The organism is Geobacillus jurassicus NBRC 107829, assembly GCF_001544315.1.
Classification (GTDB): Bacteria; Bacillota; Bacilli; order Bacillales; family Anoxybacillaceae; genus Geobacillus; species Geobacillus jurassicus.
On record NZ_BCQG01000016.1, the window covers coordinates 1 to 57,297 of the forward strand.

54 protein-coding genes and 5 pseudogenes (1 of these 59 only partly in view) are annotated in these 57,297 nt (G+C 49.8%); 35 read left to right on the forward strand and 24 right to left on the reverse strand.

Translation table 11 applies throughout. The annotated features are described in order from the left end of the window. From GJ1_RS19400 to GJ1_RS05965, 4 genes and pseudogenes are all read left to right on the forward strand, one after another. Positions 1-501: pseudogene (locus GJ1_RS19400) on the forward strand (GNAT family N-acetyltransferase); the annotation flags it as partial. A 579-nt stretch (positions 502-1,080) separates the two neighbouring features. Then, positions 1,081-1,716 carry an O-methyltransferase gene (locus tag GJ1_RS05955; protein WP_066229803.1) on the forward strand — a complete coding sequence of 212 codons (636 nt, stop codon included), beginning with the start codon at positions 1,081-1,083 and terminating at the stop codon, positions 1,714-1,716. Between the two features lie 171 nt (positions 1,717-1,887). Then, positions 1,888-2,664 (forward strand): alpha/beta hydrolase family protein, encoded by a 777-nt coding sequence (locus tag GJ1_RS05960; protein WP_245629342.1) that lies wholly within the window; start codon positions 1,888-1,890, stop codon positions 2,662-2,664. Positions 2,665-2,754: 90 nt separating this feature from the next. Next, entirely contained in the window at positions 2,755-3,189 is a 435-nt protein-coding gene (locus GJ1_RS05965) for a GNAT family N-acetyltransferase (protein ID WP_066229807.1), read from the forward strand. A 174-nt stretch (positions 3,190-3,363) separates the two neighbouring features. Here the strand turns inward: GJ1_RS05965 and GJ1_RS19000 are convergent, their stop codons facing one another. Then, a complete protein-coding gene (locus GJ1_RS19000) occupies positions 3,364-3,882 on the reverse strand; it encodes an IS630 family transposase (protein WP_245629343.1) in 519 nt (172 codons plus the stop codon). Continuing rightward, complete coding sequence (locus tag GJ1_RS18790) at positions 3,869-4,444, reverse strand: helix-turn-helix domain-containing protein (protein WP_066229813.1); 576 nt, start codon at positions 4,442-4,444, stop codon at positions 3,869-3,871. Before GJ1_RS18790 ends, GJ1_RS19000 begins: the two co-directional genes overlap by 14 nt. Positions 4,445-4,592: 148 nt before the next feature. Here GJ1_RS18790 and GJ1_RS05980 point away from each other — a divergent pair, with 148 nt between their 5' ends. After that, a complete protein-coding gene (locus GJ1_RS05980) occupies positions 4,593-5,120 on the forward strand; it encodes a GNAT family N-acetyltransferase (RefSeq protein WP_066229816.1) in 528 nt (175 codons plus the stop codon). A 451-nt stretch (positions 5,121-5,571) separates the two neighbouring features. Here GJ1_RS05980 and GJ1_RS05985 read toward each other — a convergent pair whose 3' ends face one another. From GJ1_RS05985 to GJ1_RS05995, 3 genes are all read right to left on the reverse strand, one after another. Next, positions 5,572-6,300 (reverse strand): GumC domain-containing protein, encoded by a 729-nt coding sequence (locus GJ1_RS05985; RefSeq protein WP_066229821.1) that lies wholly within the window; start codon positions 6,298-6,300, stop codon positions 5,572-5,574. 916 nt (positions 6,301-7,216) lie between these two features. Then, entirely contained in the window at positions 7,217-7,843 is a 627-nt protein-coding gene (locus GJ1_RS05990) for a LysE family translocator (RefSeq protein ID WP_066229823.1), read from the reverse strand. 129 nt (positions 7,844-7,972) lie between these two features. Continuing rightward, on the reverse strand, positions 7,973-8,923 hold the full coding sequence (locus GJ1_RS05995) for a cation diffusion facilitator family transporter (RefSeq protein ID WP_066229827.1): 951 nt from the start codon (positions 8,921-8,923) through the stop codon (positions 7,973-7,975). A 201-nt stretch (positions 8,924-9,124) separates the two neighbouring features. Between GJ1_RS05995 and glgB the strand changes: the two genes are divergently transcribed. From glgB to GJ1_RS06020, 5 genes are read left to right on the forward strand one after another with little or no spacing between them, the layout of a single operon-like run. Beyond that, positions 9,125-11,137 carry a 1,4-alpha-glucan branching enzyme gene (gene glgB, locus GJ1_RS06000; protein WP_245629344.1) on the forward strand — a complete coding sequence of 671 codons (2,013 nt, stop codon included), beginning with the start codon at positions 9,125-9,127 and terminating at the stop codon, positions 11,135-11,137. Further along, positions 11,019-12,188, forward strand: a complete 1,170-nt coding sequence (locus GJ1_RS06005) for a glucose-1-phosphate adenylyltransferase (RefSeq protein ID WP_083509959.1) — start codon at positions 11,019-11,021, stop codon at positions 12,186-12,188. The genes glgB and GJ1_RS06005 overlap by 119 nt, the downstream gene beginning before the upstream one ends. Then, the gene (locus GJ1_RS06010; RefSeq protein ID WP_066229834.1) at positions 12,185-13,219 is read left to right on the forward strand and encodes a GlgC family sugar phosphate nucleotidyltransferase; all 1,035 of its coding nucleotides are present in this window, start codon (positions 12,185-12,187) and stop codon (positions 13,217-13,219) included. The genes GJ1_RS06005 and GJ1_RS06010 overlap by 4 nt, the downstream gene beginning before the upstream one ends. Then, entirely contained in the window at positions 13,216-14,673 is a 1,458-nt protein-coding gene (glgA, locus tag GJ1_RS06015) for a glycogen synthase GlgA (protein WP_066229837.1), read from the forward strand. The genes GJ1_RS06010 and glgA overlap by 4 nt, the downstream gene beginning before the upstream one ends. Next, positions 14,660-17,068 (forward strand): glycogen/starch/alpha-glucan phosphorylase, encoded by a 2,409-nt coding sequence (locus tag GJ1_RS06020; protein ID WP_066229840.1) that lies wholly within the window; start codon positions 14,660-14,662, stop codon positions 17,066-17,068. The genes glgA and GJ1_RS06020 overlap by 14 nt, the downstream gene beginning before the upstream one ends. Before the next feature lie 300 nt (positions 17,069-17,368). Here the strand turns inward: GJ1_RS06020 and GJ1_RS06025 are convergent, their stop codons facing one another. The 3 genes from GJ1_RS06025 to GJ1_RS06035 form a co-directional block, all read right to left on the reverse strand. Next, positions 17,369-18,163: a TIGR00266 family protein gene (locus GJ1_RS06025; RefSeq protein WP_066229843.1), complete on the reverse strand. Its 795-nt coding sequence runs from the start codon at positions 18,161-18,163 to the stop codon at positions 17,369-17,371. 94 nt (positions 18,164-18,257) lie between these two features. Next, positions 18,258-19,067: a yteA family sporulation protein gene (locus GJ1_RS06030; RefSeq protein ID WP_066229846.1), complete on the reverse strand. Its 810-nt coding sequence runs from the start codon at positions 19,065-19,067 to the stop codon at positions 18,258-18,260. A gap of 82 nt (positions 19,068-19,149) precedes the next feature. Beyond that, positions 19,150-20,079, reverse strand: a complete 930-nt coding sequence (locus tag GJ1_RS06035) for a 1,4-dihydroxy-2-naphthoate polyprenyltransferase (protein ID WP_066229849.1) — start codon at positions 20,077-20,079, stop codon at positions 19,150-19,152. A gap of 168 nt (positions 20,080-20,247) precedes the next feature. Between GJ1_RS06035 and GJ1_RS06040 the strand changes: the two genes are divergently transcribed. From GJ1_RS06040 to GJ1_RS06060, 5 genes are all read left to right on the forward strand, one after another. Next, entirely contained in the window at positions 20,248-21,624 is a 1,377-nt protein-coding gene (locus tag GJ1_RS06040; protein ID WP_066229850.1) for an isochorismate synthase, read from the forward strand. Continuing rightward, positions 21,617-23,365, forward strand: coding sequence for a 2-succinyl-5-enolpyruvyl-6-hydroxy-3-cyclohexene-1-carboxylic-acid synthase (gene menD, locus GJ1_RS06045; protein ID WP_066229853.1), 1,749 nt, complete (start codon positions 21,617-21,619; stop codon positions 23,363-23,365). Before GJ1_RS06040 ends, menD begins: the two co-directional genes overlap by 8 nt. Beyond that, positions 23,362-24,174: a 2-succinyl-6-hydroxy-2,4-cyclohexadiene-1-carboxylate synthase gene (gene menH / locus GJ1_RS06050; RefSeq protein WP_066229856.1), complete on the forward strand. Its 813-nt coding sequence runs from the start codon at positions 23,362-23,364 to the stop codon at positions 24,172-24,174. Before menD ends, menH begins: the two co-directional genes overlap by 4 nt. Beyond that, complete coding sequence (menB, locus tag GJ1_RS06055; protein ID WP_025950192.1) at positions 24,175-24,993, forward strand: 1,4-dihydroxy-2-naphthoyl-CoA synthase; 819 nt, start codon at positions 24,175-24,177, stop codon at positions 24,991-24,993. Between the two features lie 265 nt (positions 24,994-25,258). Beyond that, positions 25,259-26,731 (forward strand): o-succinylbenzoate--CoA ligase, encoded by a 1,473-nt coding sequence (locus GJ1_RS06060; RefSeq protein ID WP_066229942.1) that lies wholly within the window; start codon positions 25,259-25,261, stop codon positions 26,729-26,731. Between the two features lie 198 nt (positions 26,732-26,929). On the opposite strand, the gene GJ1_RS06065 is transcribed toward GJ1_RS06060, so the two are convergent. Together GJ1_RS06065 and GJ1_RS17715 are read right to left on the reverse strand one after the other, a co-directional pair. After that, entirely contained in the window at positions 26,930-27,127 is a 198-nt protein-coding gene (locus GJ1_RS06065) for a hypothetical protein (RefSeq protein ID WP_015731616.1), read from the reverse strand. Between the two features lie 65 nt (positions 27,128-27,192). Continuing rightward, positions 27,193-27,354 carry a DUF1540 domain-containing protein gene (locus GJ1_RS17715; protein WP_083509960.1) on the reverse strand — a complete coding sequence of 54 codons (162 nt, stop codon included), beginning with the start codon at positions 27,352-27,354 and terminating at the stop codon, positions 27,193-27,195. A 175-nt stretch (positions 27,355-27,529) separates the two neighbouring features. Here GJ1_RS17715 and GJ1_RS06070 point away from each other — a divergent pair, with 175 nt between their 5' ends. From GJ1_RS06070 to GJ1_RS06085, 4 genes are all read left to right on the forward strand, one after another. After that, on the forward strand, positions 27,530-27,820 hold the full coding sequence (locus GJ1_RS06070) for a DUF2325 domain-containing protein (protein WP_066229858.1): 291 nt from the start codon (positions 27,530-27,532) through the stop codon (positions 27,818-27,820). A gap of 16 nt (positions 27,821-27,836) precedes the next feature. Further along, positions 27,837-28,325: a hypothetical protein gene (locus tag GJ1_RS06075; RefSeq protein WP_066229861.1), complete on the forward strand. Its 489-nt coding sequence runs from the start codon at positions 27,837-27,839 to the stop codon at positions 28,323-28,325. A gap of 74 nt (positions 28,326-28,399) precedes the next feature. Then, the gene (locus tag GJ1_RS06080; RefSeq protein ID WP_066229945.1) at positions 28,400-30,478 is read left to right on the forward strand and encodes a hypothetical protein; all 2,079 of its coding nucleotides are present in this window, start codon (positions 28,400-28,402) and stop codon (positions 30,476-30,478) included. A 95-nt stretch (positions 30,479-30,573) separates the two neighbouring features. Then, positions 30,574-32,532, forward strand: coding sequence for a beta-propeller fold lactonase family protein (locus tag GJ1_RS06085; protein ID WP_066229948.1), 1,959 nt, complete (start codon positions 30,574-30,576; stop codon positions 32,530-32,532). 157 nt (positions 32,533-32,689) lie between these two features. Here the strand turns inward: GJ1_RS06085 and GJ1_RS06090 are convergent, their stop codons facing one another. The 3 genes from GJ1_RS06090 to yidD form a co-directional block, all read right to left on the reverse strand. Beyond that, the gene (locus GJ1_RS06090) at positions 32,690-33,676 is read right to left on the reverse strand and encodes a metal ABC transporter substrate-binding protein (protein ID WP_066229864.1); all 987 of its coding nucleotides are present in this window, start codon (positions 33,674-33,676) and stop codon (positions 32,690-32,692) included. A 78-nt stretch (positions 33,677-33,754) separates the two neighbouring features. Continuing rightward, positions 33,755-34,939 carry a GTP-binding protein gene (locus GJ1_RS06095; RefSeq protein ID WP_066229867.1) on the reverse strand — a complete coding sequence of 395 codons (1,185 nt, stop codon included), beginning with the start codon at positions 34,937-34,939 and terminating at the stop codon, positions 33,755-33,757. An 87-nt stretch (positions 34,940-35,026) separates the two neighbouring features. Then, complete coding sequence (gene yidD / locus GJ1_RS06100) at positions 35,027-35,269, reverse strand: membrane protein insertion efficiency factor YidD (RefSeq protein ID WP_066229870.1); 243 nt, start codon at positions 35,267-35,269, stop codon at positions 35,027-35,029. Between the two features lie 182 nt (positions 35,270-35,451). Between yidD and GJ1_RS06105 the strand changes: the two genes are divergently transcribed. Then, positions 35,452-35,928, forward strand: coding sequence for an S-ribosylhomocysteine lyase (locus GJ1_RS06105; protein WP_066229951.1), 477 nt, complete (start codon positions 35,452-35,454; stop codon positions 35,926-35,928). A gap of 24 nt (positions 35,929-35,952) precedes the next feature. On the opposite strand, the gene ytzI is transcribed toward GJ1_RS06105, so the two are convergent. Beyond that, positions 35,953-36,111 (reverse strand): YtzI protein, encoded by a 159-nt coding sequence (ytzI, locus tag GJ1_RS19005; RefSeq protein ID WP_245629346.1) that lies wholly within the window; start codon positions 36,109-36,111, stop codon positions 35,953-35,955. Positions 36,112-36,265: 154 nt separating this feature from the next. Between ytzI and GJ1_RS06115 the strand changes: the two genes are divergently transcribed. From GJ1_RS06115 to ytkD, 4 genes are all read left to right on the forward strand, one after another. After that, positions 36,266-36,706 carry a Dps family protein gene (locus GJ1_RS06115; RefSeq protein ID WP_066229873.1) on the forward strand — a complete coding sequence of 147 codons (441 nt, stop codon included), beginning with the start codon at positions 36,266-36,268 and terminating at the stop codon, positions 36,704-36,706. A gap of 196 nt (positions 36,707-36,902) precedes the next feature. Then, entirely contained in the window at positions 36,903-37,298 is a 396-nt protein-coding gene (locus tag GJ1_RS06120; protein ID WP_066229875.1) for a phage holin family protein, read from the forward strand. Between the two features lie 58 nt (positions 37,299-37,356). Beyond that, complete coding sequence (locus GJ1_RS06125) at positions 37,357-37,689, forward strand: hydrolase (RefSeq protein WP_066229877.1); 333 nt, start codon at positions 37,357-37,359, stop codon at positions 37,687-37,689. Positions 37,690-37,747: 58 nt separating this feature from the next. Next, complete coding sequence (gene ytkD / locus GJ1_RS06130; protein WP_066229880.1) at positions 37,748-38,215, forward strand: RNA deprotection pyrophosphohydrolase; 468 nt, start codon at positions 37,748-37,750, stop codon at positions 38,213-38,215. 180 nt (positions 38,216-38,395) lie between these two features. Here ytkD and GJ1_RS06135 read toward each other — a convergent pair whose 3' ends face one another. From GJ1_RS06135 to GJ1_RS06145, 3 genes are read right to left on the reverse strand one after another with little or no spacing between them, the layout of a single operon-like run. Then, positions 38,396-39,205: an ABC transporter permease gene (locus GJ1_RS06135; protein ID WP_066229883.1), complete on the reverse strand. Its 810-nt coding sequence runs from the start codon at positions 39,203-39,205 to the stop codon at positions 38,396-38,398. Then, a complete protein-coding gene (locus GJ1_RS06140; protein ID WP_066229885.1) occupies positions 39,165-39,980 on the reverse strand; it encodes an ABC transporter ATP-binding protein in 816 nt (271 codons plus the stop codon). The genes GJ1_RS06135 and GJ1_RS06140 overlap by 41 nt, the downstream gene beginning before the upstream one ends. Before the next feature lie 18 nt (positions 39,981-39,998). Beyond that, a complete protein-coding gene (locus GJ1_RS06145; RefSeq protein WP_066229887.1) occupies positions 39,999-41,000 on the reverse strand; it encodes an ABC transporter substrate-binding protein in 1,002 nt (333 codons plus the stop codon). A 316-nt stretch (positions 41,001-41,316) separates the two neighbouring features. On the opposite strand from GJ1_RS06145, the gene GJ1_RS06150 reads away from it, so the two are divergent. The 3 genes from GJ1_RS06150 (at position 41,317) to GJ1_RS06160 (ending at position 43,672) form a co-directional block, all read left to right on the forward strand. Further along, entirely contained in the window at positions 41,317-42,105 is a 789-nt protein-coding gene (locus GJ1_RS06150; RefSeq protein ID WP_066229890.1) for an alpha/beta hydrolase family protein, read from the forward strand. 67 nt (positions 42,106-42,172) lie between these two features. Next, positions 42,173-42,415 carry a DUF2584 domain-containing protein gene (locus tag GJ1_RS06155; protein WP_066229893.1) on the forward strand — a complete coding sequence of 81 codons (243 nt, stop codon included), beginning with the start codon at positions 42,173-42,175 and terminating at the stop codon, positions 42,413-42,415. A 300-nt stretch (positions 42,416-42,715) separates the two neighbouring features. Beyond that, the gene (locus GJ1_RS06160; protein WP_066229896.1) at positions 42,716-43,672 is read left to right on the forward strand and encodes an Rpn family recombination-promoting nuclease/putative transposase; all 957 of its coding nucleotides are present in this window, start codon (positions 42,716-42,718) and stop codon (positions 43,670-43,672) included. A 302-nt stretch (positions 43,673-43,974) separates the two neighbouring features. On the opposite strand, the gene GJ1_RS19010 is transcribed toward GJ1_RS06160, so the two are convergent. The 4 genes and pseudogenes from GJ1_RS19010 to GJ1_RS19405 form a co-directional block, all read right to left on the reverse strand. After that, positions 43,975-44,511 (reverse strand): MFS transporter, encoded by a 537-nt coding sequence (locus GJ1_RS19010; RefSeq protein WP_245629347.1) that lies wholly within the window; start codon positions 44,509-44,511, stop codon positions 43,975-43,977. After that, on the reverse strand, positions 44,484-45,218 hold the full coding sequence (locus tag GJ1_RS19015; RefSeq protein WP_245629348.1) for an MFS transporter: 735 nt from the start codon (positions 45,216-45,218) through the stop codon (positions 44,484-44,486). Before GJ1_RS19015 ends, GJ1_RS19010 begins: the two co-directional genes overlap by 28 nt. 458 nt (positions 45,219-45,676) lie before the next feature. Continuing rightward, a pseudogene (locus GJ1_RS06170) lies at positions 45,677-47,333 on the reverse strand (IS1634 family transposase); the annotation flags it as partial. A 99-nt stretch (positions 47,334-47,432) separates the two neighbouring features. Next, positions 47,433-47,609: pseudogene (locus GJ1_RS19405) on the reverse strand (IS3 family transposase); the annotation flags it as partial. A 304-nt stretch (positions 47,610-47,913) separates the two neighbouring features. On the opposite strand from GJ1_RS19405, the gene GJ1_RS06175 reads away from it, so the two are divergent. After that, the gene (locus GJ1_RS06175; RefSeq protein WP_066229898.1) at positions 47,914-48,453 is read left to right on the forward strand and encodes a hypothetical protein; all 540 of its coding nucleotides are present in this window, start codon (positions 47,914-47,916) and stop codon (positions 48,451-48,453) included. 414 nt (positions 48,454-48,867) lie between these two features. Here GJ1_RS06175 and GJ1_RS18315 read toward each other — a convergent pair whose 3' ends face one another. Next, positions 48,868-49,416: a hypothetical protein gene (locus tag GJ1_RS18315; RefSeq protein ID WP_157068363.1), complete on the reverse strand. Its 549-nt coding sequence runs from the start codon at positions 49,414-49,416 to the stop codon at positions 48,868-48,870. A 123-nt stretch (positions 49,417-49,539) separates the two neighbouring features. Between GJ1_RS18315 and GJ1_RS06180 the strand changes: the two genes are divergently transcribed. The 7 genes and pseudogenes from GJ1_RS06180 to GJ1_RS06210 all read left to right on the forward strand — a co-directional run bounded on the left by GJ1_RS06180 (position 49,540) and on the right by GJ1_RS06210 (position 56,088). Next, complete coding sequence (locus GJ1_RS06180) at positions 49,540-51,309, forward strand: ABC transporter ATP-binding protein (RefSeq protein ID WP_066229899.1); 1,770 nt, start codon at positions 49,540-49,542, stop codon at positions 51,307-51,309. Then, a complete protein-coding gene (locus GJ1_RS19410) occupies positions 51,306-51,851 on the forward strand; it encodes a MauE/DoxX family redox-associated membrane protein (protein ID WP_066229902.1) in 546 nt (181 codons plus the stop codon). Before GJ1_RS06180 ends, GJ1_RS19410 begins: the two co-directional genes overlap by 4 nt. Positions 51,852-51,872: 21 nt before the next feature. Then, a complete protein-coding gene (locus GJ1_RS06190; protein WP_066229904.1) occupies positions 51,873-52,421 on the forward strand; it encodes a TlpA family protein disulfide reductase in 549 nt (182 codons plus the stop codon). Positions 52,422-52,699: 278 nt separating this feature from the next. Continuing rightward, a pseudogene (istB, locus tag GJ1_RS19415) lies at positions 52,700-53,466 on the forward strand (IS21-like element helper ATPase IstB). A gap of 127 nt (positions 53,467-53,593) precedes the next feature. Then, positions 53,594-54,112 (forward strand): hypothetical protein, encoded by a 519-nt coding sequence (locus tag GJ1_RS06200; protein ID WP_066229907.1) that lies wholly within the window; start codon positions 53,594-53,596, stop codon positions 54,110-54,112. 81 nt (positions 54,113-54,193) lie between these two features. Further along, entirely contained in the window at positions 54,194-55,075 is an 882-nt protein-coding gene (locus tag GJ1_RS06205; RefSeq protein WP_066229908.1) for an ABC transporter permease subunit, read from the forward strand. Further along, positions 55,075-56,088, forward strand: a complete 1,014-nt coding sequence (locus GJ1_RS06210) for an ABC transporter permease (RefSeq protein ID WP_066229909.1) — start codon at positions 55,075-55,077, stop codon at positions 56,086-56,088. The genes GJ1_RS06205 and GJ1_RS06210 overlap by 1 nt, the downstream gene beginning before the upstream one ends. A gap of 357 nt (positions 56,089-56,445) precedes the next feature. Here the strand turns inward: GJ1_RS06210 and GJ1_RS17725 are convergent. Beyond that, positions 56,446-56,571, reverse strand: a pseudogene (locus GJ1_RS17725) (helix-turn-helix domain-containing protein); the annotation flags it as partial. A 179-nt stretch (positions 56,572-56,750) separates the two neighbouring features. Beyond that, positions 56,751-57,297, reverse strand: the final stretch of a protein-coding gene (pckA, locus tag GJ1_RS06220; RefSeq protein ID WP_044730518.1) for a phosphoenolpyruvate carboxykinase (ATP). 1,040 nt of this gene lie beyond the right edge of the window; 547 of the gene's 1,587 nt are visible here — the last part of the coding sequence; its start codon lies off the right edge, out of view — the gene reads right to left on this strand; its stop codon occupies positions 56,751-56,753.

Here is a 57,297-nt window from a genome sequence, read left to right on the forward strand (position 1 = left end):
AATAAGGATGACAAAGATTTTTCTAAAACCATTGGTTGCATCAGCTTTAGTAATATTGTTAGAAGCATTTTACAATCATGTATTTTGGGGTATAAGTTGGATAAAGATGAGATAAATAAGGGATACATGGATCTTCACCACAAAGTGTACTTGACAAAGAAAGACGATCATGATAAAGAAAACCAAAACAGCGTTTTTTCCTTTTTATACCACACATCTCTTTGAGCAACATTGCTATCATGTTTGTCTTTAAAAGTCAAGTACATCTTTTGGTGATGAACCGGATACATAACAGAAGCCCTACAAAAAGGTATCGAGATTATATTCAACGAATATCAACTTCATCGAATTGAAGCCCCAATTATGCCCAGAAATGAAGCTTCTATTCGAGTCGTAAAAAAATTAGGATTCGAAAATGAAGGAATAGCAAAAAAACTTCTAAAAGTTAATGGAAAGTGGGAAGACCACATGAGATGGGTATTGTTGAATGACAAAATATAACTAATTAACCTTTTATTAATGTATTCTGTGTTTTCAGGTGCAAAATGAAAAATGACATGTAAAATGACGTGCGAATGGATATTCATTTTGGCACGTCATTTTTTACTTTTATAACAGGATTTATCTGAATTTTTATTAAAAGTGACACTGCTTTTTAGAAGGACGATGTTTATCTATAAAGAATATATATTTACGAAGAGAGAGTGAACTTTGTCATTGATATGTCTATTCGTTGCCATTTTGAATGTCGTTTTGCTGATGAGAAACTAATAGCTACACAAAGACTTGAAATTGGTGACTGAAAATTTTCTATAAATGACATCATTACACTAAAGAAAAAGTATTGTTTGTAATAAGGATTTATCACAAAAACTTGAAACCATCCCTTTGATGTTTCAGTGTATCGTTGATTTTACAAAAGACCTAAACCAATTTACAACTAACGAAATTGATAATTCAGGTTAATTAAGATTATCAATAAAGTTGACGGATTTTTGGTTGGCGAGGAGAGGGTTAAATGATATTCATCGTAAATTTCGTTCCTTTCGTTTCATTCTTTTATTTCAGAAAGGAGTTTTTATGATGGATGTTTCCCAATATATTAATGATTTGTATGTTAAGGGCCACGACAATTTTTATCAAATGGTTTCCCACAGTTTAACAATCAACCATATGCCTAACATTTCAGTATCTCCAGAAACGGGAAAACTATTGTATTTGTTAGTTAAAATAGCGAATGCAACGAATGTTTTAGAGATTGGTGCTCTCGGTGGTTACAGTGGTATCTGGCTTTGCAAAGCGTTGCCAGATGACGGAAAACTGACATCATTGGAGTTAAACAAAGATTACGCCAATGTAGCAAAAAATAATATTGAAAAAGCTGGTTATGGAAAAAAAGTAACTTACCATATTGGTCCTGCTCTTGAAACGTTGAAACAATTTATTAAACAAAAAAGAAAGTTCGATTTCTTTTTTATTGATGCCGACAAAGAAAATTACAAACTTTATTTAGAGTATTCCATCCAATTAGCTAAAAAGGGAGCTTTAATTACTGCGGATAACGTATTATGGAAAGGGAAAGTGACGGACAAGAACAATCAAGAAAACAATACTATTTTCCTGAGAGAGTTTAATGAGTTTGTAGCCAAGCACTCAAAATTAGAATCGGTCATTGTCCCAATTGGTGATGGTTTAACGATTGCAAGGGTATTATAAATAAATTGAGAATTGGAAGATAATAACATATTTACTCTCATTCGTCTCCCATGAAGGAACGAATTACATTCCATCATCTATGGTGAAGCTTGCTTTGTAGGTGACTAACGGTATGATAGTGGAATTATATAATTGAAGTAGGTATAGGGAAGGTAAAACAAATAGAAAAGGATGATTATTTTGGCTTTTAGGGAGCAATTTGTAAATATTGACGGACAATGGGCTTACATTGGGCAACCTAAAAAGTCGAATGGTTATGGGGTTATTTTTTTAGGTGGGTCTATGGCCTTTGTGTCAAACAATAGTAGTGATTGGCATGAAGATTTAAATAAAAAAGCATTATTTAACTCTTTATTGGAAGAGGGGTACACAATCGGTTATTCCAATGCTCATGGGGCAAATTTTGGAAATGATAAAGCTCTACAAGACATCAAAAATTTACATAAGTATATGGTTGAAGAAACAGTAATTAATTTCTCCGTTCATTTGTTTGCGATTAGCATGGGAGGTCTGCTCGCTTTAAGGTTAATGAGAAGCGTTGATTTTATTCAATCAGTTGCATTTTCACAGCCACTTTTAAACGTAAAAGAACAAAGAAAATACGAAAATGATTATATTAAAAGGAATAATTTGGACATGGATGACCCAATGGGACATGCAATTGCTTTATCGCACGAAATTGATTATAGTACCGTAGACGCATATATTGATAAAACGTTTGCTCTTGAAAAGCTTGTATTAGCTCCTATTCCGTGTAAAATTTGGCACGGCACGGGAGATGAAAATGTTCCTGTTGAAATCAATGCATTGCCGTTCGTGGAGTTAAGAATTAAACACAAATTACAAATTGCTTTAGAAGTTACTCCTGGAGTAGGACACGATAAAAACGGTGCTTGTTATTCAGACCATAAAGGTATTATTCAATTTTTCCATCAAAACGAAAAATAGAAACAATTTTCCTTCGACTAACGAGTGCCATGCTTAAAACTCATAAAGAGTATTTATATATAAAAGACAATTGGAGGAGGGGAGATATATATGCCATTAGCCATTCGTCAAGCTTTAAGAGAAGATATTCCACGTTTGTGTCATCTGATGAAGGAATTAAGTGGTTACGAAATCTCTCAAGAGGAAATGAATAACAGATTAGAGTTTATAGAGGATAGTCCTTTTGATTCCCTGTATGTTTGCGAAGAAAATGGCACTATTTTAGGGTTACTTGGGTTTCGTATTCGTGAGAATTTAGAAGAAGTAAGCAAATATGGTGAAATCTCTGTCATTGTTGTTGATTCGGGCGCACGTCGTAAAGGTGTTGGACGGTTCTTGATGAACTATGCCGAAAAATTAGCTTTTGAAAAAGGGTGTATTGGAACTTGGTTGGTTAGTGGCTTTGGTAGAGAGGAACAAGCTCATCAATTTTATAAAGAATTAGGTTATGAAATAACGGGATACCGTTTCGTGAAACGCTTTTAAAAATATCGATTTGGTGAACACCATGTAGTAGGGTTTTTGTTGTTATGCTAACGAATGCGATAGAGGAATAAGACATACAAAAAAGATCGGTATAAATCGGTCTTTTCTATCGACATACGTTAGTTGAACGAGATAGCTAAGTTCCAATAAGCTATATAAATGCACATTGAAAAGTTAACTTCTCGATGACGCTGCACACCCCAAGCGTTGCAGCACTTCCTCCGGGCGTTCATGAATGTAGCGGACAAATCGATGAACGGCTTGAAGGATATCGTTGCGGTCCTTGTGAAAGGCATTGGCGATAACGGCATCTTTCAGCCATTTCCCCAAACGCTCGATCGGGTTGAGCTGCGGCGAGTACGGCGGGAGATAAAGGAAGTGAAAACACTGCCCTTCTTCCTGCAAAAACTCCTTGACCATCCGGGCATGATGAATCCGGGCATTGTCCAAAACCAGAGCGATGATCCGGTTTGGATAACGCTCTTTGAGCAGGCGCAGAAAATCCAAGAAAGTCGTGGCATTGGCGGCTGTCGTTTGATGGCGCATCGTTTCGCCATTGTGGACATTCACAGCCCCAAACAGAGAGACATGGGCATGATGACCGAATGTCGGCACTTGTTTTTGACGACCGACCTCGGACCAGGTGGATCGCAGGACATGATAGGAGCGGATATGCGTTTCATCGATGTACAAGAGGACGGCATCTTCCGTCTCTTTTGTGATCAAGTTTTTTTTTTATCAGATCCATTTGCTTTTCAAATCGTTTTTGCCGGTCCGGGTCTCCTTTGGCCAGCGTGTACGTGGGGCGGGTCCACGACAACCCTTTGCGATGCAGGAGTTTTCGAAGTGCTTCACGGGACAGGGAGACCCCATAGTGTGTTTGAACATAGGACTGCAGAACGTTCGTGTTCCAGGCAGAGGCGATATCCCAGCCCAACTCGGCGGGGGGCGTTGTCAACACCAGTTGTTTGATGTCTTCCTGCTGTTCTTCGGTGAGAAATGGCTCGCGCCCAGGCGCAAAATCCCGATGAAGCAAGAGCTCCAAACCGCCTTCGTTGAACAGCGACACATAGTGAGAAACGGTTTGCTGGCAGACGTTGACCATGGAAGCCGCTTCTTTGCCCAAGTACCCCTCCATGACCAGTCGAACCGCCATGACCCGTTGACGGAGAAGAGCGTTTTTGATTTTTCGCTCCTGCTTGCGAAGTTTCCGTGGTGTCCATCCGTGATCGTTAGTGATTTTGAGGCGTTTCATAGACGATCCCGCTCCTTTTCCGCTGTTTTCCTTAGGAGCAGTATAACCGGAGTGGGCACCGCTTATACGAAGGTTAACTTTTCAATGAGCATGTATATAGAGAGTTTTGCAGAAAGGATAAGAACGGCAAATGAAAGGGGCTGCCAAAATGGGGCTAGAACAAGTGCAGGCATCGGATGGAAAAGAAGATGTTGTCATTCGTCTGGCGGGGGCGGACGAAGCTTGTTGCATCTATCAGATTACGATGGCGGCGTTTGCCGAATATCGGGATCATCAGGTACCGTCAGGCGCGCTCAGTGAAACGGTGGATTTAATTGAGGAGCGGTTGAAGGACGGAAGTGAACAGGCGCTTCTTTGTTTTCGGAGCGGCCGGCCGATTGGGGCGGTGCGGTTTCAAATGGATGAGCATTCGCTTTATTTTTTCCGTCTTGCCGTATGTCCAGAAGAACAGGGGAAGGGGATGGCTAAAGCCATGTTGGCCTGGCTTGAGAGATATGCAAAGGAAAACGGGAAGAAGGAAATATGGTGCAACGTCCGGCGGTCGGCAGCGCGCAACATCCAGCTGTATCAATCGATAGGATATGTACCGGTTCGAGAACAAACGGTCATAAGCACCACTGGAATACCGGTGAGGGTCGTTGCGATGAAAAAAGAGATCGCGGGCTTGGAAGCATGAGAGGAGGGACGGTTTGTTTTTTACAACGGCTGCCTTGGATTTGCGTGGAATGAGCAACGGTTGTCAATCAGCCCATCGATGAGAATCGCATGACATGGAGAAGAGGGGCGCATTTAAAAGATGATTCGTTCCGATTCAGTTGTTCCAGGGGGGAAATACAACAAGGTGAATGTTGATGGACGATGGATGAGATGTCGACTGAAGCCACGCATGTTCCAATTCAGACAAATCCGGGAAGACGCTTGGCCTTCCCGGATGTTATTAATGCACCCCATGGATATCATAAACATGGTTCAAACGCTGTCAGGTTGTTGCTTTGATGCGGGGGAATTTCCCTTGGATGATCCCCACGATCCGTGTCCGAAAGGGATGTTTTTTCTTTGTTGCGCTGCACAGCTCGCCCCTTGTCCATTGTTTGTTCCCTAACACCGATTGTCTTCACTCTGTAGAATTATTGCGCGTGCCGAAGGCTGGCGATGGATGCCTCATGTTCAATCGAGCGTTTGGAGAGGATGGCCAAAATGTGCTCGTGGCGCTCTTGGTTGACTTCGATCTTTTTGACAATTTCATTGGTTTCCAGGACCGCCTGCCAAATAGGGGCAAGGTCGTCTTTGGTCGCCATCTTCGCTTGAATTTCGTTTACGTTGGATTGGAGTTCATTCACTTTGGACCGGAGTTCAGCCAGTTCCTCTTTGGTCGCCATCTTCGCTTGAATTTCGTTTACGTTGGACTGGAGCTCGTTCACGGTGAAGCGAAGTTCAGCGAGCTCGTCTTTGGTGGCCATTTTCGCTTCGATGTCGTTCACTTTGGACCGGAGTTCAGCGAGCTCGTCTTTGGTGGCCATTTTCGCTTCGATGTCGTTCACTTTGGACCGGAGTTCAGCGAGCTCGTCTTTGGTGGCCATTTTCGCTTCGATGTCGTTCACTTTGGACCGGAGTTCAGCGAGTTCGTCTTTGGTGGCCATTTTCGCTTCGATGTCGTTCACTTTGGACCGGAGTTCGGCGAGCTCGTCTTTGGTGGCCATTTTCGCTTCGATGTCGTTCACTTTGGACTGGAGTTCGGCCAATTCCTCTTTGGTCGCCATTTTGGTTTTGATATCGTTGACCTCGGATGTCAAGGCGCCGACATTCGAGTGCAATTGATCGAGGCGATCCAAAATTCGGTTCAAGAGTGCTTCCATATGGATCATCCTTTCCATGTTTTGGTTGGTGGTGATGTAAGCCCATTCTCTATTGTTAGTGTAGTCTGGATCTTGTCGATGTAGGGCTTTGTCAAAGGGTTCGATCATCAGTGGGGATATGTGCAGTAGATCTGGGGACATCCAACTCCCATTTTAGCACAAATTATGTGGGAGAAGACAGGGGATTTTTGGGACAATATGATGAAAAAGGGCGGCATGGTCTATTATAAATGCAACGAAAACGTTTCACATAGCCTTGGCGGAAAAGTCAATTCTCCATTTTTTGCTGTCGAAGGCAGGTCAAGAACGTGAGGGAAGAGAGAGCAACAGCTCTCTTCACAGACCGATACATGGGTCTGAAGGCGGCGTCGCTCGGTCGCTCGACAGTCGATCTAATGCTCGGTAAAATACTAAAATGAGAAATTTTCAATTCTATAATAGGAGTGATGGTTGGGTCGCTGTGGTTTGATGGGGGCGCGTTGTCGATGAAGGTGAAATTAGGTGTCGGGAGACGGGCATCCCTCGTCTGAAACGCAGCGTGAACATCTTTCACATCAAGGAAGGAGATGGAAAGAATGGTTCTCGGCCGCCTAAGTGGGTGATTCCGTGCAGACGCTGGCGTGGTTGGGAGGGACGGTCATGGACGACAAGGGGATAGCAGTGATTCTGCTGATAGCGGGAATCGGGTTGTTTCCGTTTGGCGTCAGGCTCATCAAGAATACAAGGAAATGGCGGCACACGAGAGGAAAGCCGCCTTGTTTTTTGAAATGTTCGATCTCTTGTCGTTGGATCCCGTCTTATCAACGTGGCTGTTGTTCCTCGCACTGCTTTTCATTTTGGGAGGCGCGGCGCTTTTGTTATGAGCGGAAAAGAGGGAGTCGCGCAGAAAGGCGCGGCGTCCTCTTGCCGCGCGCCGCTACGAACGCTCACTGAAGGCGATTTGAATGCCGATTAGGGCGAACAGGGCGCCTTTTAGCCAGTTGATCCGCTCGGCGATTCGTTTGTTCGACAGCAATAGATGGCGCAGTTTTTCCGCGCCGATGCTCACCAAGGTGAAGATGATGAGCGCCTGAACGAGAAAGATGGCCCCTAATAGCAGCATTTGCCGCGGTACATGGCCGGCATGTTGGTTGACGAACTGCGGCAACAGGGCCAAAAAGAAGAGCGACACTTTCGGGTTGAGCACGTTCATCAAAATCCCTTTTTTGTATAAAGAGAAATAGGCCATCGGCTCCTGCCGGCCGAACGCCAGGTCGGCGTTTTTTTCGTTGAACGCCTGCCACGCCAAGTACAGCAAATAAGCGGCGCCAGCGTATTTGACGGCGGCAAAGGCCAAGGCTGACTGGTAAATGACGGCCGAGACGCCGAGCGTCGCGGCGCTGATATGGACGACAAGCCCCGTGCAAAGCCCAAGCGCGGTGGAGATGCCGGCCCATTTGCCTTGAGACAGGCTTTGGGCGATGACGAATAAAATATCGGGTCCTGGTGCGAGCGTCAGCAAGACGGCGACGCCGAAGAATGAGAAGATCGTTTCAATGTCCATTGTAAACCCTTCTTTCCCCTGACTGGTTTTCCTTTTTTCCATTCGCTGTCGACATCAGCGATTCCTCTTTTTCGCGCCAAACGGAAATGCAAAAACGCCGCCTGCGGGTTGAGCCGCCAGCGGCGTTTTTTATGAATGGGAAGCCCTTTTTTTCAAAAACGCTTGGCCGTAGCTGCCGTGGTCATGTAGCATGGCGTGTTCGACTTGGATGGTCGCATGCTCAATGCCGTATTTTTCTTTCAGCATTTCATTCACTGCCAAGATCACGCAAAGCGGCTGAATGTGTTCGTTGACAAACACATGAGCCGACAGGGAGTAATGGTCGGTGGAGATGGCCCATAAGTGCATGTCGTGCACGTCTTCCACCCCTTCGATCTCGAGGATGTCGGCGCGAATTTGTTCGAGGTCGAACTGTTCCGGAACGGCTTCCATCAAGATGAGATACGATTCGCGCATAATTTTCGCCCCGCCTGTGAAAATGATGGCGGCGATCACCAAGCTGATGATCGGGTCGAAAATCGTCCAGCCGGTGAAATAAATGAGCAGCGCCGAAACGATGACGCCGATCGAGCTGATCAAGTCGCCGATGAAATGCCAGAGGGCGCTCTGGACGTTCAAGTTGTCTTCCTCTTTCGTGCTCCGGCTTAAGACGATCGTCAATGTCAAATTGACGATCAAGCCGATCGCCGCGATCCCAAGCATGAGCGAAAAACGGATCGGTTCAGGATGGATAAACCGCTGAATGCCTTCCCATAAAATCCATAAAGCAATGACCGCTAACGTCAGGCCGTTCAAAAACGACGTGATGATTTCAAATCGCAAAAAACCGAACGTAAACCGGTGGTTCGGCGGGCGCGTCGCCATATAGAGGGCGACCATGCTTAAGCCAAGCGCCAATACATCGGATGCCATATGGGCCGAATCGGACAAGAGGGCGAGCGAGTTGGAAATCAGTCCGCCAATGATTTCGACGGCGGTGAAAAACACGGTCAACAAAAGCGTCACCCAAAGCGCTTTTTTCGATTCACTTTGCCTTTTGACGTGTGGGAGATGGTGGAAATCGTACAGTGTTGGAGACATAATGCACCTCTTTTCTTTGTAATAATTATCAATTTATATATATTATAATATAAAAAACCGGTTGTGTGCAAATGAAATTTCGACAATCGGAAACAGCTATTGTTGGAATTTGTCTAAAAATATAGATAAATGTTTCAAGGAATGAGGTTTTATGTTGGCGAATAAGGATCAGTGTATGGCCATCATCTTGCCTCAGAAAGGATGCGATACGGTTTGATTGCGGCGAATCCGACCGATTGGGAAGTGTATTTGTTTCATGAAGGCAGTTTGTATAAAAGCTATGAGCTGTTTGGCGCACACGTCATCCGCGAAGGCGGATCGGTCGGCACCCGGTTTTGCGTATGGGCGCCGCATGCGCTTGATGTGCGTCTTGTCGGCAGTTTCAACGATTGGAATGGGGCGAATTTCCGTCTGACGAAAGTGAACGACGAAGGGGTATGGACGATCGTTGTCCCGGAAAACTTGCAAGGGCATTTATATAAATACGAGATCGTCACACCGGATGGCCGCGTGCTGTTGAAAGCAGATCCGTACGCCTTTTACTCCGAATTGCGTCCTCATACCGCCTCGATTGTCTACGATTTGAAAGGATACGAGTGGAACGATCAGCCTTGGCAGCGAAAGAAGCGGCGGAAACGGATTTACGACCAGCCGATGGTCATTTATGAACTTCATTTCGGTTCATGGAAGAAGAAACCGGATGGCTGCTTTTATACGTACCGTGAGATGGCTGATGAACTCATTCCGTATGTGCTTGAGCGCGGGTTTACACATATTGAGCTCCTTCCGCTTGTCGAGCATCCGCTCGATCGTTCGTGGGGATATCAAGGGACCGGCTATTATTCGGTGACAAGCCGCTATGGCACGCCGCACGATTTCATGTATTTCGTCGACCGCTGCCATCAAGCGGGGCTTGGCGTCATCATCGACTGGGCGCCGGGGCATTTTTGCAAGGACGCCCACGGGCTGTACATGTTTGACGGCGCGCCGACGTATGAATACGCGAATGAAAAAGACCGGGAAAATTACGTCTGGGGGACGGCGAATTTTGACTTGGGCAAGCCGGAAGTGCGCAGTTTCCTGATCTCCAATGCGTTGTTTTGGCTGGAGTATTACCATGTGGACGGATTTCGCGTCGATGCGGTCGCCAATATGCTTTATTGGCCGAACAATGATCGGCTGTACGAAAATCCGTACGCGGTCGAGTTTTTGCGCAAGTTGAATGAAGCGGTGTTTGCCTATGACCCGAACGTCTTGATGATCGCCGAAGATTCGACCGACTGGCCGCGCGTGACGGCGCCGACGTACGACGGCGGGCTTGGGTTCAACTACAAATGGAACATGGGCTGGATGAACGACATGCTTACGTATATGGAAACGCCGCCGCATGAGCGGAAATACGTCCATAACCAAGTCAGTTTTTCCCTCCTTTATGCGTATTCGGAAAATTTCATTTTGCCATTTTCCCATGATGAAGTTGTGCATGGAAAAAAATCCCTTCTCAATAAAATGCCGGGGGCGTATGAAGAAAAGTTCGCCCAGCTGCGCCTGCTGTATGGCTATATGATGGCCCACCCTGGGAAAAAGCTGCTGTTTATGGGCAGTGAGTTTGCCCAGTTTGATGAGTGGAAGTTTGCCGAGGAGCTTGACTGGGTGCTGTTCGATTTTGAATTGCACCGGAAAATGGACGAATATGTGAAGCAGCTGATTGCTTGCTATAAACGGTATAAGCCGTTTTACGAGCTCGACCATGATCCGCGGGGGTTTGAATGGATTGACGTTCATAATGCCGAACAAAGCATTTTCTCATTCATCCGCCGCGGGAAAAAAGAGGGTGATGTGCTGGTTATTGTTTGCAACTTCACAAATCAGGCGTATGACGATTACAAAGTCGGCGTGCCGCTTTTGGCGCCGTACGGCGAAGTGCTTAACAGCGATGCGGCGGAGTTTGGCGGGTCGGGGCATGTCAATAGAAAGCGTCTTTCCGCTTTCAACGAGCCGTTTCATGGAAAGCCATACCATGTGCGCATGACGATTCCGCCGTTTGGGATTTCCATTTTGCGGCCAGTGCAAAAACGAGGGGAGAGAAAGAAGAATGAAGAAGAAGTGCATCGCCATGTTATTGGCCGGCGGTCAAGGAAGCCGTCTTCGCTCGCTGACGAAAAACATCGCGAAACCGGCCGTGCCGTTCGGCGGGAAGTACCGCATCATTGACTTTACGCTGAGCAATTGCACAAACTCGGGCATTGACACGGTCGGGGTGTTGACCCAATACCAGCCGCTTCTTTTGCACTCGTACATCGGCATCGGAAGCGCGTGGGATTTAGATCGAAGAAACGGCGGCGTCACCGTCCTTCCGCCTTACTCCGTCTCTTCCGGCGTCAAATGGTACGAAGGCACAGCGAACGCCATTTATCAAAATATCAATTATATCGAGCAGTACGACCCGGACTACGTTCTTGTCTTGTCCGGCGATCATATTTACAAGATGAATTACCAGCACATGCTTGACTACCATATCGAGAAACAGGCCGATGCAACGATTTCCGTCATCGAAGTGCCGTGGGAAGAAGCGAGCCGATTCGGCATTATGAACACGAATGAAGACATGGAAATTGTCGAATTTGTTGAAAAGCCGGCGGAGCCGAAAAGCAATTTGGCGTCGATGGGCATTTATATTTTCAATTGGCCGTTATTGAAGGAGTATTTGCAAATCGACAACGCGGACCCGCATTCGTCGCACGACTTCGGCAAAGATGTGATTCCGCGGCTGCTTCGGGAGAACAAGCGGCTGTTTGCCTATCCGTTCAAAGGCTACTGGAAAGATGTCGGCACGGTGAAAAGTTTATGGGAAGCGAACATGGATTTGCTCGATGAACACAATGAACTCGATTTGTTTGACCGCTCTTGGCGCATTTATTCGGTGAATCCGAACCAGCCGCCGCAATACATCGCTCTGGAGGCGGAAGTGAGCGACTCGCTCGTCAATGAAGGCTGTGTCGTGGAAGGAACGGTGGAGCGCTCGGTGCTGTTTCAAGGCGTCCGCATCGGCAAGGGAGCGGTTGTGAAACAATCGGTCGTTATGCCGGGGGCGACGGTCGGTGAAGGAGCGTATGTCGAGCGGGCGATCGTCACTCCAGAGATTGTCATCCCGCCGCATGCAACCGTCATTCCGGACGATGCCGACAACGATGTTGTGCTCGTAACGGCCGAATGGATCAAACAACAGGATGAGGACAACGCAAGGAAGGGTGGAGCGGAATGAACAACAACATGATGTTAGGCGTCATTGACGCGACCACGTATATGAAGGCGTTATCTCCGCTTGTCGAGCAACGATCGATCGCCGCGGTGCCGTTTGCCGGGCGGTACCGGCTCATTGACTTCGTGCTCTCGAGCATGGTCAACTCCGGCATTGAGAGCGTGGCGATTTTTCCTAAATACCAATACCGCTCGCTCATGGATCATTTAGGGTCAGGGAAGAACTGGGATTTAAACCGAAAGCGGGACGGGCTGTTTTTCTTCCCGTCACCGGACTTGTTGTTTTCCGGTGAGCGCCGGGTCGGGGCGTTTGCCCATTTTGAGCAGCATATCGACTATTTTTTGCGAAGCCGGCAAAAGTATGCGGTCATCGTCAATAGCTACACGGTGTGCAACATCGACTTTGACGCCGTCCTCGAGCGCCATATCGAACGCGGCTGCGATGTGACGCGAATTTGCCATCGCGGCCAGCCGTTGGAGATGTATGTGCTTGAGACGTCTCTCTTGCTTGATTTAATTGCCGATTACAAACACCGCGGCTATCGAAGCATCGTCGATGTCGTCCGCGACGATCGCCATTCGCTGTCGATTTGCGACTATGAATACAGCGGATATGCGGCTGTCATCGATTCGCTCGCCCAATATTTCCGCTCCAGCATGGAGCTTCTTGACCGCAGCGTTTGGGAGCAGCTTTTTCTTCCATCGCGTCCGGTTTATACGAAAGTGAAAGATGAGCCGCCGACGAAATACGGGCGGGACGGGAACGTGAAGCGCTCGATGATCGCCAACGGCTGCTCCATTGAAGGAACGGTCGAAAACAGCGTTCTGTTCCGTTCCGTGAAAATCGGCAAAGGAGCGGTTGTGAAGAACAGCATCATTATGCAAAAGTGCCAAATCGGGGACGGCTGTGTGCTCGATGGCGTCATCGTCGACAAAGATGCGAAAATTGAACCGGGGGTCGTTTTACAAGGGACGGCGGAACAGCCGTTTGTCGTCCGCAAAGGAACAGTGCAAGGGGAGGTCGTGAAACCATGAACGTGCTGTTTGCCGTTTCCGAATGCGCCCCGTTTGCCAAGTCGGGCGGGCTGGCCGATGTCGCCGGCGCGCTGCCGAAAGAGCTGCGCCGGCTCGGCGTGGATGTTCGCGTCATGGTGCCAAAGTATGAAACGATCGCCCCGAAGTGGAAAGAACAAATGGACAAAGCGGCGGAGCTCGTCGTGCCGGTCGGGTGGCGCCGTCAATATGGCGGCGTGGAAAGGCTGGAGCATGACGGGGTCGTCTATTACTTTATCGACAACGAATATTATTTCAAACGGCCGCAGCTTTATGGCCATTATGACGATGGCGAGCGGTTCGCTTATTTTTGCCGGGCGGTGCTGGACGCGCTGCCGGCGATTTCGTTTCAGCCTGATGTGATCCATTGCCATGACTGGCATACCGGCATGATTCCGTTTTTGCTGCGGGAGCAATACCGGCATGATCCGTTTTATGCGGATATCCGCACCGTTTTTACGATTCACAACTTGCAGTTTCAAGGGCTGTTTCCGCGCGGCATTTTAGAGGACTTGTTGAATTTGGACGGGCGGTATTTCACCGTCGACCATCTGGAGTTTTACGGAAGCGTCAGTTTTATGAAAGGCGCGCTTGTCGCCTCCGATTTGATTACGACGGTCAGCCCGACGTACAAAGAGGAGATTCAAACCGCCTATTACGGCGAGCGGCTTGACGGTCTGTTGCGAGCGCGGCGGGATGATTTGCTCGGCATTTTAAACGGCATTGATGACGAGTTTTACAATCCGGAAACGGACCCGTTTTTGGAGGAGACATACAACGTCCGTACGCTGGAGAAAAAGAAAATCAACAAACGCGCGTTGCAGCGGCAGTTCGGTCTGCCGGAGCGGGACGATGCGCCCGTTGTCGCGATGGTGACGCGAATGACCGCGCAAAAAGGACTTGATTTAGTGACGTGCGTGTTCCACGATCTCATGCAGGAGGAGATGCAGCTCGTTGTGCTCGGCACGGGGGACTGGCGGTTTGAGCAATTTTTCTCGCAAATGGCGGCGGCGTATCCAGACAAAGTCGGAGTGTACATCGGCTTTCACGAACCGCTCGCCCATCAAATTTACGCCGGCGCGGACTTGTTTTTAATGCCGTCATTGTTTGAGCCGTGCGGGCTGAGCCAAATGATCGCGCTTCGGTACGGGACGATCCCGATCGTTCGGGAAACGGGCGGATTAAACGATACGGTGCGGTCATACAATGAATTCACAGGGGAAGGGAACGGGTTCAGTTTTACGAATTTTAACGCCCATGACATGTTGTACACGATCCGCCGGGCGCTGTCGTTTTACCGCCAGCCGTCGGTCTGGAAGCGGCTCGAGGAGCGGGCGATGCGCGGCGATTACAGTTGGCGCCGGTCGGCGAGGGAGTATAAAAAAGCGTATGAACAGTTGCTCAAAAAGGGGGAAGACACGCTTGTTCGCCGATAAAGAAACGTTTAAACGAGCGTTTGTGACGCGGGTCGAGGCGTTGTGCGGCAAACCGTTTGCGGAATCGACGGCGCGCGATCATTATCACGTTCTCGGCCAAATGGTGCGCGAACATATCAGCCGCCCTTGGATTGCAACGAACGAGCGCCATCGAGCTGAGCGGCGGAAGCAGATGTACTACTTGTCGATCGAATTTTTGCTCGGCCGCTTGCTTGGAAGCAACTTGTTAAACCTTGGCGTCCGCCCGATTGTCGAAGAGGGGCTTCGAGAGCTCGGCATCCGCCTCGAAGACGTCGAGGAATGCGAAGCGGACGCCGGGCTTGGCAACGGCGGGCTGGGGCGGCTCGCCGCCTGTTTTCTGGACTCGCTCGCGACATTGAATTTGCCGGGCCACGGCCACGGCATCCGCTATAAACACGGGCTGTTTGACCAAAAAATCGTTGACGGCTACCAAGTTGAGCTGCCGGAGCAATGGCTGCGCCACGGGAACGTTTGGGAAATCCGCAAAGAGGAGCTGGCTGTTGAAGTCAACTTTTGGGGAAGGGTCGAGGTGTCCGAACAAAACGGCCGCCTTACTTTCCGCCATGTCGACAGCGAAAAAGTGATGGCCGTGCCGTACGACATGCCGGTGATCGGCTATGGGACGAACACGGTCAACACGCTAAGGCTTTGGAGCGCTGAACCGGCGAAAACGTTCCCGCTTCATAAAAATGTGATGCAATACAAGCGGGAGACGGAAGCGATTTCTGAATTTTTGTATCCGGATGATACGCACGACGAAGGCAAACTGTTGCGGTTAAAGCAACAATATTTTCTCGTTGCCGCAAGCCTCGGCAGCATCACTCGCGCCCATCGCCGCCAGCATGGAAGCTTGCACCGCCTTCATGAGTATGTCGCCATTCACGTGAACGATACGCACCCGGTGCTGGCGATCCCAGAGTTGATGCGCATTTTGCTCGATGAGGAAGGGATGAGCTGGGAAGAGGCTTGGCATATTACGACCCATACGATCGCTTACACGAACCATACGACGCTGGCGGAAGCGTTGGAGAAATGGCCGATTCGTCTCTTTCAGCCGCTGTTGCCGCGCATTTATATGATCGTCGAGGAAATTAACGAACGGTTTTGTCGCGAGCTGTGGGAGCATTATCCCGGCGACTGGGGGCGGATCGAACAGATGGCCATCGTCGCCCACGGAATGGTGAAAATGGCGCATTTGGCCATCGTGGGCAGCTACAGTGTCAACGGAGTGGCGAAACTGCATACGGAAATTTTGAAACGGCGGGAGATGCGATTGTTTTACGAATGGGCGCCGCACAAGTTCAACAATAAAACGAACGGAGTGACGCACCGGCGCTGGCTGTTGAAAGCCAACCCCGAGCTGTCGGCGTTGATTACGGAAACGATCGGGCCCCGCTGGATCCATGAACCCGAGGCGCTCATTGATTTAAAACGTTATGCTTCCGACCCGGCGTTCCAACAGGCGCTGGCAGCAGTCAAACGGCAGCGGAAGGCGAAGCTCGCCGCCCGCATTTACGAAAAAACTGGCATTCTTGTTGATGAATCGTCCATTTTTGATGTACAAGTGAAGCGGTTGCACGCCTATAAACGGCAGCTGCTGAACGTCTTGCACATTATGCATTTGTACAACCGCATGAAAGAAGATCCGCATGTTTCGTTCCACCCGCGCACGTTCATTTTCGGGGCGAAAGCGTCGCCGGGCTATTACTACGCCAAGCGGATCATCAAGCTCATTCATTCGGTGGCGGATCAGGTGAACAACGACAAACGGACGAACGAGCAGCTGAAAGTCATTTTTTTGGAAAATTACCGCGTATCGCTCGCGGAAGAAATCATTCCGGCCGCTGACGTGAGCGAGCAAATTTCAACTGCCAGCAAAGAAGCGTCTGGGACGGGCAACATGAAGTTTATGATGAACGGCGCCATTACGCTCGGGACGCTTGACGGGGCGAATGTGGAAATCGCCGAAGCCGTCGGGGAGGAAAACATGTTTTTGTTCGGGCTGACGGCGGATGAAGTGCTCAACTACTACGAACACGGCGGCTATCGATCCCATGAGTACTACCATCATGACAAACGGATCAAGCAAGTCGTCGATCAGCTCGTCAACGGCTTTCTCCCTGATGTTGACGACTACTTTGAACCGATTTACGACTCGCTGTTGGCGCAAAATGACGAATATTTTGTGCTGCGCGACTTCGCCTCCTACGCCGAGGCGCACGAGCGGGTTGAGGCCGCTTACCGCGACCCGGCGCGCTGGTGGCGGATGAGCGCCATCAACATCGCGCATTCCGGCCGTTTTGCCAGCGATCGGACCGTCGCGGAATACGCGGCTGAGATTTGGGGCATTTCGCCGTCAGGGAAGAACGATTAGGCAGGGATAAAATGATTTCTCTCTCTTTCGACCTCTCGTCAGGCGTTGGGAGGAGGAGTTTTGTCCGAGACAGAAGTTTGATGTATGGACCGGTGCCTGCTTCTCTTTAGAAGGCTGGTGAAAAACGGTGATTTCTTCAAAGCCGCCTGTCCGTGAATGCGAAGAAGGACCGTTGTTGTGCTGTTTCTCTATTTGAGTAAAGCCCCTGTTGGAGCGTTTCTTCCATTCAATCACCAACTTTTAGGATAGGAGGCATAAAAGCAAAAGGGCGTTCCGTTTGGCCGGAGCGCCCTTTTTCGTTTAGTCGTCGCCGTCGAGCCAGTCGCCGATGCCGCCGAGGATGCTGCCTTCGCCGACCGATCGTCCGCCGGCGCTCGGGGCGGCGGCGAGCACGCGGTCAGCGAGCCGGCTGAACGGAAGCGACTGCACCCACACCGCTCCCGGGCCGGTTACGGTTGCCAAAAACAATCCTTCGCCGCCGAAAAAGGCGGTTTTGATGTTGCCGACATATTCAATATCATAGTCGACGTCTTTCGTCATGGCGACAAGGCAGCCGGTGTCGATGCGCAGCTTTTCCCCCGGCTGCAAGTCGCGGCGGTGGATCGTTCCGCCGGCGTGCAAAAAAGCGAGTCCGTCTCCTTCGAGCTTTTGCATAATAAACCCTTCGCCGCCGAAAAAGCCGGCGCCGAGCTTGCGCTGAAACTCGATGCTGACAGAGACGCCTTTTGCCGCACACAAAAAGGAGTCTTTTTGGCAGATGAGTTTTCCGCCGAATTCGTTTAGGTCGACCGGAATGATCTTTCCCGGATACGGGGCGGCGAAGGCGACCCGTCGCTTGCCGCTCCCTTGGTTCGTAAACACGGTCATGAACAAGCTTTCGCCCGTCAGCAGCCGCTTCCCCGCGCCGACAAGGCGGCTGAGAAGCCCTTTTCCGGATGAGGAGCCATCGCCAAATACGGTTTCCATGACGATGCCGTCATCCATCATCATCATCCCGCCCGCTTCAGCGACCACGCTTTCGTATGGGTCGAGCTCGATTTCGACAAACTGCATGTCATCGCCGTACAGCCGGTAGTCGATCTCATGTGCATTCATCGTTTCGCCTCCATCTATTATGACGTTCTGCTCTATACTACGGAAAATGACATCCACTCGTTTCAAAAAAAGACCATCTTGCAGATGGCCTTTTTTACGGAGTTGTTTCTCCGAAGCTTTGCTGGAAGGGTCTTTCGTCATAACGGCGGTGAGTATCTTTCGATGTATACGGATCTTTTTCGTACGCCGGCAAATCGCCGATGTTCGACATGATGCCTTCGTCATCCAATATGTTTTCCAGCAGCTCATGTTCCCGCGTCGGGTGCACTTGAAGATCGTTTCCATGCAAATCGACGGCCGCGAAATTTTCCAAATCCTCAACATATCCGACGTTCTCCTCCGATTCGGCGTATGTTTCGCTGTAGGAATCGACGTTTTTGCCAAGATCTGAAGGCGTGTCGGACGTGCCGTAACGGGCCACTTCCTGCCACGCATCTTCCGCATCATAGGCGACCGACTCATCGCGGCTGTCAAAATCGAATTTGCCAAACGGAGGCATGAGCACGCCTTCTTCAAGCGGCCGCTTTTGCGACACGGTTTGGTCTGGGCTGTGCTCCCGGCAGTAGAGCGTTGTCGGCAGCGCCTCAAGCCGCTCGTATGGAATCGGTCGGCCGCACACGCGGCATATTCCGTACGTGCCTTCGTCAATGGCTTGAAGCGCCCGTTCAATTTCATGAAATTCGCGCTCCGTATGCTCGTCCAAAGCCAAATCTTTTTCCCGCTCGTACAGTTCGGTCGCCTCATCAGCGGGATGGTTGTCGTAGCTCGCCAGCTCGCCGACCGCGTCGTGGGCGTGGCTGCGAATCATGCCGAAATGGCCGTTTTGCTTCAGCCGGTCTTCCATCTCCCGTTTCATCTCGATGAGCCTCGAACGGAAGGCGGCAAGCTGTTCGTTCGTCAACATCGGTTGAAACCCCTTCCTTATAGCGTCTATATGGTGTAGTATGGGCGAAAATCAAAAAAAAAACACGGTCATTCCGACCGTGTTACAGCCAATGGGCAATGAGCAAGCCAACGGAGAGCAAGAAGCCGAACTGCGTATTCGTTTGGGCGGTTGCTTTCATCGCCGGCATCATTTCAGCCGGTTTCGTTTTTCCGATGAATCCGCGCGCCGCTGCGATCGCTTTTGGGACGCTTAACAAAGCAAGCAGCGTCCAAAGCGGAACGATATGGAGCGCCACGAGCGCCACAATCCAGAGGAAGGCGGCGGCAAACATCATGGCGAGCAGGCGGATGGCCCAATCGCGGCCGATTAAAATGGCGAGCGTCTTTCTCCCTTTTTCGCGGTCGCCGTCTAGGTCGCGAATATTATTGGCGAGCAAAATGGCGCCGACTAAAATCGCGACCGGAATGGCCGTCAAGACGGCATTGGCGCTGATATCGCCCGTTTGGATGAAAAACGAAATCAAAATGATGACAAAGCCCATAAAAAAACCAGCCGCCAGTTCGCCAAACGGCGTATAGGCGATCGGAACCGGCCCCCCGGTGTAAAAGTAGCCGGCCGCCATGCAAATCGTTCCCACTACAGCGAGCCACCAGCTGCTTTCTGCGCAAATGTAAACCCCGATGAGCATGGCCAATCCAAAACAGCCAAACGCCAACGCCAGCACCGTTTTCGGTTTGAGGCCGTCACGGACGATGGCTCCTCCGATGCCGACCGATTCCGGTGAATCGAGGCCGCGCTGATAATCATAGTATTCATTGAACATGTTCGTCGCCGCTTGAATCAACAAAGAGGCAATCATCATAGCGGCAAACAAGAGCCAATCGATTGACGTTTCGCCAAGCGCCAGCACCGTTCCGACGCACACCGGCACAAACGCCGCCGTCAGCGTGTGCGGACGCGTCAGCCGCCAAAAAACGCGCCAGTCGCGGCGTGCCGGCGGGCGATGATCCATATGTGTTAACGGTTGCATATTCATTCCCCTTTATATTTCGTGAAAATGTCATCTATTTACGTCCAAAACAAGTGTAGGAAAACGTTTGAGGCGTGTCAACCCTTCCCGATAGATAAATGATTTCCTATTATATTATAATGGAAAGGGGGATGGAGGGGGAATTTTACGAAAGAAAGCGTGAGGAACGTGGCGATTGGATTTCGACATCATTTGCAGCAACAATTGCATAGATTGGCGGTGAATGCGGCGCGGCCGTTTGTCAGCTGGACGGAACCGTGGGAGGACGTTGATCCGGTTTCTTTTTTTATGCTGGGGCCGTCATGCGGCTTCCGCGAACGGTTTTTTTGGTCGGATCGAAGCGGAGGCACGATACTGGTCGGCCTCGGCTCCGCTTATGCGATCGAAACGGAGAAGGCGGACGGACGGTTTCATGAAGTGGAATCAGGACGCCGTCGATGGGAAAAGGAGATTGAGTCATACGGCGAGGCCGCTGCGCCGCCGCTGTTGTTCGGCGGGTTTTCGTTTGACCCGCACCGGCCGCGCACCGACATTTGGCGCGGTTTTCCGGCTGGGAAGCTCGTGGCGCCGGCCGCGCTTCTTGCCGTAAGAAATGGCCGAACGACATTGACCGTCACCGTGCCAACGGACAGGGGGGAGCGGGAATGGGGGCGAATCGGGCGCTTGCTTGAGCGGATGGATGAATGCGCGGCTGTTCCCGCCCGGCTTCCGCGCCTTGTTTCCGATAAGGAGGAGGAGAAAGAACGCTGGCTGGCGGCTGTTCGTGAAGCGATCGCCTCGATTCGGGCGGGGGCGTTGGACAAGGTGGTGCTCGCCCGCGCTCGGCGCTTGGCGTTCGCTGGGACGGTGGATGCCGCGGCCGTGCTCATGCGGCTTCGCGAGCAGCAGCCGTTTGCCTACCTTTTTGCCTTTGAACAAGACGGCCGCTGTTTTATTGGCGCCTCCCCTGAGCAGCTTGTCCAAAAAGAGGGCGAGACGTGCCGGTCCGTTTGTCTCGCTGGTTCGGTGCGCCGCGGGGCCGCCATGGAGGAAGATGAGCGACTCGGCGCTTGGCTGCAGGCGGATCGAAAAAACGGCGAGGAACACGAGTTTGTCGTGCAAATGATCGGCCGCCTGTTTTCTTCTGTTTGCGAGACGGTCGAGATGCCGCCCGCGCCGCAGCTTCTCAAGCTGCCGCATATCCAACATTTATGCACCCCGGTTGTCGGCCGCGGCTGCCGAGAGCGATCGGTGCTCCGTTTGGTGGAAATGATGCATCCGACACCTGCGCTCGGCGGAACGCCGCGCGATCGGGCGCTTGAGGTGATCCGCTCCCTCGAGCCGCTTGACCGCGGATGGTACGCTGCGCCGATCGGCTGGGTGGACAGCGAGGGAGACGGGGAGTGGGCAGTCGCCATTCGCTCGGCCTTGCTCGCCGGGAATGAAGCTGTGCTTTTTGCCGGCTGCGGCATTGTGGCCGATTCCGACCCAAACAGCGAATATGAGGAGACGAACGTCAAAATGGCCCCGATGTTATCGGCGTTGGGAGTGATGAACGATGGCTGATGCCTTATCCTTTTATGTGGCGGCGTTGGTCGACGGGTTGGCGCAAGCCGGGGTGGCGGAAGTGGTCATCAGCCCCGGCTCGCGCTCGACGCCGCTTGCGATGGCCATGGCGGGCCATAGCGGCCTTCGCCTTTATATGCAGATCGACGAGCGATCCGCCGCGTTTTTTGCCCTCGGCTTGGCGAAAGCGAAACAGCGGCCGGTCGTGTTAGTGTGCACATCGGGAACGGCGGCGGCCAACTATTTGCCGGCGGTTGTCGAGGCGTGCTATTCGCGTGTGCCGCTCGTGGTGTTGACGGCCGACCGTCCGCATGAACTGCGCGACGTCGGGGCGCCGCAGGCGATTGATCAATTGCACTTATACGGCCGCTACGCAAAGTGGTTTGTTGACTTGGCGCTGCCGGAAGAGGCGGACGATATGCTGCGCTACGCGCGGACGATGGCGGCAAGAGCGGTGGAAACGGCAGCGGGCGCCCCGGCCGGGCCCGTGCATGTGAACGCACCGTTTCGCGAGCCGCTCGTCCCGAATATCGATGAGGCGGTTTGGGAACGGGTGCAGGCGGTGTCAGGGACGCCGCAAGTGTTGCACGGCCGCCCAGCGCTGCCGCAAGAGAGCGTATCGGCGCTGTATGAGCAGCTGGCGGCGGCGGAACGCGGTTTGATCGTCTGCGGGCCGCTCGATCGCCCCGGATTTGCCGAGGCCGTGACGGAGCTGGCGCGGGCGCTTGATTTTCCGATCCTCGCCGATCCGCTTTCCCAGCTGCGCGCCGGCTCGCATGATAAAACGTATGTCATTGACAGCTATGACGCCATTTTAAAAGAGGAAGGGATCGCTTCCAAGCTTGTTCCGGATGTGGTGCTTCGGTTCGGCGCCATGCCGGTGTCGAAACCGCTCTTTTTATGGCTGAAGCGCCATCGCGCGATCCGTCAAATCGTCGTTGATGAGGGCGGATGGCGCGACCCGACCTTGTCGGCGGATTGCTTCGTCCACAGCGATGAGTCTCTTCTTTGTCGCCAGCTTCTTGAAATCGCTGCACCGAAGGAAAGCGAAAGCGCTTGGTCGGCGGCATGGCGGGAGATGAACACGATCGCCCGCTCAACGCTCAAGCGGCATCTGCCGGAAGAAGAGTGGTTTGAAGGGAAAGTGTTCATCGAGCTGGCTGACTTGCTTCCGGCTGGAGCGGCGCTGTTTGTCGGCAACAGCATGCCGATTCGCGATGCGGACACGTTTTTCTTTTCGACGGACAAGCCGCTTCGCGTTCTAGCCAACCGCGGCGCCAACGGCATTGACGGGGTCGTTTCAAGCGCCTTGGGTGCGAGCCTTGCCGCGCAGCCGCTTGTGCTTGTGATCGGCGATTTGTCATTTTACCACGATTTAAACGGCTTGTTGGCGGCGAAACTGCACTCGTTGTCGGCCACCATTGTTTTGTTGAACAACAACGGCGGCGGCATTTTCTCCTTTTTGCCGCAGGCGCGCCATAAAGGGCCGTTTGAAACGCTGTTTGGCACGCCGACTGATTTGTCGTTCGCCCATGCCGTCGAGATGTACGGCGGCCGCCATACGGTGCCGCATAGCTGGGCGGAGTTCCGCCGCTATGTGGCAGAATCGCTGTCATCAGGCGGGCTTCATGTCATTGAAGTGCGCACGTCGCGCGCGGAAAATGTCCGAATGCATCGATTGTTGTGGAATGAGGTTGCCCGGGAAATTGAGAAATTTCTCGAACGAAGAGGAATGGCATGAGCGTGATGGTGAATGGGGTTCGTTATCATGTGGAACAATACGGAGAAGGAGAGCCGTTGCTTTTGCTTCACGGGTTTACCGGCAGCGCGGACACGTGGAGGCCGTTCGTCCCGTTTTGGCCGGACTTCCGCATGATGGCCGTCGACTTGTTAGGTCATGGGCGGACCGAGGCGCCAAAGAACGCCGAGCGGTACCGGATCGAACACGCGGCGACCGACTTGGCGGCGCTCCTTGACGAATGGGGCGTCGAACAAGCGAACGTGCTCGGCTACTCGATGGGCGGCCGGCTCGCTTTGGCCTTTGCCGTTTTGCATCCGCACCGCGTCCGCCGTTTACTGCTTGAGAGCAGCTCGCCTGGGTTGAAGACGGAGGAAGAGCGGCGCGCGCGGCGGGAAGCGGATGAGGTGTTGGCGCGAAAGATCGAAACGGAAGGCGTCCGTTCTTTCGTCGATGATTGGGAGAAGCTTCCGCTTTTTGCCACTCAGCAGGCGCTTCCGGAGCCGACGCGGGCGGCGATTCGCCGCGAGCGGCTCCGCCATACGGCAACGGGGCTTGCCAACAGTTTGCGCGGGATGGGGACCGGCGTGCAACCGTCGTTTTGGGAGCGGCTTGGTGAACTTGCCATGCCTGTGCTGCTTGTTTGCGGGGAGCGCGATGAGAAGTTTTGCCGCATTGCCGCCCAAATGCACGAGCGTTTGCCAAACAGTGAACTTGTCTGCGTGAAGGAAGCCGGACATGCAATTCACGTGGAACAGCCCGGCATTTTTGCTAAAATAGTAAGTGAATTCATGACAAAGGGGGAAGTATAAATGCCGTTTGAGTGGGTGAAGCAGTACGACTATGAGGACATTATTTACGAAACGTACAACGGCATCGCCAAAATTACGATCAACCGTCCGGAAGTACATAACGCGTTTCGGCCGAAAACGGTGAACGAAATGATCGATGCGTTTACGAAAGCTCGCGATGATTCGAACATCGGCGTCATCATTTTGACCGGCGCTGGCGGCAAGGCGTTTTGCTCGGGCGGGGACCAAAAAGTGCGCGGCCATGGCGGCTATGTCGGCGAGGATGAAATTCCGCGCCTCAATGTGCTTGATTTGCAGCGGCTCATCCGCGTCATTCCGAAGCCGGTCATCGCAATGGTCGCCGGCTACGCCATCGGCGGCGGACATGTGCTTCATGTCGTGTGCGATTTGACGATCGCGGCGGACAACGCCATCTTCGGCCAAACCGGACCAAAAGTCGGCAGCTTTGACGGCGGCTATGGCGCCGGCTATTTGGCGCGCATCGTCGGTCATAAAAAGGCGCGGGAAATTTGGTATTTATGCCGTCAGTACACGGCGCAGGAAGCGCTCGAGATGGGGCTTGTCAACAAAGTCGTGCCGCTTGAGCAGCTCGAAGAAGAAACGGTCAAATGGGCGCAAGAAATTTTGGAAAAAAGCCCGACGGCCATTCGCTTCTTAAAAGCGGCGTTCAACGCCGATTCCGACGGCTTGGCTGGCATCCAACAGCTCGCCGGCGACGCGACGCTTCTCTTCTACACGACCGAAGAGGCGAAGGAAGGAATGCGGGCGTTCAAAGAAAAACGGAAGCCGGACTTCGGCCAATTCCCGCGCTTTCCGTGATGAGAACGAAAAAGCAGCTTGATGGCGCGTCAAGCTGCTTTTTCTGTGAAAGGGCTTTCCGGTCTAGAGAGCTGGTGATTTCACAGGAACTACGGCTCAACAAACTTGTGCACGCCATGGGCAGCCGTTTCTATTCCTGTGTTGCGGATAGAAAAGGGGCTGTCGATGGGGCTTGTCCATGAGGCAACTCGCCCCGCTTCAGCAACGGAACGGACATTCCCACGTTGACCGCGGGCGGGAAAAGGAACGAACGGAGGGACACCGGATGACGACGATGCCAAACTGGCTGAAGCAACGGGCGTTTTTAACCCCGGAGCGGATTGCTGTAAGCGACGGCAAGCAGGCAAAGACGTTTGCTGAGCTCTATGAAGCGGCCGCGGCCTGGGCGAGGCGCCTCGCTCGGGCGGGCGTCAAGGAAGGGGACATTGTCGCCCTGCTGATGAAAAATCGCATCGAAATGATCGAGATGGTCCATGCGTTGTTTTTTCTTGGCGCCCGCGTCTTGCTGCAAAACGTGCGCCTCACTTCCTATGAGCTCGGCTGGCAGCTCGATGACAGCGGAGCGCGTCTTGTTATTGCCGATGAGGAGTTGGCCGGACGCCTTGCCGGTGATGGCCGTGTTCTGACTGTAGGCGCCCTGGCCGCGCTTCCGGAGGCGGACGTTTCATTAAAAGAAACGTGCGATTTGGAGGAAACCGCCACGATCATGTATACGTCCGGGACGACCGGCACTCCGAAAGGCGTCTTGCAAACGTATGGAAACCATTGGTGGAGCGCTGTCGGCTCGGCGCTCAATTTAGGCTTGCATGAGCGCGACTGCTGGCTGGCCGCTGTGCCGCTGTTTCACATCAGCGGCCTGTCGATCGCCATGCGCAGCGTCATTTACGGCATGCCGATGCGGCTGCAAGCCTCGTTTGACCCGAAGGAGGCGAATGAATGGATCATGCGCGGCGACGTGACGATCATGTCGGTCGTGGCCGCCATGCTCCAGCGGATGGTATCGGAGCTTGGGGAGGCGCGCTACCCTGATACGTTCCGCTGCATGCTGCTTGGCGGCGGGCCGGCGCCGCGCCCGTTGCTTGAGGCGTGCAAAGAAAAAGGCATCCCGGTGTACCAAACGTACGGGATGACGGAAACGGCATCGCAAATCGTGACGCTGGCGCCGGAATACAGCTTGACGAAGCTCGGTTCGGCCGGCAAGCCGCTCTTTCCGGCGGAGCTTTGCATCATCAAAGACGGCCAACCGGCGCGGCCGCATGAAGCGGGAGAAATTGTCGTCAAAGGGCCGAATGTCGCCAAAGGATACTTGCATCGCCCGGAAGCGACGGCGCAAGCGATCCGCGACGGCTGGTTCTATACGGGGGACATTGGCTATGTCGATGAAGACGGATTTTTGTATGTCCTTGACCGCCGTTCCGACCTCATCATTTCCGGCGGTGAAAACGTCTACCCAGCTGAGGTGGAGGCGGTGCTGCTGTCGCATCCCGATGTGGAAGAAGCCGGGGTGACCGGCGTCGAGGATGAAACGTGGGGGCAAGTGCCGTATGCGTTCGTCCGCCTGAAACGCGGAGCGGCGGCGGATGAAGCGGCGCTGCGCGCGTTTTGCCGCGAACGGCTGGCGAAATATAAAGTGCCGGCCCGCATTTACTTCGTCGACGAACTGCCGCGCAACGCCGCGCAAAAACTGCTGCGCCGCGAACTGAAAAGGCTCATTCCAAAAACGGAACAAATGTTTTGACAGCGCTGAAAACGACCGTTCCGAAAGCGGAAAAGGCAGGAGCCTCACCTAGTCGGGGTTCCTGCCTTTTTGCCGCTGCGGCCAAACCTCGTCCATCCACCCGAGTTCAGCCGCCGCGGCACCTGTCCTCTAATGGGTGGGCTGTCATCAAACTTCGTTTCTCGCTCAATATGGCGTTTGTTCCGGAGCGGATTGCCATCAAACGTCATCCATCCACCCGAGTTCAGCGGCCCGATGGGCGACGAGCCGTTCAATCTCAGGTGGGAGCTGATCAAACGAACCGAACTCATAATCCCACAAACGGGCGAAGGAGTCGATGCAAGCCGGGTATGTTCCTAAAGCGGCCCGCTTCATTTCCGTTTGCAGCGCTTGAATGAGGCTGGCGCGTTTGTCCATCGTCATCCCCCTCGAACGATGCAAGCGCCGCCCGGTCGGCCGGGCAGCGCCTCGTTGGTCTCGCATTATGCTTCATGGGCCGGAACAAACGTTTTGCAGTCTGTTTCTGTGGAATCGGACGCCATTTTCCCTGCATGGCTGACCACGTAAATGGCTTCAGCGCTGCAACGATTTCCTTCCGCCCAATAACGGCAGTTGCGAACTTCGCAAAGAACGTCTTTCGCCATGGTCATCCCCCTTGTCGTGATGAAATCGCCCGCACCTATAGTTTGGTACACGCAAAGGAATTTATGAGCGGAGGAACGGAAAAGTAGAAGTGAAAATATGTATCATTTTAATTGACATAGAAAATCATTCTCAATTAAAATAAAAAGAAAGAAGCGAGCAAAGGAGGCTTTCGTGATGGCATCTCTGCTTGTTGTCGGAGCCGATCATTTAGGCCATATTACCGATAAATTGGAGCGTTCCGGATTCCGGGAAATCATTCATCTTAACGGACGGAAAGTGAATATGGTGAAACGCGACATTCCGGAGCATGTCGACGCCATATTGGTCATGATCGATTACGTGAACCATAATTTGGCGAAGAAAGTGAAAGAGAAGGCGAAAAGCAAAGACAAGCCCATTTATTTTGCGAAACGGTCATGGAGCTCGATTCACGCCGTATTGGAGCAGCTGGAAAAACATGCGTGAACAAAGGAGGCGAGCCGTGATGCCGATCCATCACGAGACGTCGGACGTCTGGCCGTATGCGTTGCGCCGGTTTCTTCGCCGCGTCATTCAAGCGTATTGTGAAACTGCTCCTTCGCTCCGGTCGCCGCTTTGCTTGCTGCGGCTGATTGACATGCATCGTTCGCTCCTTCCTTTGTCAATGTTTCCGACGCCGCTGCATTACGGCCTTGTGTTGGCCAAGGTGACGGATCATTTACTGCAGTTTTTCGGTTCGATGGAAGAGGCGGCGTGCAAACCGCTGCTGCTTTCGGACGGCGGATGTGGCGAAGAAGCGGACCGGGAGTTGTACATCGTTTACCGCGACCGGGTTCGTGTGCTGCTATGGTGTGAGGAAGAGGAAGCGATTCGGCGCTGCAAAGAAACGGCGCCGTCCTTATGCCGCAAAGCAATCGGACGTTGTCCGAACGAACTGGAATGTTGTTTTTTATGGACGGGAGGCCGCTGCATTGAGTGGATTCCTGCTTGAACGAAGGGCATAGGCGGCGTATAATGAGTGTAGTGAGAATGAAAATCGTTATTTTTTGGGTGGAGGAGCAAGCAATGAAACGCATACCTTGGAAAGTGATGGCCACTTCGGCGGCGGCGTCGCTGCTTTTGGCGTCCGGCTGTTCCGCCGTCGGGGAGAAAGAGAACAAACGCTCATCGGAAGCGCCGCGGCTGCATGTGCCGGTGGCAGACGATCATTTTGATACGGCCGGCAATATGTTTGCCTATTCCGAGTTTGAACTGTCCGGCGAGCCGCTGGCGGAAGGGCTCGGGCTTGATTTGGACACCCTTGACGCGAGAAAGCCGGATCAACCGACCAAATTTGACTATACGGCCGGCATCGAGTCATACGAGTATTCCGAAGAAGCGATGTACGAAGTGACGGAAAAGTCAGGGCTCGGCCTTCATCTCATTCACGGCCCGATCGCCAAACAGCGGGCCGAACAGCTGCATAAGCCAGTCGATCAGGCGCTCGCCGATCGTTTTTATGAGCTTGCGGACAGCGTCGGCTATCCGCGCGACGAAATTTTCCGCAACATGTTTCCGACCTTCATCGAGTACGCCGGCGGTGATCCGCATTATGCGCAAAAAGTTGACACAGACGTGTACGCTGAAAATGACGATGGGACATACGTGCCGGTCTATCAAGTCGATTTCCAATCGCTTCGCTGGAATCGGGGGAAAATGGACAAAGTGCTCACGCCATCGGCATACGGCTGCGTCTTTTTGAAGCAGGCGCTTTGGGCCGGCGACTTTTTGGGCAATTTCCATCAAAAAGACAGCGATGAAGAGATCGAAGCGAAAACGCCAAGCGACGACCAAAGCGGGAAAATCGCTCTTGGCGTCAGCTCCGCCGACGGGATGCAAGGGATGATTTTGACCGAGCAAATGTGGAACAAGCTCGCGTTCATCCGCGATCATTTGTTTTATGACGCCAAGCGGCATGCGTTGACGAAAGCATCGGGCAGCCGCTACAACCCGAGCGGCGGCTTCGTTTATTTGCCGCACGCGGTGGAAGTGGCCGAAGGGGGAAGCGAGCTGGCGCCGGATGCGGCGAAGCTGGTCGTCAAAGATCCCCGCAGTTTGCTTGAGGACCAATGGCTCATGCTTTGGCCGGCGGCCGAGTTTTTCGGCATGACCGACCAACGTCCGGAAAACCAAAACCAAAACCCGGCGTTTTTGGCCGTGTTTGACGGAAACCCGTTCCCGAAAGCGGCAAAGGAAAATGTGGACGCCGATCCGTCCAACGACCGCGCTGCCGACGACCCGTATTCCGTCAACCGCGACGTGTTGCTGCAAGTGTTCCGCAACATCGATGCGATGCATTTCAACGAAAAAGTGGGCGCGTTTGTGACCGAACATGACGGCCAAACGCAAGGAAACCGGGTCGATGCGTTCCAAGCTGGCTACACGATGGAAGCGCTCCGCATTTTTGCGCGCGCCATCGATGGAATGCCGGTCGGCTATGCGAGCGGCGAGAGCGCCAAAGGACTTGGCACGCCGGAAGGAAAGCGGGCGCTCGAGCTCATCCGCCGGCAAGCGGACTTTATCTTGAAAAACTTGATGCGAAAAGACGGGCTTGTCGCCAACGGCTACACGATCGGCCAAGGGCCGGACCAAGACGAGCCGACGCTGCTCGCCCAGCTCGGTGCGATCCGCGGGCTGACCGCGGCGTTTTTGGCGACGAAAGACGAGGCATACCGCGATGCAGCGCGCCGCGTGTATGAGGCGATGGACCGCCATTTTTGGGATGAAAAATGGCACGTGTACCACACAGGAACGCAGCAGGACGAGTACACGCCATGGCTTGCCGGCGCTTTGTCGGGGGTATTCCGCATTGCGTTGCAAAACTTGAACAACGACCAAGCGGACGAGACGGCGAAAGCCCTTGAACGCGAAACGATCATTTCCCGCTACGTCGATTTTTACGACCGGATCATCGACGGGCCGACGCTTCCAGAAGGGATGCAGGCGAGCGAGTTTTGGGATACGGGCGACGTCTACATGAAAGGAAAAAAATTGGGCAACAACGACCGCGACCATGTGCCGCAAGTGCAGGCGGCCGGCGGCCCGTACGGCGTCGCGCCGGTGCTGCGGACGGTCAAGGTCAACGTTGGATCCAGCAACAAATAACCAAAAGAAAGCGGCGAATACGATTGAGATTCGCCGTTTTTCTTTGTAAAATTGAGGATGGTTATCATTTTCGTGAAAAAAACGGGGGAATTGATATGCGAAAATGGTGGTACGCCGTGGCGATCGCCACGCTGTTGGCCGGCTGTCAAGACGAAAGGGCATGGCAGGAGCGGCCGAAAGTGGTCAGACACGCCCCGGCGCACGGCGACAACATCGCCATCAGCGCCGACGGGCGCTATGTCTACACCGCCAACATTGACGTCGATACGGTGACGATCGTCAACACGAAAACGAAGAAAACGGAAGCAGAAATTCCCGTCGGCCGCGAACCGCGCCAGCTGGCGCTCAGCCCGGATGGACGGACGCTGTATGTTTCCTGCATGCACGATGATGAAGTGGACGTCGTGTCGCTTGACAAGCGGAAAGTCGTCGACCGTTGGGAAACTGGAATCGAGCCGTTTGGCATCGTCACAAGCCCAAACGGGGCGGAAGTGTATGTCGCCAACTACCGCTCGGGCACGGTCTCGGTGTTTGACGCTGAGAGCGGAAAACGGCTCAAAGACATCAAGGCGGGCGATCGGCCGCGGGCATTGGCGCTGACCGCCGATGGCAAGAAGCTGTACGTGACGCAATATTTGGCGGCCAAAGTGACGGTGATTGACACAGAGAAGCGGCGGGCGGTCAAGGAAATCGCCCTTGCTCCGTCGCCGGACAAACCGGACCGGAAAAAAAGCCAAGGCATCCCGAATACGCTCGAGCAAATTGTCATTGCTCCAGACGGAAAGAAGGCGTACATTCCGCACTTATTGACGAACGTCGATACGCCGATCCAGTTTGAGGAAACGGTATTTCCGGCCATTTCCGTCCTCGACACAACGAAAGAGGCGGAGCGGATCGACGAGCGGAAAGAGCTGTTTGCCGCGATCAATGTCACCGATGTCCATAACGAGACGATCATCGTCTCGAATCCGTACGATGTGGCGTTTTCCCCGGACGGCGGCAAAGCGTACGCGGTTATGTCCGGAAGCGAGGACCTCGTCGTCTTTGACTTGCGCCGCGGCGGCAAGGCGACGCAAATTTTGCGCCGCATTCGCGGGAACAACCCGCGCGGCATCGCGATTTCGCCGGATGGCAAAACGCTTTACGTCCACAACGCCATGAGCCATGACCTCGCCGTGATCGACACCGGCGGGAAAAGCCCGTATGCGAAAGCGAAGCAGGAGAACGGCACGATCCGCCTCATTGCGAAAGATTCGCTCTCCCCGCTCGTGCGCGAAGGAAAAACGATCTTTTACAGCGCCAACAGCGACGAGTTTGCCATCAACATCACGGGGAACAACTGGATGAGCTGCGCTTCGTGCCATAGCGACGGCGACATCAATGGCTTGACGCTCATGACGGCGAAAGGGCCGCGCAACGTGCCGAGCAACATTTTGGCGACAAAAACCGGGCTGTTTATGTGGGACGGCTCGCGCGACGATTTCACCGACTACATTCATACCGTGCAAGGCGAGATGGGCGGCATGACGACGATTGACCCGTCCAAGCCGCTGCCGCCAAAAGTGCAGCATATGTATGATGCGCTGTTCGCCTACTTGAACGACCCACGCTCCTTCCCCGTGCCGAAAAGCCCGTACCGAAACGCTGACGGCAGCTTGACGGCGGAGGCGAAGGAAGGGGAGCGGCTGTTTAACGGGAAAGGGAATTGCTTAAGCTGCCATGGGGGCGAGTATTTCACCGACAGCGTCAAAGCGGTCGGGCCGGATGGAAAATTGACGACCGCCAATACCGCCTACTTGCACGATATCGGCACGGCCAACCCGAAGGACCGCCCCTCCAAAGGCGACGCCCGCGCCCATTTTGCCAACCCGCGGACGCCAAAGCAGTGGGATGCGCCGACGTTGCGCGGCGTATGGGCGACAGCCCCGTATTTGCACGACGGCAGCGCGAAAACGATCGAGGAAGCGATCCGGCGCCATCGGACGAAAGAAGTGCAAACGTTGACGCCGGGAGAAATCGCGGCGATCGCCGCCTATGTCCGCTCGCTGCAATAAATCGTGATAGGAAAATGAGAGGGTTTCGTTCAGCGACACAGGCATAAAGAAAGGCGCCCCATGCGTGTTTGGGCGCCTTTTCCTTATTTTGGGGAAAGGTGGTGTGGAAGGGAAAAGAAACCGCCTGCCCCGATCAAAAGAGGCAGGCGGCTGTCTTTCAATGCAGTGCTTTTTGCAGCACGCGGAGATTTTCAGTCATAAGAGCAAAGTAATCTTTGTCGGCTTTTCGATCTTCATCGGTCAGCGATTCCAAGTTATGCAGACGGAGCGGCTTGGCGCCGATTTCGTTCTGAATCACTTCCGCCGTTTTGGGATGGACATTTTGTTCGAAAATGACATAGCGGATGTGATGCTGTTTCGCCGTTTCGATGAGCTGAGCCAGCTCTTTTTGTGATGGTTCGTTGCTCGGAGAAAGCCCGGAAACGCTCAGCTGTTTGATTCCGTAGCGGTCTTCCCAATATCCGTAGGCTTGATGGGAAACGAGTATCTCTTTTCTGGGAGCTTTCTCGATGGTGGAACGAAATTGCCCGTCAAGGCGCTCGAGTTTTATCTTTAACGTTTCAAAGTTTTGCATAAACAGGTCTTTTTTTTCAGGTTTCAGTTCAATCAGCAAATCGCGAATGTTCTCGGCGATCGCAATGGAGCGGATCGGGTCAAGCCATACATGGGGATCGTGGTCTCCGTGTTCATGACCATGTTCTTCCTCATGTCCTTCTCCCTGTTCGTCTTTGTGCCCTTCCCCATGCGCATGCTCCTCTTCATGGTTCGATTCAAGCAGTTCGATGCCGTTTGTTGCAACGAGAAATTGGACATGTTCATTTTTTAATGTTTCCCTCAGTTTTTCGGCGAACGGTTCCATCCCGTGGCCGATGTAAATGAAGGCATCCGCATCGGCAATCTGCTGCACCGTTTTGGTTGTCGGTTCGAACGTATGGGCTTCCACTCCCGGTGGGTAAACGCTTTTGACGTTCACGGCGTCGCCGCCGATTTTTTTCGTAAAGTCTTCAAGCGGATAGACGGTTGTATAAATGATTAACTGATCTTTCGATGTTTGGGTCTCTTTTGCCTCTGGCTTCGATTGACAGCCATATAGCAAGGCGCTCGTCGCCAAGAGGAAAGACAAAATGATGGACGTTGCTCTCATGTTGAACTCCTTTCTTGAAAACTATGTTCGCTTTTATTATATCGTAATCATTACGATTTGAAAATGATCGATCACCGCTTAGGCCGAAGGAATCAATGAAGGGAATGGATTGGGGAACAGCGTCCAATCTTCCTTCATCTCTTCATCGGTCAGCAAGCATTGGTCCAGCGAGCGTTCGATGTCATCCGCGTTCATCTTGATGCCAATCAACACGAGTTCGGTCAAGCGGTCGCCGTAGGTGTCATCCCACTTTTCCCGCCATGTTTCCTCTTCTTGCAACAGCTGTTTGATGTCCTCTTCTGGATAGGAAGCCATCCATCGTCCCGCTGCTTGGATGGAGATCGATGTCCCTGCTTGTGATAGAAGAACGCACATGTCATTCCAAGAGGCAAGCCAAAGAAAGCCTTTGGCGCGCACCACTTCTGTTGGCCAATGTTCAAGCCAATTCATCAAACGTTCCGGATGAAACGGCCGCTTTCTTCGATAAACAAAGGAAGAGATGCCGTATTGTTCAGTCTCGGGTGTGTGCTCTTCATTCAGCTCTTTGATCCAGCCGGCTGATTGGCTCGCTTTTTCAAAATCAAATAAGTGGGTGTTTAAAATGGAATCGAGCGGCACTTGGCCGAAAGTTGCCGGGATGATGACGGCTTCCGGATTCAGCTTTTGAAGCACGGTTTGTAATTTTTGCGCTTCCTCCGCCGATACAAGATCGATTTTATTGACGATAATGACATTGGCGAATTCGATTTGTTCAATGAGCAAATCCGCAATTTCGCGGCTGTCCGTTTCATCGACGGCCTGTTGGCGGTCAAGCAAGGTTTCGCCCGAGGAAAAATCCGTCCAAAAACGGTTGGCGTCCACAACCGTCACCATGGTGTCTAAGCGGCATTTTTTCGACAGGTCAATTCCCAGTTCTTCGTCTAAATAAGTAAAGGTTTGAGCGACGGGAATCGGCTCGCTAATTCCGGAAGATTCAATGACAATATAGTCGATCTCCCCGTTTTCGACGAGCTGATCGACCGCTTTGATTAAATCCTCCCGCAAGGTGCAGCAAATACAGCCATTTTGAATTTGGATGAGCTTTTCTTCGGTGCGGAAAAAGCCGTTTTGCCGAATGAGTTCGGCATCCATATTGATTTCGCTCATATCGTTGACAATGACGGCGATTTTTTTTCCTTCCCGATTGTGCAAGATATGATGAAGCAAGGTCGTTTTCCCTGATCCTAAATAACCGCTTAATACCGTGACAGGAATTTTGTTCATCTATAGCCCCTCCATTTTGAAAATAGTAATCATTACGATTTAACACGATCCATCATACAAAAAAATAAAGCCCAAGGCAAGAGTTTTTTAGTTATTTTTTCTTTTCAGATGTTGGATCGGTTCAGGGACAGGGTCAAACCCGCCCGGGTGAAACGGGTGGCATTTCAAAATCCGCTTGATCGTCAGCCATCCCCCTTTTATGGCGCCAAACCGCCGGATCGCTTCGATGCCATAGTTCGAGCAAGTCGGATAAAAGCGGCATGTCGGCGGTTTGAGCGGAGAGAGAAACCGCTGGTAAACGCGGATGAGCACGATGAGCAGTTTGGCCATTTGAAACCATCCCTTTCTGTGTCTATCTTTAGAATAGAACAATGGCTTCCGCGATTCAAGAAAAGACGGGCAGCTTCGTTCCGGGCGGCGGGGAGGCAACGGCGCTGCAGGCAAAAAAGGTGCGGGACAGGCGCCGTTTTGGTTATGATAAAAACGAGAACAAATGGCTAGGAGTGATTCACATGCCTTCACCGGTGGAAAGCTTTGAGCTGGACCATTGCGCGGTCAAAGCGCCGTATGTGCGGCATTGCGGCGTCCACCAAGTCGGCAGCGACGGCGTCGTCAATAAGTTTGACATTCGCTTTTGCCAGCCGAACAAAGAAGCGATGGACCCCGCCGCCATTCATACGCTCGAACATTTGTTGGCGTATACGCTGCGCCAACATGCGGCGAAATATGATCATTTCGACATTATCGACATCTCGCCGATGGGCTGCCAGACTGGGTTTTACCTTGTGGTGAGCGGTTCGCCGACCGTTGATGAGATCATCGATCTGCTCGAAGAAGCGATGAAGGAGGCGCTGACCGCAACCGAAGTGCCGGCGGCAACCGAGCGGCAATGCGGCCAGGCGAAGCTGCACGACTTGGAGGCGGCCAAAAAGCTTATGCGTTTTTGGCTTTCGCAAGAGAAACAAGAGTTGAAAAAGGTGTTTGGCTGATGAACAAGCCGGCCCAGGGCCGCTCTACTGCGGCTGATTCGGGCCGGCTTGTTGTTCGCTGCCGCGCTCTTCCGGGAGCGGATCGACCGTATGCTTGTGCGCGTACGCTTTCGAAGTCGTCGCGACCGCTAAAGCGAGAACGGCGGCGGCAATAATGAGGCAAATAATTAATGTCCAGTACATAACTATGCCCGCCTTTTTTCTTTTCATTATACCATATCCCGCAGGCCGGGCGTTCATATTTCCGGCAAAATGGGGGAAGCTATCCATCGGCAGGTTTCCCATGTTTCATCAACAAGCAGGCTGGGTACAAGAACCATGAGGGAGGAGTGAGACGATGACAAACCGACTGATCGATCTCGTCAACAAACAAATCGCCAACTGGACCGTTTTGTACGTGAAATTGCACAACTACCATTGGTATGTCACCGGTCCGCAATTTTTCACGCTGCACGAGAAGTTTGAGCAGCTGTACAATGAAGCGGCCGTTCATATTGATGCCCTCGCTGAGCGGCTGTTGGCGCTCGGCGGCAAGCCGGTGGCGACGATGAAAGACTGCCTTGAGCAGGCGTCCGTCAAAGAAGCGACCGGAACGGAAACGGCGGAACAAATGGTCGCCGCGATTGTCGGCGACTTTGAAACGATGATCGGCGAATTGAAAGAAGGCATGAAGCTGGCGGATGAAGTTGGCGATGAAACGACGGGCGACATGCTCCTTGGCATTCATCGCAGCTTGGAAAAACACGTCTGGATGCTGAAATCGTTCCTAGGGCGTTGACCAAGCTTGATCCATCGCCTTGAAAGCGGAATGCTTCCCGGCCGATTGACGGCAAAGAGAAAGGCTGTCCTCGACAGTTGGGGGCGGCCTTTTTCTTTGTCGAAAAAGGGCGATTTTTTAGGGAATGCGCCGCATCACACGCCCTCCCACGGGCATACGATAGTTACGCGTATCCTATGTTCAAGGAGGGGGGAGCGTGAACAAGCCGATCCCGATGGTTGCCGTGTCGCTGTTCGGTTCGTTTCTGTCGCTGTTTGTCGGCAGCGTGGACTCATTTGTCGTCATTTTGCTTGCTTTGGTCATTGTCGACTACCTCACTGGCATTGCCGCCAGCGCGGTCGAAGGCAAGCTGTCAAGCCAGGTCGGCTTTCGCGGCATCATCCGCAAATTGTTGATTTTCGTTCTCGTGGCGGCGTCGCATCTCGTCGATTTGGCCATTGGATGGAACATGCATTTAATCCGCGATGCGATCGTTTTTTTCTATATCACCAATGAGTTTATCTCCATCGTCGAAAACGCCGGCCGAGCGGGCGTCCCGATTCCGTCCTTGCTCCGCAAGGCGATCGAGCTGTTGAAAGATGAAATAAAATAAGCATATTTTTCCCGGATTGCCCCACACTAAGCAAAAAGAGCAAAAGGAGTGGACGAAGGTGGCAGACGAACGAAAAAAGACGTATTACGTCTCGATGGCAACCGGGGAAATCTCGCAGCTGAAGACGGCATCGCCTTGGGATTTTGAGATTCAAGCGACTGACCGGGAAATCGCCCAGCTGCGCGAGTATTTCGACCAAAACTATTCGACCGACTGGCAGGCGTTTTGGCGCGCCCATGTGCCATACATCCAATACCATTATGATCGGGAAAATGACGCTTACGACCGGACGCTGACGAAAATTTATGAAATGATTTATCGCCTTGGCAACGAGGAAGCAAAGGCGCACATCCGCTCGCTCGGCATCCTTCCTGACGAAAAAGAAGAGTAAACGCCGCGAGTCGAGCGGCGTTTTTCTGTATAATGGGGAGAGGAAAGGGGGGAGTCCGATGCATGAATTTCGCGATTACTACGGACATCGCGTTCGGCTGGCTTTTGCGGACCACCCGTTTTCCACCTCCCCCGGGCATGTATGGGTCATTTGCCGTTATGGCGGGCGATGGCTGTTGACGGATCATCCGCGCCGCGGCCTTGAGTTTCCCGGCGGCAAGGTGGAAAGCGGGGAAACAGCGGAGGAAGCCGCGGCCCGCGAAGTGATGGAAGAAACAGGGGGCGTCATCCGCCTGCTCGAATATATCGGTCAATATGAAGTGGAGCCGGATATCGTGAAAAACATTTATTTTGCCGACATCGCTGCGCTCATCGAGCGGGAGTCGTATGAGGAGACGAACGGCCCGGTGCTGCTTGAGGCGCTGCCGGATGACATCCGCGCCGACCATCGGTTCAGCTACATCATGAAAGACGATGTCCTTTCGCTCTCGCTTGCTGAATTGAAACAGCGCGGGCTGATCGATTGAAAAGGGGGAGCGCAGATCAGCGACGGCTCTCAAACGATGGTTTCCCAAAAGGGCTGAATACATGGAAAAACATTCGACTTCACGGCTCCCAAAGGTGTTTTTCAAAAAAGCGGCGGATGCCGGCTCATCCGGGCGGCGCCAATGAAATGAGACGCCCGTCAACATTCGGAGGGCGTCTCGCTAGCGGCGGCTTCCCCATTTTTTCTCGATCAAGGCGACAAGCTGATACATCACGGTCGACAGCAAGGCGACAATGAGCAGGCTCATCAAGACGAGCGTGAAGTTGAACACTTGGAAGCCGTAAATGATCAAATACCCGAGCCCTTGTTTCGAGACGAGAAACTCGCCGGTGATGACGCCGACCCAAGCGAGGCCGACATTCACTTTCAACGTCGAAATGATCGTTGGGAACGATGCCGGCAGCACCGCCTCTTTAAAGCATTGGCAGCGGGTGGCGCCGAACGTCCGCAATACTTTCAAATAGTTCGGATCGACCTCTTGGAACGCCGAATAGACGACGATCGTCGTGATGATGATCGAAATGACGACGCCCATGGCGATGATGGACGTAAATCCTGGTCCGAGGGCGACGATCAAAATCGGCCCGAGGGCGACTTTCGGCATGGCGTTGAAGACGACTAAATACGGGTCGAGCGTCTTTGCCAGACGCGGAAACCACCAAAGCAAGGCGCCGAGGAGCGCCCCGCCGATGGTGCCGATGAAAAAGCCGAGCAGCGTTTCAAACAGCGTCGCCCATGTGTGGGCGAGCAAAGAATGATCGCTCATTTTTTCGACAAACAGCTTGGCGATGGCGGATGGAGAGCTAAACAAAAGCGGGTCGACCCATTGGAAGCGGCTTGACGCTTCCCAGACGGCGAAAAAGGCGACAAGCAGCGCGGCTTGCCAAAGGCGGATGACCCGCTGTTCTTTGCGCAGCGCGGCGAGATATTCATTGTGCAGCGCCTGGATACGTCGATGGATCGGATTCAAGGGCCTCCATCTCCTTCCAAATGGATTGAAAGAGCGCAGAAAACGCTGGATGCTGACGGGCGGCAAGCGGCGGGCGGCCTCGCAGGTCGTCCGGGATGACGAACGTCTTCGCCAGGCGTCCGGGGCGCGGCGAAAATAAGAAAATGCGGTCGCTCATGGCGATGGCTTCTTCGATGTCATGAGTGACGAGCACCGCTGTTTTTTCATACTGTTTTAACGTCTTCCAAACGAGCTCTTCCAGTTTCAGCTTCGTCTGCTGGTCAAGGGCGGAAAACGGTTCATCAAGCAAAAGCAGTTTCGGATCGGTCGCCAACGTGCGCACGAGCGCCGCGCGCTGGCGCATGCCGCCGGACAGCTGGCTCGGGTAATACGACTCGACGCCGGCCAGGCCGATCTCCGCCAGCAGAGCGAGCGCCCGTTCTTTGGTTTGGGCAGTTAGCGTTCTAGTCATTTTTAAGCCGAGAAGGATGTTTTCTTCAATCGTTTTCCATGGAAACAAGCAGTCTTGCTGAAGCATGTAGCCGACCGCGCGGCGCGCCGCTGGAGCGTCCGTTCCGTTCGGCCAAAGCGGTCGGCCTTCCATGCGGACCGATCCTTCCGTCGGTTCAATCAGCCCCGCGATGATCGACAAAAGCGTCGTTTTGCCGCAGCCGCTTGGGCCGAGAAAGGAGACAAATTCTCCTTTCTCGACGGAGAGCGACACGTCATCGAGCGCGGTGACGGCCGTCGTTTTCGTAAAATACGTGTGCGAAAGGCGGTCGATCGAAAGAAACATGATGTTCACCCGCTTTCGTCAATCGTTCATCGCTTTTTTGGCAAACGACGAATCGACAAGCGTGTTCAAGTCGATGTGCTTCGGCAGCTCGCCGGCTTCGGCCATAATGCTTTGCAAGTTGTTCCATTCTTCTTCATCCAAAATCGGATCGGTCGCGTAGGTGCCTTGGCTTTTGTAGCGATCGACCACTTTTTCGATGAGGGTCAAATCGGTGTCTTTAAAATACGGCTGAATGGCTTTGGCGATCTCCGCGGCGCTGTGCGATGCGACCCATTGCTGCGCTTTGTAGATGGCGCGCGTGAACTTTTCCATCACGTCTTTGTGTTCGTTCATATAGCTTCGTTTCGCCATATACGACGTGTACGGCACGCGTCCGGATTCGGTGCCGAACGAAGCGACGATGTAGCCTTTCCCTTCTTGTTCGAAAACGCTCGCGGTCGGCTCAAACAGCTGGACGAAATCGCCGGTGCCGCTCGCAAAGGCGTTCGGGATGTTGGCAAACTCGACGTTCTGGATCAACTTCAAGTCTTGGTGCGGATCGATGCCGTGCTTTTTCAACACAAATTCGCCGACCATTTGCGGCATGCCGCCTTTCCGTTGGCCGAGGAACGTGCTTCCTTTCAACATCTCCCATGTAAAGTGGCCGATTTTTTTGCGGGAGACGAGGAACGTTCCGTCCGTTTGCGTCAGTTGGGCGAAGTTGATGACCGGGTCGTTTGTTCCTTGGCTGTAGACGTAAATCGACGTCTCCGAGCCGACAAGGGCGATGTCCGCGCCGCCGGAAAGCAGCGTCGTCATCGTTTTGTCTCCGCCCCATGTCGTCGTCAGTTCGACATCCAGCCCCTCTTCTTTAAAGAAGCCTTTTGCCAGGGCGACGTACTGCGGAGCGTAAAAAATCGAGCGTGTCACCTCGGCGAGCCGCACTTTTTGGAGCGGTTCGTTCCCGCCGCTGTTGTTGTTGCAGGCCGCCAGCGGCAAAAACAGAAGAAGCGAACAAAGCCAGATCGCCCATTTTTTCATTTTCTTGAACCCCCTTTGGCTTGTGGGCCATTCATATTGGTCTCACCCTATCGTATGCACTCGGCAAAAATGTGTGAATGCCTAGAAAAAATGGGCGGTCGGCCGGAAACGGGCGGACCATGCGGGAATTTTTTCAACTGACGGCCGTGAACGGTGCGGGAAAGCCAAACATGTCGGTTGGCGGAACGGGGGACAAGCTTCATCCGTCCTGGCGGCTGCGGCACGGGAGCTTGATGAGCCATGTCGCAAAAAAGAGGACGGCGCAGCGGCAAGAATCTTTGGAGCCCAATTGTTCTCACAGAAAGGAGGCGGGAGGATGGACGGGGACATCATCGGCCAATACCGGTTTCCGTCGCCGCATCCGGACATTGACGTATTTTTCGTTGCCTATATGGCGCAAGGACTGAAAGTGAAAGGGTTTTTCGCCGCGCCGAAGAGAAAAGGCGTGTATGACGGGTTTTTGTATTTGCGCGGCGGGATCAAAAACGTCGGACAAGTGCGGGTGCCGCGCCTCATTGAATTTGCTTCACACGGATTTGTTGTCTTCGCCCCGCTGTATCGCGGAAATGGGGGCGGGGAAGGAAACGAAGATTTTGCCGGTGAAGACCGATATGATGCGGTGGCTGGTTTTCAGCTGCTTTGCCGCCATCCGCTTGTCCACCCCGGGCGTGTCCACGTGTTCGGCTTCTCGCGCGGCGGGGCGATGGCGCTTCACACTGCCCTGATGGCCGAGCGGGTCTGTTCGGTGGCGGTCTGGGGAGGGATGGCTGATGTGGAACTCACGTATTGGGAGCGGCCTGATTTGCGGCGGATGATGAAGCGGGTCATCGGCGGGACGCCGAACAAATATCCGGAGCGCTACCGCTGCCGGACGCCGCTCTATCATCTGGAACGACTCAAGGCCCCTGTGCTCATCATCCACGGCGAGCGGGATGAAAACGTGTCGATTGAGCACGCCTATCGGCTTGAGCGGCGGCTCAAGCAGCTTGGCAAACCGGTGACAGCATGGTACTTCCGTGAGCTCACCCATTATTTTCCTCCGAAAGCCAATCGGGAGACGGTGCAACGGCTTGCGGAATGGATGAAACAACAGCCGACGGTGTGATACGATACCATTAGAGAGGCGGCGTGCGCCGCCAACGAACCGATGGGTTGCCAAGGAGGTTGGAACGATGGGCATGCCGATGGAACTGCAGACGGTCATTGTGACAAAAGGAAAGGAGCGGCGCGTTCAAGGCAATTTGTTTGTGCTTGAAAAAGAAGGCTACCGCTTGTATCCGCTTGACGTGCCGCTTGAAGTGCGCCGGACGGTGCAAAGCGAAGCGAGCGGCGCCGCGGTCGTGAGAAAGCTCGAATGGGAAGACAACCGGACGACGGTGACGTATGAGCTCGTCAGCCTGTATTCGACGAATTGAACAGAAGGCGATGGGGGCTGCACAAAACGCGAGCGGCCGAATAAGCGCTGAATGGGTCCATCCGGCAGGAGCGCAAACGGAAGAACGGTTTGCGCTCTTTGTTTTGGTTTTTGCCGTCTATTTTAACCTGTGGCGTCAGGACGACTCAGACAAGCATAAAAATAGCCTTTGCTTGAGGATTTCCTGTAGAATGGGAAGCAACATTTGATAATACCATAGAAAAAGTAGGGGGAAGAGAAGGAGTTTGGTTGCGGAGAGCGAATATAATACGACGAATTCAATGTCGCAAGGAGGGGAAACGTGGCCAAACAGCGAATCGATCATGACCGGTTGTTCAAGGAGTTGCTGTCGACGTTTTTTGAAGAGTTTTTGCTTCTCTTTTTTCCCGACGTGTACGAGCAAATCGACGTTCATCACCTCTCCTTCCTCTCAGAAGAAGTGTTTACCGACATCACGGCCGGGGAGAAGCACCGTGTGGACTTGTTGGTAGAAACAAAGTTAAAAGGGGAAGACGGACTGATCATCGTTCACGTGGAGCATCAAAGCTACACGCAACGGACCTTCCCCGAGCGAATGTTCATCTACTTCAGCCGCTTGTTTCAAAAACACCGCCGCCGCATTCTTCCGATCGCCATCTTCAGCTATGACGAACACCACGATGAACCTTCCTCATTGATCATCCAGTTTCCGTTCCTGACGGTTCTCGATTTTCGTTTTCTGACGGTGGAATTGCGCAAACTGCCGTGGCGCGAGTACATCCGCCATGACAATCCGGTTGCCGCCGCCTTGTTAAGCAAAATGGGGTATAATGAAAGCGAGAAGGTGGAAGTGAAAAAGGAGTTTTTGCGCATGCTCGTCCGCCTCGAGCTGGATGAGGCGAAACAGCGGCTGTTGTTTGGTTTTTTTGAAACGTATTTGCCGTTATCCGAAGAGGAGGAAATCCAACTGCGAAACGAGGTGAGCCAAATGGAGACGAAGGAAGCGAAACAAGTGATGGAGCTCATCATCTCGTATGAACAGCGGGGAATCGAGAAGGGAATCCGAGAAGGAATCAAACAAGGAATAGAACAGGGGATCAAGCAAGGAATGAAGCAAGGAATGAAGCAAGGAGTGGAACAAGGACGCAAAAAAGGGATCGAGGAAGGAAAAACCGACATCGCGAAGAGAATGCTGGCGAAAGGGTATGATGTCCAAACGATCCACGAACTGACCGGGTTGCCGGTTGAGAAGATCGAAAAGATGAAGAAGCAGAAATAGAAAGAGTCTCCAGAGTTTAAGCGAACATTGTCGTCGACCCCCAATCGTGCCAAAACCCCGGGGGATCGACGACAATCATTTTATGCGTTCGAGCCTTACAGCCATCGAGGGTAAAGTCTATTGACAGAATTTGTCGGTGACGTTCACCGTCCCGATTGGCGTTTTTATCCTACCTATAAGGGAATGAAATTTGAAAAGGCAGGAGCGCAAACAACCCTTCGGTTTGCGCTCTGCCATATGATTAAGCAAGACTGATTCCTTTGTTTTGCTCTGAAATAAAGCGATCATTTACAAGAAGGAGGTCACAAAATAGTCCCAGTGATTTCTCCTTTTTGGCTCTCCTTATCACTCCAGATTTTCCGCTGACGGTAGCTGATCCAACCGCTGATGAAAAAGCAGAAGACAGACAAATAAAATGAAAAACGAATACCGTAAACATCGGCTATAAAGCTCATTAACAATGTGGAAATTCCGAATGTTACGGAACTAATGACTCCCTGCACGGCAAAAACATGAGGCAGAGCGTCCATCCGGGCATTTTTTTGAAGAATCGTCTGAAGACAGATCAGCTTCCATTGTTCGATGATCCCGTACAGGGCGGAATACATAAGCGCCAGCGCACCGTGCGTCGTTGTACCAAACAAAAGCGTTACAACAGCGATACAAAACGGGCCAAACAATACAAAAAATTGCTGATTTTTTTCAACCGATTGACTAAACTTAACGCTTAACAATCCCCCTATCACCATGCCGCCAAAGAAAACAGAGTTAATATATCCCCACCATTCCTCTCCTAAATGTAATTGTTCTTTCACATAAAAAGGATGGCCGAAATCCAAACACCATTTCCTATTCCTTCAAAAAATGACATTACGCTGATGGATTTAGCGTGCACATTTCTCCAAGTGTATTCCCATCCTAGACTGATCGAAAGGAGAAATTTCTTTAAGCCTTTACCCTGAGCAACCTTCTCCTTTGCGCGTTCTTGTATATGCAAAAGAAACATGAGAATGCTCGAGGCGACATAGAACAATAAGGTGATATTGATTAAAAGGAACGGGGATCCTAAACTGACAATCAAACTCCCGATCGGCCATGCGCTAAGTTTGATGAATTGGTCTAACGTGTTTAAAAAACTGTTGGCTTTCAAGATTTCCTCCTTGGAAACTATAAAAGGAACGAGGGAGTTTTTAATCGGATTATTGATCCCGTCTAAAAAAGCGATCAATGATACAAAAACGTAAACGATCGCAATGTGATGTTCCGCACCCCATTGCAAAAACAGCGAGAGAAAAAGCAGAAGAAATGTTTTACACAGTTGTCCGTAGGACAATAACGTTTTTAGTTTATATTTTTCGAAAAATATCGGTGCGACGATTCCACTAATAAATAACGACAATGTAACGAAAAAAGGGACTAATGCGGCAGCCATGGCTTTCGATGTCAAATGATATAGGTAAGAGACAACGGAAACAATGTAGAACACATCTCCGAAATTCGCGAAAGATTGTCCGATCCAAAGGAAGTGAAATGTTTTATTTTTCATGACCTCAATCCTCTCTTTGATCATCGAAACGACTGGTGATGGAATAGTCAAAATGAGCCAAAAATCAGATCTTCAGTCTTTGATGAAACTGGCTTTTTGCCACGCCCCAAAACGATGGAGCGAAGGAAAACGGGTTGATTTTCAACAATCTCCTAAAGGTAAATGGATATACTGAAGCAATGGAAGCCTCCCCCTTATTCTGTTTAGAGCTCACATTTCGCACCCCAGTAGTGCAGAAACAAAGGATTTTTTATTCATTTTTTTAAAATATATAAGTTGAAATTTTGTTTTACATCCAGCTTACTACCTTCCACGTTATATCATATCAGCTCGTATTGAGATAAAAGCGGAAGCGAAAAATCGGAAATTCTTTATTGCAACTTATATATTTTTTGAGCCAACACAACAAGCGATGGCAATCCTTTTTTTACCATCGCTGGTCGTTCCGTATGACGTTGCACGTAAATGCTCTCATCCAGCCCTAACCCCTGCAGAATCCTTCGCTGTTCAGGGGTGAGTGAGCGATCCAGTGAGCGTTGGATGTGCCCATCCGGCAGCTCCAACAGGACGACGTTCACATATTGAAACAGCTGAAAAATCGCCTGCCCCGTCGGTCGAGTCAGCTTGCGGCCTCCAGCGCCCTTTAACGGGCATTCCGGTGTGATGAACTGACGCACCCGGCGCTGGAAGACGCGGTAAATGGCCAATGCGAGGAGAAACAAATAGCCCAACACCGCCACTCGTTCCGGTTTTTTCACGTAAATCTCGTCCGTAAAGAACGGATCTTGCAGGAAGGAGAAGTTCATTTCCACCAAGATCTGCCCTTTATACAGCTTCAAGATCTCTTTCGCGTCCATTCGTCGGTCCTTCCATTCCTCCGGCACCGTCGTGACGAGAACAAACCGGGACGCTTTCCGTCTCGCCTGTTCCCACGCGTCTTGGTCGAATTCCACGCTCAGGCGAAGGGTGTACAGCGTCTCCATCTCGGGTTCCGCCCCTTTTTTCGGCCGTCCGCGCCGTTTTTTCGGACGCACGATCTTTTCGACCGCGGCCTCGACCCGATGAAACCGGGGGCGAAGGGACGCCTTGAGGGACGCCAAGGCTTGTTCGGCGTCTTCGCGGCACGAGAATGGCTGACGCTCCCAACGCTCTTGTTCCTCGCGAAGAAGCTCCGCTTCTTTGACCCGTTCTTTTTCGAGCGTCTTTCCTCTCCGTTGGTCGAGGGCACTCGATTCGACGACGACCAGCCGAACCGGATGTCCTTCATACGTCGAGGCCGTTTCCCATACCCGGTGCGTGGCGCCGTTTCTCTCCGCCAAGGCAAAAGGTTCGCTCCACGGGATGTGAGGCGAATCGGCCTCGGCCCATGCTCGTTTCACGATCCGGAGCGACGAAGGGCCTCTAGTGATCAAAAAGGCGTTCGCCGCTTTCGTTTGCGCCAGCGTGTCCTTCGTCATCGCGGCGGAATCCGCCACATAAATCCATTCGTCCTCGATCTTCGCTTGCTTCAGCTGCTCATGGACACGGGACAGCACCTCGGGATTCCACGTTTTGTCCGGCAGGTTGCCGTCGTGCACATCTCCATAAAAAGGAACGCCATCCTCGTTGCCGATCAGTCCGAAGCCGATCTGCTTTTGCCAATGGTGTTGCCGGTTGCAGCCATGGGCAATATGCAGGGTATCCGGCGAGGCCGATTCATACGCGCCGTAAACCGATACATCGGTCGTATCGGCATGGAACACCCGAAGGGGGATGCCTTCCTCCTTGTAGATCTGCACAAGGCAAGCCGAAATGACTTGATGGATGTTGGCATCATACAGGCGATCCAGATGGCGGGCGATGGCATCGTCATTGAACCAAGAAGGCTGGAGCCCCGGCCGGATCAGCTTGGGCAAATCGATTTCATGCGCCCATCGTTCCAAATGAACCAGCGCTTGACGGCCGCTCAAGATATCCAGGATGAGCAGCCAGACCACATCGCTGGCTCGGGTTTGGCATTGGGGATCCACCGGAACCAGCCGGTCAATCAGCTGGGGGGAGGCCAAGATCCTTGAAGATGGCGCTTATTATATTCAAATAGGAACTTTCATAAATAGCACGAATTCGAACGTCCATGGTGTGGAAACTCCTTGCATTCCTTGTGTACCAAGGACCTATTCGACATCGGGATGAAAAAATCCTCCCGATTTTCATCGGGAGGGTGCGAAATGTGAGATAAAAATACTCAATGTATTCAAAAATCCGTTGTTTCGCTTCTTTCCTTGTCGTAAAGGTTTCGTGGAAAATAAGTTCTTTTTTAATGATGCTGTAAAACGATTCTGCACATGTGCTGTCATAACAGTTTCCCCTTTGAATCATGCTCGTCTGGATTCCGTATTGCCTCAACATAGATTATACTTTTGTGCGGTTACCCTACCCCTTCAAGATAAGCCCTAACTGCAGCTAATTTAGTTTCTAAACTGTATTTAGTCATATAAAAACTGCACCTCCAATGGTTAGTTGTGTCTAACAATTTGGGTGCAGTTCATGATAGGTCATCATTTACCAGAAAAAAGTAGGAACCCTATACAGTTGATAAAGCAAGGCTTCGCAAAGAGATAAATTAGAATCGCAACAAAAATTTTACACATAAGGAGTTTATCAAGATGAAAAAATATGGTATAATTTATAAAAAATATTCAAAAGAGGTGATAAGATGAAAAAAATTATTTTCTTTTTAATTTTATCATTACTCTGGGTTGCTCCTTTCGCAGCATTGGCAAAAGATAATCAAGATATTACAGGAGCAATTAACAAAGAATTCAAAAAAACTCTTACCTATTATAAGGATAATTCCGCTGAAATACTCGATAGCCTAACAACTTCTGCCGAAGTCACTGAAGGAGATACAAAACAAACAAAAAACGTTAAAGTAGTATTGGCAGAAGGAAAAGAAGTTAGAGACAGCATTTTTTATTTTGATGCAAAACAGATATACTATTATGATTTAGATGATCAGAAACTTGTCGATTCTGCATCAGTCACAAAGAATGCTCAAATAAAAAATTTTGTGAAAAAACATGAAGATGAAATCGGAAAACAGATAAATCCTTTTTCATTTGCCATTTTTATGATCGCACTTTTTATCACTATTATTGTTCCCCCTGTTTTCGGAACCTTATTCAATAAAAACTCTTCGTCTTTGTCATATAGATTGCAATTTGAACGAGCTGATGCTGGAATATCCCGAAATTAAGCTAAAATAAATGAGGGTGTCCCAAAGGGATCGGGACACCCTTTCTTATTACCGTATATAGGTATAAAACAATCATTAAGAAACAATATGTTGTGCTTTGTTTAAGGGGAATTGCCCTTTTGGGTCAGCCCCATTTATTTTTATGTTGAAGAAGAGATTCTCTTTTTTATGTTGAAGAAAAGATCTCTACATTTTTAATTAGCAACCGCAGTTACAAAGCTGTACAGAAGAGCATTGTTCGCCAGTTCTTGAATCTCTATAATATCCTAAAGTTGCTTTAAATCCATAATTCCAACAACGGTTATCTGTACTGCAATACTTATAAAAATAAGTAGATGAACAAGGAACATAATTAGGAGAAATTAATCCAGATAAAAACTTACTCATTAATTATCCTCCCCTTCTTTCATAAATTTAATTGTTGGTTAAAAGAGAATCTCTTCTCAAAAACAATGAATAAAGTTCATATAAATCTGGAGTTGAAAACTTAATCTTTCCTTGTTCATTTAAAACTATAAAAGCGGGATAGTAAGGGATGCGAAATTCATCTATTAAATCGTTCTTGTATTGAAAAATAGATAAATTGGGATCTACTAAATCTAAATAATGGAGTAATTCATTGCTGTTTTCGTTAATAAGAATCTGTAAAGAAATTTTAAGATTATTAGACGTTAAAAGATACCAAAACTCCTCAAAGTGTTCTGTACAATGTGAACAGTTACTATTTAAGATTGCTACAATATTTAAATATTTATGGTCAATTTTTAAAAACGCTGTTTCTCCTTTTCTATCTTTTAATGGATAATTAATGAAACTTTTCGAATAATCAATTTCACTATGTTTTAGGTTAGTTTCTGAATTTTTATGAGTAATATTTTTGAGGTTTTGTAAGGAAATAAATGAATAGAATGTAGATAGGGAAAAAAGTAGTATGTAAAAAGTGTAAGATAATATATTTAACAAATTTCTTCCCCTCACAATAAGTCGAATTTCTTAATAAAATTAGACTTTTTGGGCTATTTCTGATATTATAGTAGTAGATATTCCCTTGAATGTCAATACGTTTATTAAGAGGGTTGATATGGTATGAATACATTAAAATTCATATTATCTATTTATTGGAATAAATGTAGAATCAACTTAATTGTGCTGATCTTTCTAAATTTTATTAATTCATTAATTCCTATCATTAGTATTCATTTGTTCCAAAAATTAATAGAAGAAATTATGAATTTCATGCAAGATGATGGATCACTAAAAATGTTAATATTTATTTTTACTCTACAAATTATAAGCAATATAATCCCTTTTATTGGGAATCATATTCTGAATATTAACGATCAGATTATTGATAACAAATTATCTCTTGAAACAACTTCATCTATGTTACAAAAAGTGAAGAGTTTAGATTATCTCGATTTTGAGAATCCTTCATTCTACGATAGTTTTCAAAGAGTTTCAAGCAATACAAGTAATATAATCGAATCTGTAAATCATTTGATTGGTCTTATTAGTAACTTAATCAGCGCTATATCAGTATTAGTATATTTATTAACTATTAATTGGATAGTTGTTCTTATCATTATTTTAGGCATTGTCCCTTACACTTTGACTTCGATAAAGTTTAACCGAAAAAACTTTTCTTTGATCAACGAACTCATGCCGGCAACTAGAAAGGAACAGTATTTCGTAAATTTATTGACTAATCGGAATACTTTAAAAGAGATTATACTATTTAATGCATTTAACTTTTTAGAACTAAATTGGAAAAAACAGTTTTTATTACTAGCAGAAAAAAAGCTAAATTTTATAAAAACAAAATCGAAAACATTATTTTCTGCGGAACTAATAATTTTATTAACCTTTACTCTTTCAGGATTAGTAATAATCATTGATTTTAAAAATTCAAATATGGCAGCAGATTTAGTTGCTACCATTCAATCCATACAGCTTTTTCAGACGAGTTTAAATAACATTGCGAAAAGCTATTCTGATTTTAAAGGAACTTTAATTTTCATCGAGGACTATATGAAATTTATTCATATTAAGCCTAGAAATGAAGTGAAGTTAAACAAAATAGAAAAATTACATAGATTGGAGGTGAAAAATCTTTGGTTCAGATATCCAAATAATAATTTTGATACTTTAAAAGGGATAAGCTTTAATATTAATCCAGGCAAAAAAATAGCAATCGTAGGGGAAAATGGAAGCGGGAAAACAACACTTATAAAGTGTATAACAGGATTATATTCCAAAGAAAACTTACCTATTTTTATAAATGGAATTCCAATCAAAGAAGTAGATATTGAAAGTCTACAAGACAGAATATCCGTTTTGTTCCAAGATTTTATATCATACGAATTAACGGTAAGAGAGAATATAGGAATAAGTAGCTTCTCTAACATGGATGACAATATTAGACTCCAAAATGTTGCTGAAAAAGTTAATTTGTTAGAGATAATTAACAAACTGCCAAATAGGTTTGATTCTCTACTTGGTAGATACTTCGAAGGGGGGAATGAGCTATCGGGTGGACAATGGCAAAAAATAGCTCTCGGTAGAGCGCTATTTCGAGAAAGTGACCTAATAATTTTAGATGAACCTACAGCAGCTCTTGATCCTGTATCAGAAAAAGAGATTTTAGAAGATATTTTAAATGAATGTGACAAATCCATTATTATAGTTACCCATAGGTTAGGAGTTGCGAGCTTAGCAGACGAAATTTTAGTGATGAAAGATGGACAGATTGTGGAAAGCGGTACTCACACCGAACTTCTTTCCCTTAATGGGGAGTACAAAAAAATGTATGAGTCTCAATCCCATTGGTATAACCTTCAGAAAGGGGTATTAATATGAATTTTAATAATTCTATATTTACCCTTTTATTAATATTTCTTATACTAATTTTCTTATCTTCAACAATAAGTAAAATTATGCATAAAGAAAGATATGATGTTACTATAAGGAATTATGGAATTAAACACCCCTTATTGGTAAAATTTGTTTACCTTTTTATAGTATTAAGTGAGGGCTTCATTACATTTTCATTGGCTTTATCAGGTGTAAATTTCTATTGTTTGTTAACCATATCTCTGCTTTTGTCCATTTTTTCAATATTTATAGTGATTAACCTTTTTAAAGGAAACCAAAATTTTTCTTGTGGATGTGGTGGGGTTTTGGAAAATGAGAGGCTCTCTTACTGGATGGTATTAAGAAATGCAGTAATAATTTTGATTGCCTTTATTTTATTTAAATCTAAATACTCCATGAATTATTTGACAGTTCAAACTTTATTATCTTTCATTATCGTAAGTGTATTTTTAATATATGTTCAAGTTTTAAAGGAACTCAAAAAAATAAATGAGATTATGCACTTTATTTTTAAGTATATTTACTAGAATTTAGAAAGGATGGTAGTTATGCTTTCAAATACTTTACTTTTTTTAGTAATGATACTTCTACTTATTCAATCATATATAATTTACTCTATTATTAAACTTGTGAGAACTTTTTTATCCGAGATCAGAACCATAAAAGGGATTCAGTTTGGAAGTTTGCAAAATGGAGACAAGGCTCCTGCTTTTCGTGCTTTAGATTATCAAGGTAAAAAAGTGGTTTTAAAAGAGATCTTGGAACAACAAAAAGTCCTATTATTGTTTATTAGTAGTACTTGCCCAACATGTAAGAGAGTTGTGAAAGAGTTACCTAACATTAGCAATCGAGCTAACTTTAAAATTATGTTAATAAACAACGATGAAAGTAATAATGATCAGCTTGTTTTAGAAAACATCAATGAATCAATAATATATATCAAAGCTGCATACCTCTTTAATACATATAAAGTTAATAGTACACCTTATGTATATTTGATAAATCAGTCAGAAGAAATCGAGATTAGTACAGGGATTAAAAATCCTAAAGAACTAAGTCTTATGTTAATTAACGAAGATTTTAGAGCAACTAGCTAAAAAATACACGAAGGTAACCAAATTGATGAAGCAAATCCACCAATTGTCTCCAAGAATGGATGGAAAAATAAGTTTTTCAAAAACAAACCTTTGAAATAATACTTCTAAAAGAGAGGCCATTTCGCCAGACATTGCATATTCCATCACAAAATCGGGAATCATAAATCATAATAATGTCCAATTCTTGGCAATATACCCAAATTGGTCATATCATTGTTGAACTTAAGAAACAACAAAAAAGCAATAGTTATGGTTGGGCATAAATACCAAAGAATTTCTTGAATCATTTTTGGATACCTCGTTCATCATCAGAGCTTGGTTGGCACCACACAGCCCACCAACTAGATAGTTTATTAGAAGACGCTTCTAGAGATAATGTATCATATTCTGAGTTTCTAAACACTATTGTTTTACAAGAAATTGAATATCAAGAATCTCAACAACTAGAAAAGCGAATGAAACGAGCAAAATTACCTTATATCAAAACGATTCATGACTTTGACTTTTCCTTTCAACCGAGTATCTCAGTGAAAAAAGAGTCAAAGAAACGCTGACCTGTCGGTTTATTGCCAACGGGGAAAATCGAATCTTACTAGGCCCACCGGGTGTTGGAAAGACGCATTTAGCGATTTCCTTTGCGGTGGAAGCCATCACGCAAGGGTATACGGCTTTATTCTTAACCGCAGACGATTTAGTGGCTGAATGCCGAAAGGCAAACGAAAAAGGGACTCTCCAGCGATTAGTGAATCGTTGGAGTCGTCCAGATGTACTCATTATTGATGAGGTAGGTTACTTTCCTTTTGATGAGCTAACGGCGAATGTCTTTTTTCAGGTCGTATCGAAACGATATGAACAAGGCTCTATGATTCTCACATCGAATAAATCCTATCTCGAATGGGGGAAAGTATTCGGTGATGATGTACTAGCGACAGCGATTTTAGATCGCCTATTACATCACGCCATTACCTTTAATATCAAAGGCGATTCTTATCGTCTACGAGAAAAGAAAAAAGCAGGAGTTTATCCTGCCCAGTTGCCTAATTAAACGTTCATAATGGGGAATTTCATTTCGTTGAAATTGGGAAATTTTAAATCGTTATTGACAATATTTCACATAGTATAATATTTTTCTTTTTGAAAGATGCTTATACGTACATATAAGGAGGGTTTTTATGAAGTATATCCGAATGACGGTGGTCCTTACGTTGTTGTTGCTATTGGTGCTGGTCGGCTGTGCCAAACCGAAAGTGGAGCAAACGGTAAAACTAGGTGGTGCGGTCAAAACGATCGGTGACCGAGTGGTGCTAAACGGGAACAGCAATCTGCCAAAAGGCGCCGTCGTGCAAATTGTTATGAAAGAAATCGAGGGGGGCAAACAAGTACTCGAGGAAAAAGTAAAAGTTGGGGAAGATGGAAGTTATTCATGGAGCGCGAAAAGACCGGAGCGAGCTAAGGAATATGAGCTGGACGTGATGTTTTTGCCAGAATTGCAACCGAAGCGAGTAAAAGAAAAGTATGGCGAAAAGGGAGAGCTCATCAAAAAAGACTCGTCGGGCAGAGTAGAATATAAAACAGACGGACAAACATATGCAGGAATTAAAATGTATGACCGCATCTTTAAAATAGGCGATGGAATGGCAGGGCAGCAATCAATGTTAGCAGAAACGTTGCCTCCGGCACCATCTTATTAAAATGCAAGCACTGGCAGCTTACAGCTGAAAGGAACATAAAGCAATCGTTTGCCCATGCTCCGAAGGAGGGGGATCAGCCTTATGAAGAAATGGAAACTCGCCTTGACGGTGCTGGCGGATTTGTTGCTTACCATTTTAACGATTATGGCGATTATCGCGTTTGCGCAAAGCTATTCCTTGTTTCCGAGCCCGCAAATGGTCACGGTGTTTTGGCAGCAATTTCAGCAGCTGTTTTGGAGCTTTTTTTATATTCGTGATATAACGGTTTCGCTCTCGCAATGGCACAATGCTCCCCTGCTCTCAACGATGATGGAGCCGTATGCCTATTCCCTTATTATTTTATGGGGGGCGCTGGCTGTTTCCTTCCTTATAGCCGTTACGGGAGCCTACATCTGCTTTTTGCTTCCGCGCCCGCTGCAAAAGATTGTTAAAGGAATCGCGTTTTTTCTTGAGTCGATCCCCGATGTTATCTTTATTTTTTCCACGCAACTGTTTGTCATCTGGGTGTTTAAAAAGACAGATTTGCTTATTGTCGATCCGGTTGCCGGTTTTGACAATGTATACGTGTTACCGATTGTAATGATTTCAATTTTGCCTTCAATTATGCTGTTCCAAATGACATTTCTTGCGTTTACGGAAGAAAAGGACAAGCCATACGTTGAATATGCGCTAGCGAAAGGCTTGTCAAAAACGGCAGTGCTATGGCGCCACATGTTCCGCAATGCGCTGATCACCGTGTTTTCTAACATGCAATATTTGTTTTGGTTTATGCTGTCGAACTTGTTAGTGACGGAATATTTGTTTAATATGCACGGATTTTTCCGGTTTTTGTATGAGCAGCGCCATACGCCGGAAGTAGTGGCTATCGGTCTTGCCATGCTGTTTTTGCCGTTTTACATCATTGATGTGGCCGGGAAACGAGTGATTGCTTATTTGACGGGAATAGAGAGGGGCGTAGCGTGATGCGCGCATTCCGTAACGTTTATTTTACGGCAGGGTTTATCATCGCGGCCGGTCTATTGCTGGCCAGTTTTTTATATTCTTATTGGCTGAAAGACATCATTCCACAGCCGCCGGAGCGGATCTACAATGAGGCTGGACGGCTCGTTGATGTTCCACCGTACCCGCCGAGCTGGGCCCATCTGTTTGGCGTCGACCGCCAAGGCGAAGATGTGTTTTGGAAAGTCATCGACGGGGCGAAATATACGATTTTCACCGCGTTGGCAGTCAGTTTGCTGCGGCTGGCGTTCGGGACGGTCGGCGGAATCATTTATGCTTTTTATTTACAGAAATTTCGTTTTATTGCCGAGTCCATCGTCCGCGCATTTCGTTTTGTGCCGGCGATATTTTTAACGATGCTCTTTTTTGCTTTCATTCCATTGGAGGAGCAAGGAGCCGGAATGGAAGTGTTGATAAAACAAATATTGGTGTTTGCGGCTGTTGCGCTTCCGCCGTTAATGCTGGTCATCGGCAATGATATCGCTGTCTTTTTGCAAAATGAATTTGTCGTTTCTTCCCGGCTGATGGGAGCTAATAACTTTTGGCTCATCCGCAAGCACGTTCTCCCGTATATGCGGCCGCGGCTGTTTTTACTGTTTATCCAGCAGACGGTGCAGTCGCTCTTGCTGCTTGTGCATCTCGGAGCGTTTCAAATTTTGCTAGGAGGCGTAAAAATTATCGACAATTCCGATGGGTTGGGCCCTCCGGAGAAGGTGGCGATCTCCCTTTCGAACGAATGGTCCGGCTTGATCGGTCTTTCCTATCGGGAAATGATGCTTGACCAATGGATTGTTGTCGGGCCGTGTGTTGCCTTTATCGTTGCGATTTTTGCCTTCAAATTAATGGGAAAAGGGTTAGAGCAAGTGATCGACGAAAAAGGAAAACGGAAGCAGCGGAAAAAACAGCGGAGTTCAGCGGGAAAAACCGCTTCTTTTCCGCCGCAGCAGAGCGATTTTGAATTTGTACTTTATAAATAGGCTATCCTAAAAATAAGTGGTATACAAAGGATATAAACTTGATAGTATGGGCAATACAGCTTATTTTAATGTATCGTTGTTCCGAAAATTGGAATAAGTGTCTCTGATAAGGTAATTGTTGTTTTTTTTCTGCTAGTGTAAAAATTGCGAACGAAGAGAAGGTTCACCCTTCTCTTCGTTTCAGACTGTTGACAGCTTTTTTATTATGGGGGTAGTACAGAGGAGGAACGGAAGGAAAAAACGATGCTTCGTCAACACCAAGAAGAGAAGATGGGTGCCATACAAAAACGACGGTAAAACTGGATGATCTTGTCCCAGAGAATCACTTGGTGAGAAAACAGGATGTGACCATTGATGATTGGGGGAGTGAATATATTTTCGGACGGTTTTCCGATCGATCCCCAATTCCCTCGCAATATCGGAAATACTCCTTCCCCTTTCATACATCTCTTTGATCACAAAAAATTCCCCTCTCGTAATCACGAACCATAGCTCCTCTCGTTGACACTATGGTTCTATTATAAGTGGGGAATTTTATTCCGGCTATATTGGGGATTTTATCATCGGCTTTAACAAAGGATTCAGTGTCGGAGTCCAAAGCAAAGGAAAGAACAGAAAAAACGGCCGGACAGGGAACGGTTCCCTGTCCGGCCGGGTTCTTGTTAAACGAGCGGTCCGCCGAGTTTTTCAATGGACGGATCGATGTGGGCGAATTTTTGGAAGTTGGCGCGGAATTTTTGCGCCAGTTCTTTCGCTTTTTGTTCGTACGCCTGTTTGTCCGCCCATGTGTTTTGCGGTTTAAGGACGTCATCGGGCACGCCCGGGACGTGCGCCGGGATGGCGAGGCCGAAAATCGGGTCTTGCACCGTCTCGACGTTGTCGAGCTCCCCTTCGACGGCGGCTTGCACCATCGCGCGGGTGTAGGCGAGCTTCATGCGGCTGCCGACGCCGTACGGTCCCCCTGTCCAGCCGGTGTTGACCAAAAAGACGCGGACGTTGTGTTCGGCGATTTTTTGCCCGAGCATTTCCGCGTATTCGACGGCCGGGCGCGGCAAAAACGGCGCGCCAAAGCATGTCGAGAACGTCGCTTCCGGTTCGGTGACGCCGCGTTCGGTGCCGGCGAGCTTGCTTGTGTAGCCGCTCAAGAAATGGTACATCGCCTGTTCACGCGTCAGCTTGCTGATGGGCGGCAGGACGCCGAACGCATCG

Excerpts from the sequence above, each read along its gene's own strand:
- GJ1_RS05955 (WP_066229803.1), top strand. The coding sequence starts at position 1,081 with ATGATGGATGTTTCCCAATATATTAATGATTTGTATGTTAAGGGCCAC.
- GJ1_RS05960 (WP_245629342.1), top strand. The coding sequence starts at position 1,888 with ATGATTATTTTGGCTTTTAGGGAGCAATTTGTAAATATTGACGGACAA.
- GJ1_RS05965 (WP_066229807.1), top strand. The coding sequence starts at position 2,755 with ATGCCATTAGCCATTCGTCAAGCTTTAAGAGAAGATATTCCACGTTTG.
- GJ1_RS18790 (WP_066229813.1), bottom strand. The coding sequence starts at position 4,444 with ATGAAACGCCTCAAAATCACTAACGATCACGGATGGACACCACGGAAA.
- GJ1_RS05980 (WP_066229816.1), top strand. The coding sequence starts at position 4,593 with ATGGGGCTAGAACAAGTGCAGGCATCGGATGGAAAAGAAGATGTTGTC.
- GJ1_RS05985 (WP_066229821.1), bottom strand. The coding sequence starts at position 6,300 with ATGGAAGCACTCTTGAACCGAATTTTGGATCGCCTCGATCAATTGCAC.
- GJ1_RS05990 (WP_066229823.1), bottom strand. The coding sequence starts at position 7,843 with ATGGACATTGAAACGATCTTCTCATTCTTCGGCGTCGCCGTCTTGCTG.
- GJ1_RS05995 (WP_066229827.1), bottom strand. The coding sequence starts at position 8,923 with ATGTCTCCAACACTGTACGATTTCCACCATCTCCCACACGTCAAAAGG.
- glgB (WP_245629344.1), top strand. The coding sequence starts at position 9,125 with ATGCGATACGGTTTGATTGCGGCGAATCCGACCGATTGGGAAGTGTAT.
- GJ1_RS06005 (WP_083509959.1), top strand. The coding sequence starts at position 11,019 with ATGAAGAAGAAGTGCATCGCCATGTTATTGGCCGGCGGTCAAGGAAGC.
- GJ1_RS06010 (WP_066229834.1), top strand. The coding sequence starts at position 12,185 with ATGAACAACAACATGATGTTAGGCGTCATTGACGCGACCACGTATATG.
- glgA (WP_066229837.1), top strand. The coding sequence starts at position 13,216 with ATGAACGTGCTGTTTGCCGTTTCCGAATGCGCCCCGTTTGCCAAGTCG.
- GJ1_RS06025 (WP_066229843.1), bottom strand. The coding sequence starts at position 18,163 with ATGAATGCACATGAGATCGACTACCGGCTGTACGGCGATGACATGCAG.
- GJ1_RS06030 (WP_066229846.1), bottom strand. The coding sequence starts at position 19,067 with ATGTTGACGAACGAACAGCTTGCCGCCTTCCGTTCGAGGCTCATCGAG.
- GJ1_RS06035 (WP_066229849.1), bottom strand. The coding sequence starts at position 20,079 with ATGCAACCGTTAACACATATGGATCATCGCCCGCCGGCACGCCGCGAC.
- menD (WP_066229853.1), top strand. The coding sequence starts at position 21,617 with ATGGCTGATGCCTTATCCTTTTATGTGGCGGCGTTGGTCGACGGGTTG.
- menH (WP_066229856.1), top strand. The coding sequence starts at position 23,362 with ATGAGCGTGATGGTGAATGGGGTTCGTTATCATGTGGAACAATACGGA.
- menB (WP_025950192.1), top strand. The coding sequence starts at position 24,175 with ATGCCGTTTGAGTGGGTGAAGCAGTACGACTATGAGGACATTATTTAC.
- GJ1_RS06060 (WP_066229942.1), top strand. The coding sequence starts at position 25,259 with ATGACGACGATGCCAAACTGGCTGAAGCAACGGGCGTTTTTAACCCCG.
- GJ1_RS06065 (WP_015731616.1), bottom strand. The coding sequence starts at position 27,127 with ATGGACAAACGCGCCAGCCTCATTCAAGCGCTGCAAACGGAAATGAAG.
- GJ1_RS17715 (WP_083509960.1), bottom strand. The coding sequence starts at position 27,354 with ATGGCGAAAGACGTTCTTTGCGAAGTTCGCAACTGCCGTTATTGGGCG.
- GJ1_RS06070 (WP_066229858.1), top strand. The coding sequence starts at position 27,530 with ATGGCATCTCTGCTTGTTGTCGGAGCCGATCATTTAGGCCATATTACC.
- GJ1_RS06080 (WP_066229945.1), top strand. The coding sequence starts at position 28,400 with ATGAAACGCATACCTTGGAAAGTGATGGCCACTTCGGCGGCGGCGTCG.
- GJ1_RS06085 (WP_066229948.1), top strand. The coding sequence starts at position 30,574 with ATGCGAAAATGGTGGTACGCCGTGGCGATCGCCACGCTGTTGGCCGGC.
- GJ1_RS06090 (WP_066229864.1), bottom strand. The coding sequence starts at position 33,676 with ATGAGAGCAACGTCCATCATTTTGTCTTTCCTCTTGGCGACGAGCGCC.
- GJ1_RS06095 (WP_066229867.1), bottom strand. The coding sequence starts at position 34,939 with ATGAACAAAATTCCTGTCACGGTATTAAGCGGTTATTTAGGATCAGGG.
- yidD (WP_066229870.1), bottom strand. The coding sequence starts at position 35,269 with ATGGCCAAACTGCTCATCGTGCTCATCCGCGTTTACCAGCGGTTTCTC.
- GJ1_RS06105 (WP_066229951.1), top strand. The coding sequence starts at position 35,452 with ATGCCTTCACCGGTGGAAAGCTTTGAGCTGGACCATTGCGCGGTCAAA.
- ytzI (WP_245629346.1), bottom strand. The coding sequence starts at position 36,111 with ATGTACTGGACATTAATTATTTGCCTCATTATTGCCGCCGCCGTTCTC.
- GJ1_RS06115 (WP_066229873.1), top strand. The coding sequence starts at position 36,266 with ATGACAAACCGACTGATCGATCTCGTCAACAAACAAATCGCCAACTGG.
- ytkD (WP_066229880.1), top strand. The coding sequence starts at position 37,748 with ATGCATGAATTTCGCGATTACTACGGACATCGCGTTCGGCTGGCTTTT.
- GJ1_RS06140 (WP_066229885.1), bottom strand. The coding sequence starts at position 39,980 with ATGTTTCTTTCGATCGACCGCCTTTCGCACACGTATTTTACGAAAACG.
- GJ1_RS06145 (WP_066229887.1), bottom strand. The coding sequence starts at position 41,000 with ATGAAAAAATGGGCGATCTGGCTTTGTTCGCTTCTTCTGTTTTTGCCG.
- GJ1_RS06150 (WP_066229890.1), top strand. The coding sequence starts at position 41,317 with ATGGACGGGGACATCATCGGCCAATACCGGTTTCCGTCGCCGCATCCG.
- GJ1_RS06155 (WP_066229893.1), top strand. The coding sequence starts at position 42,173 with ATGGGCATGCCGATGGAACTGCAGACGGTCATTGTGACAAAAGGAAAG.
- GJ1_RS19015 (WP_245629348.1), bottom strand. The coding sequence starts at position 45,218 with ATGAAAAATAAAACATTTCACTTCCTTTGGATCGGACAATCTTTCGCG.
- GJ1_RS06175 (WP_066229898.1), top strand. The coding sequence starts at position 47,914 with ATGAAAAAAATTATTTTCTTTTTAATTTTATCATTACTCTGGGTTGCT.
- GJ1_RS06180 (WP_066229899.1), top strand. The coding sequence starts at position 49,540 with ATGAATACATTAAAATTCATATTATCTATTTATTGGAATAAATGTAGA.
- GJ1_RS19410 (WP_066229902.1), top strand. The coding sequence starts at position 51,306 with ATGAATTTTAATAATTCTATATTTACCCTTTTATTAATATTTCTTATA.
- GJ1_RS06190 (WP_066229904.1), top strand. The coding sequence starts at position 51,873 with ATGCTTTCAAATACTTTACTTTTTTTAGTAATGATACTTCTACTTATT.
- GJ1_RS06200 (WP_066229907.1), top strand. The coding sequence starts at position 53,594 with ATGAAGTATATCCGAATGACGGTGGTCCTTACGTTGTTGTTGCTATTG.
- GJ1_RS06205 (WP_066229908.1), top strand. The coding sequence starts at position 54,194 with ATGAAGAAATGGAAACTCGCCTTGACGGTGCTGGCGGATTTGTTGCTT.
- GJ1_RS06210 (WP_066229909.1), top strand. The coding sequence starts at position 55,075 with ATGCGCGCATTCCGTAACGTTTATTTTACGGCAGGGTTTATCATCGCG.